The following is a 57,671-nucleotide window of genomic DNA, read 5'->3' as shown; positions in this document are numbered from 1 at the left end:
CGCATAACCGCAACCTGCTATCGTTCCCCGGCTCCGTACCGGAGTGCGCGGCCGTGCGCGCGAATAGCTGCATGCCTGAGACAGGACTTTTATGTACGTATACGACGAGTACGATCAGCGGATCATCGAGGACCGCGTCAAGCAGTTCCGTGATCAGACCCGCCGCTACCTGGCCGGTGAGCTGAGCGAAGAAGAATTCCGCCCTCTGCGCCTGCAGAACGGCCTTTACATCCAACGTTTCGCGCCGATGCTGCGTGTCGCGGTGCCGTACGGCCAGCTGAACGCCAAACAGGTCCGCACCCTGGCCAAGATCGCTCGCGACTATGACAAGGGCTATGCCCACATTTCCACCCGCCAGAACGTGCAGTTCAACTGGCCGGCGCTGGAAGACATCCCCGACATCCTCGCCGAACTGGCCACCGTGCAGATGCACGCGATCCAGACCAGCGGCAACTGCCTGCGCAATACCACCACCGACCAGTTCGCCGGTGTGGCCGCAGACGAAATCGTCGACCCGCGCCCGTGGTGTGAAATCGTCCGTCAGTGGACCACCTTCCACCCGGAATTCGCCTACCTGCCACGCAAGTTCAAGATCGCCATCAACGGCTCGCAGGAAGACCGCGCCGCCATCGAAGTGCACGACATTGGCCTTGAGCCGGTGCGCAACGCTGCCGGCGAACTGGGCTTCCGTGTGCTGGTCGGTGGTGGCCTGGGCCGTACCCCGGTGGTGGGCTCGTTCATCAACGAGTTCCTGCCATGGCAGGACCTGATCAGCTACCTCGACGCCATCCTGCGCGTGTACAACCGTTACGGTCGCCGTGACAACAAGTACAAGGCGCGGATCAAGATCCTGGTCAAGGCGCTGACCCCGGAAGTGTTCGCCGAAAAGGTCGAGGCCGAAATGGTCCACCTGCGTGGCGGCACCACCACCCTGACCGAAGCCGAAGTGCAGCGCGTCTCGCGCCACTTCGTCGACCCCGAGTACCTGGCACTCGACAACGTCGACTACACCGCCCTGGATGCCGAGCACCCAGGGTTCGCCCGCTGGCGCTCGCGCAACACCCGCGCCCACAAGCGCCCGGGCTACGTGGCTGTGACCCTGTCACTCAAGCCTACCGGTGTTGCCCCGGGCGACGTGACCGACAAGCAGCTGGACGCCGTGGCCGACCTGGCCGAACGCTACAGCTTCGGCTTCCTGCGCACCTCGCACGAGCAGAACATCATCCTCGCCGACGTCGAGCAGCGCCAGCTGCACGCGCTGTGGCTTGAACTGCGCGAGAGCGGCTTCGCCACCCCGAACATCGGCCTGCTGACCGACATCATCTGCTGCCCGGGTGGCGACTACTGCTCGCTGGCCAACGCCAAGTCGATCCCGATTGCCGAGTCCATCCAGCGCCGCTTCGACGACCTGGACTACCTGTTCGACATCGGCGAAATCGACCTGAACATCTCCGGCTGCATGAACGCCTGCGGCCACCACCACGTGGGCCACATCGGCATCCTCGGCGTGGACAAGAAGGGTGAGGAGTTCTACCAGGTGTCGCTGGGCGGCAACGCCGCACGCGGCGCAAGCCTGGGCAAGATCCTTGGCCCGTCCTTCGCGCAGGATGACATGGCCGATGTGATCGAGAAGCTGATCGCCGTGTACGTCGAGCAACGCACCGAGGAAGAGCGTTTCATCGACACCTACCAGCGTATCGGCATCGACCCCTTCAAGGAACGCGTCTATGCAGCGAATCATTAAGAACAACCAGATCGTCGACGAAACCTGGCACCTGCTGCCCAAGGAAACCTCGTTCGACGAGCTGACCAACTGCGACGACTACATCGTGCCGCTGCAGATGTGGCGCGACCATGCCCACGTGCTCAAGGCCCGCGATGGCGGCCTGGGCGTATGGCTGGACAGCGACCAGGAAGCGGAGGAAATCGGTGAAGACGTGCACCACTTCCAGGTCATCGCCCTGAACTTCCCGGCATTCACCGACGGCCGCAGCTACTCCAATGCGCGTCTGCTGCGTGACCGCTACAAGTTCAAGGGCGAACTGCGCGCCATCGGCGATGTGCTGCGCGACCAGCTGTTCTTCATGGCCCGCTGCGGCTTCGACGCATTCGCCATCCGTGCCGACAAGGACCCGGAAGACGCGCTGCAAAGCCTGAAGGACTTCTCGGTGACCTACCAGGCCGCCACCGACGAACCGCTGCCGCTGTTCCGCCGCCGCTGATCGTCCCGCCCCAGCGAACAGCCCGCCTCTCGGCGGGCTGTTTCGTTCACAGGCCGTGGCGCTGGAGTGCCTCACGGCTCAACTCAAGCAAAAGCTGCCGTTTCGCGACCTCACGCGCTGCGCAGATATGCTCGACCTGGGCAAAATAGTCGCCATCACTCAGCGTTTTCGATTGCTCGAGCAACGCATCCAGGCGCTGCTGAAAAGGCTCGTCCAAGCGGCTGAAGCGCGCCGCCTGCTGCTCCTGCAGGTAGTCCTGCCAGAAGGTTCGATCTGCCAGCGCCTGCGCCAAGGCTTGTGGCGTTTCCTGCCGCAGCACCTCGCTGCGCGCGGCGTCCAGGTCTTCACGGCCAACCCCACTGAAACTCTCGTACGAAAGATGGCTGGGCTGCACGGGAAGGTCGAGACTATCTGCCAGCCTGACGCGATAGGTCAGGTAAACCTCAACGGGATCGTTCGAAAAGTAATCCGCAATATGCCGCGCGGCAATTGCGTTGACTTTGTCCAGGCGGAACAACGAACGCCCCAGCCTGACCAGCGCCCGCTCCTTCTGTAAACCGGTACCGGCTGTACCGGCCTTGGCGACCAGCGCGCCAACCTCCAGCTCGCTGAGCGTCAGCAGCAACTCGTCACTGCAACTGCGCGGCCGGGCAACTTGCTCGAACAGGCTCGCGCGTACTTCAGCGTGCTGCTCGCAGGCCTCGAGGATATGCCACACCCGGGCCTGCAGGTCGCGCGGTTGTGCGTCGTATTCACGCAGGGCGCGTAAATCAGAGAAAAAGCGGAACAGATCCTGCGCCCCGGCTTCCTGGCTCAAGCGGTTCCAGCTCGCCAATCGCACCTCGCGCTGGGCTGGCGTGAATCCTGAAAACCAAGGGGCTGCAGCGTTCGGGATCGAAGTGGCATGAGCTGCACGTCGACGCTCAACGGCCCCGGCCGACGCCCTGGCCAACTGCAAGCGCTGCAAGGTTTCGTCCGAGAGTGGATTGTCGTGCAGCTCCAGGCCCCGCAACAAGCGAAGCGGCACTAAAGACAGCGCTTCAGGCAGCGTCTGGATCTGGTTGTCACGCATGTCCAGCAACTCCAGATTACCGTGCCTGGCCAGATCAGCGGGCAGATCGCCCAGCCCGGTGTTGCGCAAGGACAGCCGGCGCAGCAGGGGGAAAGACGCCAAGGGTGGCAGCAAGCCGACCGGGTTACCGTTGAGCTCCAAGCGGCGCAGCTCCACAAGCTGGCTCAAACGCAGGTTATCCTCGCTGGAAAGCACGATCTGGTTGCCGCCAAGGCGCAGGGTCCTCAGTTCGGTCAGTTGCTCGATACCTGCGGGAAGGCGCGTCAGCTGGTTGTTCCGCAAGTCCAGGTTACGCACCTTGCTGAAGCGACCAAGAAAGCCCGCATCAAGGCTCGTCACCTGCATATCGCGCAGGGTCAGGTGCGTGATGTGGTCGAAACTCACATTATCAGGCAACGCTGGCAGGTCACCCACCCGCTCACCCATGAGGGTCAGGTGGTAGTCACCCGCCACCTCCCCTGGGGTAAAGCGCTGCCAGCTTGCCGTAATACGCCTGGCAACCTTGATACGACGCAGGCGGCGAACAATGTTCAGTCCTGCGTCGTTTCGCCAGGCTTGCAATGCCTGCTTGAGGCTGACCTTGGCCTGTAACAGTTGGCTGACATGGTTCCAGGGGTCCACTCCCCGCCAAGCCAGGTCTTGCAGGTAGACCTCCAGCTGCTCACTGCTCATCACCGGATACACGTGGTTCAACGTGCGCCGCAGTGCCTGGCGAGTCCCTGTCAGGTGGCCACTGAGCGGGTAGCCCAACCGCCCATCGAACAACCGTACAGGAGGGCGAATCCCCTGCCCCACACGGGCCAGCCCAATCATTCGGGCCGCCGCTTCACGGTCAGCGAGCGCCTCACGCCCAAGCCGCTCACCCAGTGCGTCATCCGTCATCTGGCTAATACCAAGCAACTGTCGCTGGCGGCTGTCCAGCTGCCGTCTCAACGTCTGCAGCAACCCACCCCTGCCCGCGGCAGGCAGCTCAACGTTGACCCCAGCCGACCAAGGGGCGATGGCATCGATCAGGCCCAGCGCGAGCTTACCGGTATCGTCATTTTCTGCGGCGGCCTGGCGCAACCCTGCGCAGGCACGGTCTATCCGGCTGTCGCGTATTGCCCAGCGGGCACGCTCCGCCAGCGCCAGGGGTACCCGGCCTGCACCCGTCAGGCTCTCCATCTCGACGCTGCTGGCCCCCTCGACGATTTCCCGTGCGCAGCGGTGGGATAGGCCTGGGAAGTCCCGCATCAATACGCGGTCCGCTGCTTGCGGATTGATCTGTCGCTCGTTGAAGACCTCCTCGAAAGCGTCACCCCGCAACATCGGGAAATCACGGTGCAATTGCTGGCGTTCGATGGCATCGAGCAAGCGTGCCGGCGCGGGCGCATTTTCCAACAGCAAACGGCGCAGGCAGTCAGCCTCGAAACCGGTGGTCTGCAGCGCTACAGATACCGCCTCATCGGGCACCTGCGCCGTGCGGCTGGCAAGGCGGCGCACCATGTAGGCGGGGTCATGCCAGCGCTGCGGTTGCTCGAACTCATGCACCCATCCCCCGGCACCATTGTGCTCAAGTGCCGGTGAATACGCCCCTGGCCTTGATGGGTGATGAATACGCCATGCGCCATCGTCCCCCTCGCTCACCTCATAGACAGCATCGTGCAGGCGCCTCAGCGAACGGCCAGTTTCATTCACGGCCTGGCCTACCATCAGATCGACGCCCTCACGCTGATAGCCCGACAAGGACTGATCACACAGCCGCAACTGGCCATCGCCCAGGCTTACCGGCACCATGGCATCCACCCGCGCCACTCGCTGTGCCAGCTTGCCAAGTGCCGTCGCTCCGGCCGCCGTCACCGCCGCCATCACGACCGTGTCGGCCACGTTGAACAAGTGGCCCAATGCGGCGTCGCGATCACCCAACTGCCAATCCTGGTAGCCTTCGTACACCTCACCCGCCAGTTGCACCACCGTAAGCCCCAGCAGGGCCTGCCCCAACACAGGCACAAACAGCGCTGCCAGGCCTGCCACGCTCAACCCCAAATCCAGATAGCCCTGCAAACGTGCGCGGCGGTCGGCGACATCTTCATCCTCTGTCGAAACCGCCAATACCCTCGCGTCATCCAGCATTTTTTCGATCCGGGCTTGGCGCAGCGCGACGAACACGTCGCCCTCGATCGCAAAACAGCGGCCATCCAGCTCAAGCGGAAGAACAGTATTACCGTGGCTGAGCAGTGCGTTCAGGGCCGCGCAGAAGGTGACGCGATCACGCTCTGCGACGAAGCGCTGGAAGTACCGCCGATAGGCCTCATTACGCAAGCGTATGCCAAGCGTCATGTACAGCAGCTCCCAGCTGGTGTGCCAACTCACCGGGGCATACGGGTCCTCAGGCAACCACGCGATAACACCAAGCAGGCGGGCGTTCTGACGCACTTCGATCACCAGTGCACCAATGACCTCCTTGCCCAACAGCCGCAGGGTGTGACACTTCAACATGGTGTTGGCGGCTGGCAGGAAAGACGCGGTGCCCACAACCTGGTTGATCCACTGACAGGTCTGCTCATCGATTTCACCCTTGATCCTTGCGGCGATTGCAGCAAGCGCCAGGTTGGCGCTCAACGCCTCCTCCAGGGTGCTCTCGACGGCCACCCCCTCGCCTTCAAGCTTCGATTGCAAATGGCTTTGATAACGCCCGCCGATATCAAGGTCTCTGCAAAGGCGGACAAAGGCTTGCGCACTTAGCGGCAGCAGGTGCCCGCTGGCAGTGACCAACTGCGACCCGGTCGCGAACCAGCCAGGCTGCATTTCCTTTTCGTGGAAGTTGTGCAGTGCCGCCGAGAGCAGCGTCTGGGTGCTGACGATGCGTGTCGAAGTGCTTGGCAAGGCAGGTGATATCGACGGTTTTGGCTGCAGGGTCACCAGCTTGAGCTGAGCCTGGCGCAGGTCTACCTGCCTGATCGAATGGGCCTCAAGTGCTCTTTTGAGCAACGACTCGGCGAACTCATCCAAGGGGGTTATGGCCCCTAACCAGGCGTCTACTTGGTCCTGCGCCCGCTGTTGGCGCAAAGCAGCGGCGCGCAGCCCTGTCAGCTCTTGGGCAGACGCGCGCTTGAGCCAGCCTGGCAACTGACGGGCAATCAGCGCATCGATGGAGTCGGCGGGTATTACTGAAGGGGTCATGGGCAGCCTCAACGCTTGATAAAAAGCGCTAGCTGAACAAGGTTCCAATGCCCTCGGGCCCTATTTATGTAGTGAATGCACAGCTTGAAAATGTATTTGTGCCTACAGGTCAAATGACTTTGGCGCCGTAGCGGCTTATTCGCTGCCGTTCAAACCTGCACACTGGGCACCACATGATCCTCCCCCTATTCAGGAGCAACCCCATGAGCGTTCCTTCCTTCGGCCTTGGCACCTTCCGCCTCACCGGCCAAACCGTCATCGACTCGGTCAAGTCTGCCCTGGCAGTCGGCTACCGTGTCATCGATACCGCACAGATCTACAAGAACGAAGCCGAAGTCGGCCAGGCCATCGCCGAAAGCGGCGTGCCGCGCAGCGAGCTGTTCATCACCACCAAGATCTGGGTCGACAATTACGCCGCCGACAAGCTGATCCCCAGCCTGCGTGACAGCTTGCAGAAACTGCGCACCGACTACGTCGACCTGCTGCTGATCCACTGGCCAGCGCCGGGCAACGGCGTAGAACTGCCCGAGTACATGAAGGCCCTGGCCGACGCCAAGCAGCAAGGCCTGGCTCGCCAGATCGGCGTTTCCAACTTCAACATCGAGCTGACCAGGCAAGCCATTGCCGTGGTCGGCAAAGGGGAAATCGCCACCAACCAGATCGAGCTCAGCCCCTATCTGCAGAACAGCAAGCTGACCGCGTTCCTCAAGGAACAAGGGATCACCGTGACCTCGTACATGACCCTGGCCTACGGCAAAGTGCTGAAAGACCCGGTACTGGCCCAGATCGCCGCCAAGCACAAGGCTACCGTCGCCCAGGTTGCCCTGGCCTGGGCCCTGCAACTGGGCTATGCCGTGATCCCGTCGTCGACCAAGCGTGAAAACCTGGCCAGCAACCTGCTTGCCCGTGGCCTGAAGCTGGACAGCGACGACATGGCACGCATCGCCAAGCTGGAGCGCAATGGCCGCGAGGTCAGCCCTGACGGCCTGGCGCCAACCTGGGACTGACACTGATGACTGCTCAAACAATGAGACCCGGCCGCGTGCTCTTCGCGTTGGCCATTGGCGCCTTTGGCATCGGCACTACCGAGTTCACCCCGATGGGGCTACTGCCAGTCATCGCCCAGGGCGTGGAGGTGAGCATCCCCAGCGCCGGCATGCTGATCACCGCCTATGCCATTGGCGTGATGGTCGGCGCGCCGATCATGACCCTGCTGTTCAGCCGCTTTGGGAAGCGCGCTGCGCTGATGGCGCTGATGGCCATCTTCACCCTTGGCAACCTGCTGTCGTCACTGTCGCCGGACTACTACACCCTGCTCGCCTCGCGACTGGTCACCAGCCTCAACCATGGTGCGTTCTTCGGCCTGGGAGCCGTGGTGGCAGCCAGCGTGGTGCCCAAGGAGAAACAGGCCAGCGCCGTGGCCACCATGTTCATGGGCCTGACCATCGCCAACATCGGCGGCGTGCCGGCCGCCACCTGGATCGGCCAGCAGATTGGCTGGCGCATGGCATTTGCCGGTACCGCCGTACTCGGCCTGCTGGCCATGGCCGCACTGTGGTACGCCCTGCCCAAGGGTGAACGCGGCAGCGTGCCGCATGTGCGCAAGGAACTGGCGGTCATTGCCCGCCCCAGCGTGCTGCTGGCAATGGCCACCACCGTGCTCGGTGCCGGTGCCATGTTCACCTTGTACACCTATGTGGCGCCGGTGCTGGCCGAACTGACCGGTGCCTCGGACGGCTTCGTAACCTTGGGACTGGTACTGATCGGGATTGGCTTCACCCTTGGCAACAGCCTGGGTGGCCGGCTGGCCGACTGGTCGCTGGATGGCGCGGCGAAGATCTTCCTCGCCGTGCTGGCGCTGATCATGCTGGCGATGCCCCTGGTACTGGGTAGCCACATCGGCGCTGCCATCGCCCTGCTGGTCTGGGGCATGTTCACCTTCGCCGTGGTACCGCCGCTGCAAATGCGTGTAATGACTGCCGCCATCGAGGCGCCAGGCCTGGCATCGTCGATCAACGTGGGTGCATTCAACCTGGGTAACGCCGTGGGCGCGGCGCTGGGTGGTGCGGTTATCAGCCTGAACCTGGGCTACGCCGCCGTGCCAATGGCCGGAGGTGTGCTGGCGGCTGCGGGGCTGTTGCTGGTATGGCTGGGCGGGCGCAACAAGGTCGCCGGCAAGACCGCAGCCGATATGGCCTGAAGGCAATCACCTGCAGGAGCGCCTCCGCTCTCCTGCCAGGCTGTGGGCACGGATGCCCGAAACGCGACATTGGCTGCCTGTTCGGCGTGAGACAGGCAACCTCGGCACTGGATAACCTGCTGCGGCAACGCCTTGCTCCCTTGCCATAGAAGAACCTTGCCCATGACAACCTCCGCCGCCTCCGTAGCCGCCGCCACGCCTGCCGACCAGCCTCAGGGCTTTGTCGTGCGCATCGTCGGTGCTGCTGCATTCGCCCACCTGCTCAATGACCTGATTCAAGCGGTACTGCCATCGATCTACCCCATGCTGAAAAGCGATTTCGCGTTGAGCTTCGCCCAGATCGGCTGGATCGCCTTGGTGTATCAGGTGACCGCTTCCCTGCTGCAACCCTGGGTCGGTATGTTCACCGACAAGCACCCACAACCCTACCTGCTGCCTGCCGGCATGTTGGTGACGCTGGTGGGCATCGCCCTGCTCGCCTTTGCCGGCAGCTATGAAATGCTGCTGGTGGCCGCCGCCGTGGTCGGCGTGGGTTCGGCCACCTTCCACCCAGAGGCCTCGCGAGTGGCCAGAATGGCCTCCGGCGGGCGCTTCGGGACCGCGCAATCCACCTTCCAGGTCGGCGGCAATACCGGCTCGGCCCTCGGCCCACTGCTCACCGCTGCCATCATCATTCCGCACGGCCAACCGGCCATTGCCTGGTTCATGCTGGCTGCTGCGCTGGCTGTTCTGGTGCTGCTGCGGGTGACGGGCTGGAGCGTGCGCCACGGCCAGGCCCGGCTCAAGACCTTCGCTGGCCAACAGGCCCCCGGCCTGTCGCGGGGTGCCATGTGGCGCGCTGTGGCGGTGATCGCCGTGCTGATGTTCGCCAAGTTCGTCTACATCGCTTCGTTCACCAACTTCTTCACCTTCTACCTGATCGAGCATTTCGGCCTGAGTGTGCAGCACAGCCAGCTGTACCTGTTCGTGTTCCTCGCAGCCGTTGCGCTGGGTACCTTTGCCGGTGGCCCGGTGGGTGATCGCATCGGGCGCAAGGCCGTGATCTGGGTCTCGTTCCTTGGCGTGGCGCCCTTCGCCCTGGCCCTGCCCCATGCCAGCCTTGCCTGGACAGCCGTGCTGGCGGTGGCCATCGGCCTGGTGATGTCCTCGGCATTCGCTGCCCTGGTGGTGTATGCCCAGGAGGCGGTGCCGGGCCGGGTCGGCATGGTTTCAGGGGTGATGTTCGGGCTGATGTTCGGCATCAGCGGCCTGGGTGCAGCCGGCCTGGGCGCACTGGCCGACCGGCATGGCATCGAGTGGGTGTACCAGGCCATCGCGTTCCTGCCGCTGCTCGGGTTGGCCACCGCCTTGCTACCGGCCACCCGCTCGCAGGCCCGCCCTGGCCGTTGCTGCTAAAGTGGCGCTGCCAGGCTGCTTCGATACGAGGTCACGATGGTAAAGCCGCAGCGTGAATTGCTGGTGGAGGTCGATGAGTGGACCTGGGAAGTGGGTAGCCGTGCGACAGACTACCCAAGCGACTGGTTCATCGAGCCCCATAGCCATACCAAGCATCAACTGATCTATGCCATCAAAGGCCTGATGATCGTCGAGTCCGGAAACGAATGCTGGACGGTGCCACCCAGCCGCGGTGTGTGGATGCCTTGCGGGCAGGTGCATGCCATTCGCTGTGTCGGCGACGTGAAGATGCGCAGTGTGTTCGTGCGCAGCGACGCGGCAACCGGCCTGCCCCTGCAGAGCAAGGCCATCAGCATCTCGCCCTTGCTCAGCGAACTGATCAAGGCCTCGGTGGGGTTCACCGCACCGTTTGCCGAGGACTCGCGCGAAGCCCGGGTCATGCGCCTCATCCTCGACGAAATCTGCGTACTGCCGACCTTGCCGCTGAAACTGTCGCAGCCCAGCGACCAGCGCCTGCGGGTGATCTGCACGGCATTGCATGAACGGCCCGACGATAATGCCACCGTTGCCGACTGGGGCCTGCGCCTGGGGGTGGACGAAAAGACCATCCAGCGGTTGTTCCGCAAGGAAACCGGCATGACCTTCGGCCAGTGGCGCCAGCAGGCGCGGCTGATGCAGGCACTGGAGCGGATTGCCCTGGGCGAGCGAATCATCGATGTGGCGGGGGCCTTGGGCTATGACAGCCCAAGTGCCTTCGCCAGCATGTTCAAGCGCCAGTTCGGTACCACGCCCAGTCAGTTCTTCAGATAACCTGAAGTCCACGCATTTGCCGGCACTGGCCCGCCGCATACGGGCTGTCCGCTGAGGGCTCGCCCTGCCTGTTCTTGCACAGCATCCCCGCCAAGCCGTATACAGTACCCCTACAACAATGCCCGCAAAGGAGCCCGGCACATGACCGTGACGCTGTCCCCCCTGCAGATCGACTGCGATTTCGACTCCGGCAACATACAGGTACTGGATGCCAGCAACCCGGCCCAGGTACACCTGGCCATTCGCCCGGACACCCACAGCGGCCACTACCAGTGGTTCCACTTCAAGGTCAGCGGGCTCACACCGGGGCAGGTCCATCGCTTCAGCCTGGACAACGCTTCTGGCTCCTCGTACAAGAATGCGTGGAGCGGCTACAACGCTGTGGCCAGCTACGACCAGCAGCGCTGGTTCCGTGTGCCAAGCCAGTTCGACGGTACGGCGCTATCGTTCGAGGTGAAGGCTGAACAGGACCAGATCTGGTTCGCCTACTTCGAGCCCTACCCGCGTGCCCGCCACAACCAGCTGATCGAACGTGCCTGCCAACTCCCGGGGGTCGAGTTGCTGGCCAGCGGCCGCAGTGTCCAGGGCCGCGATATCCCACTGCTGCGGGCAGGCGACGGTGCCGAAGGCAAGCGCAAGCTGTGGCTGATTGCCCAGCAGCATCCGGGCGAGCACATGGCCGAATGGTTCATGGAAGGCGTGATCGACCGCCTGCAGGCCAACGATACGGTGGTCCAGCAATTGCTGGCCAAGGCCGACCTTTACCTGATCCCCAACATGAACCCCGACGGCGCCTTCCTCGGCCACCTGCGCACCAACTTCAAGGGCAAGGACCTCAACCGCGCCTGGCAGGACGCCAGCGTCGAATTCAGCCCGGAAGTGTTCTTTGCACAAGCGCAGATGAAGCAGTACGGTGTGGATGCCTTCATCGACCTGCACGGTGACGAAGAGATCCCCCACGTGTTCACGGCCGCATGCGAGGGCAACCCGGGTTACACCCCTCGGCTGGCCAAACTCGAAGAGCAGTTCCGTAGCACCTTGTGCAGCCTGACCCGCGACTTCCAGACAGTGCATGGCTATACCCGTGACGAACCCGGACAGGCGAATACGACGCTGGCCTGCAATGCGGTGGGCATGGCCCATGACTGCCTGTCACTGACGCTGGAAATGCCGTTCAAGGACCATGACGATGCGCCCGATGCAATCACCGGGTGGTCGGGGGCGCGCTCCAAGGCACTGGCCGGGGCGGTGCTGGAGACCTTGGCCAGGATGGTAGGCGATTTGCGCTGAACCTCGCCTTGCGCAGCCCCTGCAGGAGCAGCCCGTCGCGACACGCGGCGGCTGCTTCGGGGGTATTGATCGCCGTTCAGAACTGCACATCCAGTATCACACTGTCGGTATAGGTCGCAGCCGGCGGTGTCGCCTGATCGGTATAGACCTTGGCGTTGTAGTTGAACACCTGGCTACCCGTGCCGGTACCTACGCCGGGGTTGATGTCGGCATCCGTACTGGAACGCCTGGCAGCCCCTGACGCCCCCCAGCGCACGGTACCGGCACTTTTGAAAATGTCATAGGCCAGGTAGTTGTTGGCCGAAGACTTCATCCGCCGCCGCCCACCGGACACGTTCTGCCCGTCACCCAGCCCTACCGTGTAGCTGCTGCCCTTGGTGCATGACACGTTTATGCCCTGGCTCACCGTGCCGAACCCCGCCACCACCGGCGCACTGGCGAAGCTGATGTCAGGCGTGGTGATCTGGCAATCGTTGGTCACCGTCAGGCTCACGTTCAAGAGCTGGCTACCCGAGCCGATGTCGCGCCCAAGGCATATCCCCAACGCGCCAATCCCCGAGCAATAATCCCAGCTCCAGGCCACGGTCAGGGCCTCTTGATACAACCCGGCCGCGACATTGCTGCCAATCTGGGTGCGCATGTAGATCGGCACCGCCTTGGGCGTGGTACCGCCGAGCAGCCCCAGCAAGTCGAGGATACCGTTGCGGGCGAAGTCGTAGGCCACACCCCGGGTAATCGGGTAGCGGGTGGTGTTGTCGGCATACAGCGTGTAGGGAATGACATCGCCTGTCGGGCCGACCAGCCCACCCGAGGCGGGCGTGATCGTGGCGTAGAAATGATCACCGCTGCTAAGCAAGGTCAGTAGCGAACCGGTGCACTGCAACCCCGAGTTGAGGCTGGAAGCCGTCTGTACCGTGTTGCGAACCTGCGTTGAATTAAGGCTGCCAAACGCTGCCGGCAACGTGGCCACCGATGAGCAAAGCGCCAAGGCCGTGCCGCTCGGCAACAGCAGCACGCTCGCCACCAGGCCCCGCCGCCAGGCATTCATCGGCACACCAACGGACCAATCAAAGGGACCGAGCCTTGCGCTTCGGGCAGGTCGAACGCCACTTCGCAATGCCCACCCCCTTCAAGCGCCACCTGAAGGCGGTTATGCGACGACAGGTTCTCCAGGTACACCAACCCGTCCCACCCCACCACCGCCTGGGTGCCACTCTCTGCGTGGGTAACACGGCTCCCCAGTTTGAGCACCTGCTGATTGCCATCCACCAATTCGACACTGGCCGCCATGACGCGCTTGAGGGGGAACTCCAGCAAGTAGCCACTGCCCCGTCGTACCGCCACACGCTGCTCAACGTCCGGCGCGAGGACATCCGGTGGCAGGTTCATCGGATCGATCTCGTACTTGCCCCGGTAGTAACCGCTGCTGTAAGGCACCAGCAAGTGCCCCTTGGCATCGGTACGGCCGATTTCCTGGTTTTCATAACGCACCGGTACATCCGCGTAACCTGCGGTGCTGACCACTACGAAGGCATCATCGATACGGTTGGCAGCGAACACGCCGGCATCCATCCACACCAGCGAACCACTGGCGTCGGCCCAGCGGGTCATCTCGCCGCTGCTGCCATACGTACCGGCCTGCAATTGCACCGATTGCAGGCGCCAGGTGACGTCGGCCTGGCGATAGGCATCACGGTCGCTGCCTGCGGCATAGCCCAGGTTGTAACCGACGCCGACACCGGCTGGCACCGCACGGCTGTAGTTGACCCGTTGCAGGGTCTCGCCTTCATTGCTGCGTTCCATGCTCAGCGCCAGGGTGCCGTGCAGGTCGAATGGGATCACCAGCTGCGCCTGCACCGCCCACTGGCTGTCCCCCACTTCACGGTTGGCCGAGAGGTACACACTGCTGCTGCCCCACAGCGGCTTGCTGTAGCTCAGGTTGATCAACCGGGTACGCGTACCGTCACCGGCGCGCACATCGAAGTAGCCAGCGCCAATGCTGCCGTACTCGTTCAGGTTGACACTGAGGGTGACCTGTTCGCTGCTTTTGCTCAGTTGCATGTCCGGGGAGCCCACCCGGCTCAGGTCGGCATAATCGCCATGGCGTTGCAGGCGCTGGTAACCGAAGCCGATGCGCTGGCTGTTGTATTGGTAGCCAAGGGCGACCTGGTGGCCCTTGTCGCCCTCGAACCGGCTTTGCGCCAAGGCAGCGTTGAGCACGCCGAAGTTGCCCACGCGCATGTTGCCGCCCAGTCCACCCAGCATCAGCGACTCCGCCGTTTCGGCGTGGGTTTCCAGGGTGAACATGTCACTGAGCCCATAGCGCAGGCTACCCGAGGCGATACCCGGCCCATAGCTGAAATCGCGTACACCGTAATCACGGCGCAGGCTGCCGGCGGCCACCGAGTAGTCCGACAGGCCCTTCTGCAGCAGGCTGCTGGTGACGTAGAACGGCAAGGTGGTCGACACCTGCCGGCCAAGGGCATCAGTGGTGACCACCACCGCCTCCCCGGCACCGTTGATGAACGGCACGTTGGTCAGGGTGTACGGGCCTGGCTGCAGTTCGGTGGTACTGGACTTGAAACCGTTGATGAACAGGTCGAGCGACGTCGGCACCGCCGCTTCGCCGGCGAACGCAGGCAACGGGTAAGTGACAAGATCCGGACGCGCCGCGAAGTCGCGTGACAGCTGCACTCCGCCCACCCGCACCGAACTGCTCCAGGGCAAGGCGCCCGTCACGAAGTCACCGGCTTCGTAGGTCAGCAGGCGCTGCTCGTCGGTGAAGCGCCAGGTGGTGTCGTAACGCATGAAGCCACGGCGGGTATCGTCCGCCTGTGCGCCATTGAAAGACTGACGCCACTGCCCGGTACTGGAAAAGGTACCCCAGCTGTCGAACAGGCGCAGCTCGTTCCAGGCGGCCAGGTATGTGCCGCCTTCATCGGTATCGTTGAGGTACAGGTCGTAGTTGAACAAAGCGCCGAAACTGCTGCGCGCATCGCTGGCCGGGTAAAGGTTGCGATCACCCACTTGCTGTTCTGGCAACCAGGCTGGCGGAACCTGCAGCAGCAGGCGCTGGTTCTGACTGTCGTAGTCGGTGTGCAGCCCCGCGATGCTGTCCAGGGCCACCTCCCCCTGAGGGTTGCCCGGCAGCGAGACGCCGGCTGCACGCAATACGTCGCTGTCCAGGTACAACCGCCCGGCCCGCTGCTGCACCGGTATCAGGTCAACCCTGGGCATCTGGTTCACCACCAGGTCGAGGTAAAGGGTGGCCTCGGCGATGGCGGACATCTCCGTGGGCGGTGGGGGCAAGTCGTCGGCCAGTACCAGCGCGGGGCTGACCATGGCCAGCCCCAGGCACCAGCGGCACGTCGTCGCCGGGAGCCATTTCACACACGGTTTCCAACCATTGCCGGGTCCTCCCTGGCCCCTGCACTTCATTCAGCCGTTGGCTCATTGGCCTTGGCGGATGGCGTCCGCCGAGCGCTGACCGTTGACCCTGCCCATGAGCACGCTGCCGTTGCCGGATGCCACGGGAGCCGGCCAGCGCATGCTTGCCCCCGGCAGCACATAACCCAGCAGGCCTTCAGCCAGTGGCTTGCTCTGGCTGCCTTGCTGCACGACCACATCGGTCAGCCGCGCATGTACCGGGCCCGTGTTACGCAGTTCAATGTAGGGCTTGCCCTGCACCGTCACCGGGCGCCAACTGAGCTGTGGCTTGCCCACGCCCTCGGCATTGCGTCTGCCTTCAGGGTCGGCCTTGCCCCACAGCCCTTCGCCATAGACGAACAGCGGCACCGAATAGCGCATCTGCAAACGAATGGCCGCCGTCGCGCCGGGCTCGGCCTTGTCAACCGGGATGGCGGGCGGAATCTCGTCGATGATGATGCGGTAGGCCTGCTCCTGGCCGGCGGGTGAAGGGCCGGTACGGGTGAGGCGGATCAGCTGCTTCTGCCCGGGTGCAATGTTGGCGACCGGTGGGCTGCCGATAATCTCGCGCTGCGCCTGGAACTGCTCCTGGTAATCACCCTGGCGCCAGGCGAATACCCGCACCTGCAGGTTTGCCGGCGCAGTGCCACGGTTTTCCAGCCACAACGCACCTGCCTTCTGGTCGGCCTCCAGCACCGGGTCGATCGGCCAGATCAGCACCGAAGTGGCCGCCCAGGCCGGCAGGCTTGCCAGCGACAATAATCCAGTCAATCCACGCGTCCACTTCGCGCCTGCCCGCATGCAGCTCTCCTTAGACACTTGTCATGGGTGGCGCTGGCCGTTACCAGGTCACCGTCACTTGCACCACATCGGTGTAGGTCCCTGCCGGCTGCGTGCCGGTCAGCTGAACCCGCCCGTACACCGGTAGCTTGATCGCCGTCGGGTCGGAATAGCTCACCGCCACGCTCTGACCGATCCCCAAGGCCTGGCTATAGGCGGCGTCCCGGTACAACTGGTAGGCCAGCACTTGCGTGCCACTGGTGCGCTTCAGGTTGCGTGTGCCACTGGCACTGTTTTGCCCGCCGTCCAGGCTCATGCTCATGGCCACGCCCGGCGTGCACTGGAACGTCACGGTAGAACCACCCAGCGATGTGCTGAGCAGGCCCGTGGACAGCGCCGACTGCGAGCCATAATCGAGCGTGCCGTAGCTGGTGACACCCCCCACCACCAGGCACCCGGCGACAACCTGCGCCGTCACCGTGAAGGTACTGGTGGTCACTGCCCCCAATGGGGCGGCCAACAACATGCTGACGCCAGTCAGGCCCCCTGCCAGCCAGCCGCGCATGGGTCAGAACGACAGCTCGACCGAGATCGTGTCGCTGTAGACCCCTGCGGGCAGGCCTGCCTTGCCGACGGCCTTGCCGTAAAGGTTGACCGTCTGAGCGGCGCCGGTACTGGTCGGCAGGGTGATGGTGTCGTCGACCGCCAGCAACGCCGTACGCCCAGCGTCGGTATAGAGGTCATACGGCACAAAGTTGCCAGAACCATCGGCGAGCGCACGGGAGCCGCCGCTCGACTGGCCGTCATGCAGGCCGGCACGCACTTTGATCACAGGCACCGTACCTGCCGAGCACAGGATGCTCATGGCGCCTCCCCCGCCTCCCAGCACCTGGGCATCGGCGGTAACGAACAAGGCATCCTGGGTACCGAAGTCCAGGGCTCCGAAGTTAAGCCCCGACGTGCCCGATGTGCCATTGACCTGGCACGCCGCAGTCAGCGTGAGGGTCGAGCTGATACTTCCCGTTACCGTGGCCGCCTGGGCCTGGGAAGCCAACGCCAGGCCCAGGCCTGCGAGGACGCAAAATGAAAGGTTCGTTCGCATCGGAGTCTCCTTGCGTGGTTACCAGTCCAGGGTCACTCTGAGGGTGTCGCGGTAAAGCCCGGCCGGCAGCGCACGCGGTTGCGCCACTACCACACCGTAGATGGGAATCGGTACTTGCTGGCTGCTGCTAATGGTGAAGGCCCGTGCCTGGCCGACGCCGTAGCGGCTGCTGCCGCCCGGGTCAACCGCCAGCTGGTATGGAATCAGTTCACGGCCGTTGCTCAGGCGGCGAATGCCATCGTCGCCATTGAGGCCACCATTGATACGCACGTTGAAGGCCCGAACCTCAGGCGTGCAACTGATCTGCAGGCTACCCTGACCGCCCACTTCGTCCACCTGGCTGCGCAACGGCTGGTCCCAGTTCGGACCGCGCTCGCCAAAGTCCAGTACGCCTGGGTCACCCAGCACGGCCGGTTGCGTCTCGTTGCTGCTGATCTGGCAAGACGCGCTGATCACCAGCCGCGCCTGGATGAAACCGGTGGTGCTGCCATGCACCGCACCGCCGGGGACCAGCAGCGGGCCGAGGGTGAGCAACAGGATCGAAGTGCGGCTCATGGCATGGCGTCCTTGTGCATGGTGGCGTCCTTACCAGGTGACGGTGACTTTCAGCAGATCGGCATAAACCCCTGCATCCGGCACCCAGGCCAGTTTGTCGATACGTGCATACAGCGGCAATTCAACCGAACCGCTGCCCGGTATACGCGCCGACTGGGCTACCCCCACTGCCAGCGGCTCACGCCAGGCAGCGTCACGGTACAAGCGGTAAGGAATGGGCCGCGCCAGGCGATCGTCGCTGGCCAGGTAGCGCAGTTCGCCGATGCCACCATGCAGGCCACCATCGACACGCACCTGATAGGGCGTATCCGGGTTGCACTCCAGGCGCGGCGGACGCTGGCTCAGCAGCACACCACTCAAGGGCGCGCCAGGGCCATCCAGGCGCGCCGTAGCACCCAGGTCAATCCGCCCCAGGGCCTGGGCTCCCGCATCGCGGGTCTGGTTGACCAGCATGCAGCCACGCTGCACCAGTACCCGCACCTCCACGAGAAAATCCGCAGCCACGGTAGTGCCGCTGAACAACAGGCCGAACAGCGCGGCCAGCATGCGCTCCGTCACCTTGTTATCCTTATCGAAACGTCTTGAACTGAGCGTAGCAGTGAGGCGGCGCAGCCGATGTGGCATAAAGCCATTTTTTTTGTATTAGCGACAAAGCGATACCGTGGCATCAAAAAAAGCCTGTACCGCACAGAACCCGTGGCCACCCCGTGCCTCCAATGGCCAGGAGCCGGTAAATTCGCCGGGATTCTGTTAGGGTGAATCGTATTCGTCCCGCGCCAGACACCTGTGCCGTACACGGACGGACATGACAGGAGCTTTTTCAATCATGACTGCAGACAACTCACTGGCAGACGCCATGGAGCGCTGTGCCCAAGAACCGATCCAGGTTCCGGGCAGCATCCAGCCTCACGGCTTTCTGCTGGTGCTGGATGCCACCGACCTGTGCGTGCTGCAGGCCAGTGAAAATGTCGAGCACTGGTTGGGCTTGCCAGCCCGCGAACTGATCGGTTGCCACTTCGCCGACCTGGTTCACGAGGGCTTTGACCTGCACGCACACCTCACACGGCTTCCCGAAGATGAAGTCTTCCCCTTCCACATTGGCGACGTGCGCTTGCGCCAGGGCGCACCCATCAGTGCCCTGCTGCACATGCTGGTCCATTGCCACGATCAGGTACTGATTGCCGAGTTCGAACCGCCCCGCCTGCCAGCAGACTTGGTCGGGCAAGGCGACTACTACCCGTTGGTGCGCAGCTTTGTCGCCAGTCTGCAACTGGCCGGCAGTATCGAAGACCTGCTGCAACAAGCGGTGCTGCAGCTAAAACGCATCACCGGCTTTGGGCGGGTCAAGGCCTACCGTTTCGATGCCGAAGGCAATGGCCAGGTGCTGGCCGAGGTAGCCGACCCGGGCTACCCCAGCTACGCAGGCCTGTGTTTCCCGGCTGCAGACATCCCGCGCCAGGCGCGCGAGCTGTACCGGGTCAACCGTATCCGCGTGATCGAGGATGCCAACTATCAGCCCTCGCCACTGCTACCCGCCACCAACCCGCGCACTGGCAAGGCGCTGGACATGAGTTTCGCTGTACTGCGCAGCGTGTCACCCGTGCACCTGCAGTACATGCGCAACATGGGCACGCTGGCCTCGATGTCGCTGTCGATCGTGGTCGACGGCGAGCTGTGGGGGCTGATTTCCTGCCACCATCAGCAGCCACGCCCGGTGGACCTGCGCACCCGCACGGCCTGCGAGCTGTTGGCCAGCGTGCTGTCGTTGCAGATAGAGTCCCGCGAGTCCCATGCCAGCACGCGCAAGCTGTTGGCGCTGCGCCAGCACATCGTACGCATGATCTCGTCCATGGCCGACCACGACAGCGTCAGTGACGGCTTGCGCGACCTGCCCCACGTGCTGCTGGCCTTCGCCGACGCCCAGGGCGCGGCAGTGATCTCGGCCGAGCGCTGTGACCTGATCGGCCAGACCCCGCCTGAGGCCCAGGTGACGGCGCTGGTGCACTGGCTAGGCCAACGTGACGAAGACAGCGTGTTCCATAGCGACAACCTGCGCCGCGACATCACTGAGCTGCCCGAGCTGGCAAACCATGCTGGCGGGGTGCTGGCAGTGGCCATCTCGCAGATCCACTCGCACTACCTGCTGTGGTTCCGCCCCGAGCAGATACGCACGGTCAACTGGGCCGGGCAGCCGACCAAGCAGGTCGGGCCACAGGGCAACCTCGACCCACGGCACAGTTTTGAACGCTGGCAGGAAGAACTGCGCGGCTATTGTCAGGCGTGGGACCCACTGGTGATCGAGGGCGTGATGGAGCTGCGCAGCGCTGTGCTGGGCATTGTCCTGCGCAAGGCGGAAGAGCTGGCACAACTGGCTGGCGAATTGCGCCGTTCCAACAAGGAGCTCGAAGCGTTTTCCTACAGTGTTTCCCACGACCTGCGCGCACCGCTGCGGCACATCGCCGGCTATACCGAACTGCTTGGCGAAATCGAAGGCCAAGGCCTGAGCGAACGCGGCAAGCGCTTCCTCCAGCATATCGGTGAAGCGGCGCACTTTGCCGGCAGCCTGGTCGACAACCTGCTCAACTTCTCGCAGATGGGGCGCTCGGCCTTGCGCCTGTCCGACGTCGACCTCAACGCCCTGGTCGAGGCCATTCGCAGCGAGCTGGCCCCCGATTACGAAGGCCGCGCAATCGTTTGGGACATCGCCCCACTGCCCAAGGTGATCGGCGACCCGGCATTCATCAACATGGCCTTGCACAACCTGATAGCCAATGCCATCAAGTACACTCGCGGCCGCAATCCTGCTCGCATCGGCATCAATGCCGTACAGCACCCTGAAGAAACCGAGGTCTGCATCCGCGACAATGGCGTGGGCTTCGACATGGCCTACGCCAACAAGCTGTTCGGCGTCTTCCAGCGCCTGCACCGCATGGAAGATTTCGAAGGCACCGGCATTGGCCTGGCGAGCGTACGCCGCATCATCGAGCGCCATGACGGTCGAGTCTGGGCCACTGGCCAGGTCGACCAAGGCGCCAGCTTCCACTTCACCCTACCCCGAAACACTGCTACCTGAGGCATCGCTACCATCATGCTCAAGCCCATTCTGCTGGTCGAAGACAACCCCCGAGACCTGGAGCTGACCCTGCTGGCCCTGGAGCGCAGCCAGTTGGCCAACGAGGTCATCGTGCTGCGTGACGGCGCCGATGCCCTCGACTACTTGCTGCGCCGCAACGCCTATGCCAAGCGCGATGACGGCAACCCTGCCGTGCTGTTACTCGACCTGAAACTGCCCAAGGTCGACGGCCTGGAAGTGCTCAAGGAAGTGCGCGCCACTGCCGAGCTGCGCAGCATCCCCACCGTGATGCTGACCTCTTCGCGCGAAGAGCCCGACCTGTTGCGTGCCTACGAGCTGGGGGTAAACGCTTATGTGGTCAAACCCGTGGAGTTCAAGGAATTCGTCACCGCCATCTCCGACCTCGGGGTATTCTGGGCAGTGCTAAACGAACCGCCACCCGGCTCACTGCGACTGAACCGTCGCGGTAGCAACTGAGGCCGCCGCGACGATGCAGCAAACGCCGTTGAAACTACTGATGGTCGAAGACAGCTCGATGGACGCCGAGCTTACCCTGATGCGCCTGGAGCGCAGCGGGCTGCATGTGCAGTCGCAGCTGGTATTCGACCATGCGGGTGTCGAACATGCCCTGCGCCAGGCCCGCTACGACCTGATCTTGTGTGACTGCGTGCTACCAGGCTCGTCCGGCACAGAAGTGCTGGCCATCGCCCAACGCCTGGCACCCGACATCCCGTTCATATTCCTGTCCGGCATTTATGGCGAAGAGCACGCGGTGGAAATGATCCGCCTGGGCGCGACCGACTATGTGCTGAAGAAGAACCTGCCACTGCTGCCCAAAGCCGTGCGCCGCGCCCTGAGCGAAGTACAGGAACGCCAGCGCCGTCGCCGCGCCGAAGAGGCCCTGGCGGACGTCGAAGCACGTGCTCGCATTGCCATCGACGCCGCCGGCATGGGCACTTGGGACCTGCGCCCGCAAGAGGGCCTGTTGCTGTGGGATGACCGCTGCAAGACCTTGTTCGGCCTGCCCACCAGCACCGAAATGAGCCTTGAAGTGTTCTACGCCGGCATCTACCCCGACGACCTGCCACTGGTGCGCGAGGCGGTGGAACATGCCATGCGCCCGGAAAGTGACGGTCATTACCGCGTGGAGTTTCGGATCGCGCAACCCAATGGCCTGGAGCCTCGCTGGTTGCTGAGCAGCGGCCAAAGCCAGTTCGTCGATGATCAGTGCGTTCGCTTCTCCGGCGTACTGCAGGACATCCACGCGCAACGCCAGGCCACCCAGGCGCTGCGTCAGCTGAACGAGATGCTTGGCGAGCGGGTCGAACGCCGTACCCGCGAACGCGATCGTGCCTGGGAGCTGTCACAAGATTTGCTGGCCGTGCTGAACAAAGACCTGACCCCGGTCGCACTGAACCCCGCCTGGGAAGCCAGCCTGGGCTTCTCGCGCGAACGCCTGAGCCAGTCCTCCTTGCTGCACCTGCTGCCTGAGCACGACCAGGAACAGTTACTCACCGAATTGGCCGCCCTCGCCCACGGCCGCACCAGCGCACGCTTTGTCGGCCGCATCCTGCATGCCGGCGGCCAACAGCGCTGGCTGTCGTGGGTGGTGGTGCCGGAGGACACCCTGCTGTACGTGGTGGCACGCGACATCACCAGCGAGCGCGAAGCCGCCCTGGGCCTGGCAGACGCCAACGCCCGGCTGCGCGAACAGATCAACGAGCGCGAGCGCATCGAGGCCGCGCTGCAGCAGATGCAGCGGCTGGAAGCAGTTGGGCAACTGACGGCTGGCGTGGCGCATGACTTCAATAACCTGCTGACGGTGATACTCACCGGTGCCAGCTTTCTGGAGCGCGATCTGGCCAAGGCCGACCTGGACAAGGCCCGCACTCGCCTCACCCATATCCGCGAAGCGGGCGAGCGTGGCGCCAAGCTGACCTCGCAGTTGCTGGCCTTCTCCCGCCGCCAGCGTCTGGAGCCGGTGCCGCTGAACCTCAACCGTACCCTGGCCGGCCTGGAGGAGCTGCTGCGCCGCACGCTGGGTGGCAACGTCTCGGTGCGCCTGGACCTTGACCTGGCCCTGTGGCAGGCACTGACCGACCCCACCCAGACCGAGATGATCATCCTCAACCTGGCGATCAATGCCCGCGATGCCATGCCCGACGGCGGCCAGCTGACCCTGACAACGCGCAACACCCATATCGACCAGCGCCCGCAACGCCCGGAAGACCCGGACCCGGGCGAGTACGTGATGCTGAGCATCCGCGATACGGGTTGCGGCATGAGCGAAGAGGTGCTGGCCAAGGTATTCGAGCCTTTCTTTACCACCAAGGACATCGGCAAAGGTTCGGGCCTGGGCCTGGCCCAGGTGTTCGGCTTCGCCAAGCAGTCCGGTGGCGGTGTGCGCATCGACACCACACTCGGTCGCGGTACCGAAGTGGCGGTATACCTGCCGGCGGTAAAAGAGGAGATGGTGAACGAACCCGTGCCAGCAGTGCTCAGTCAGTCGATCAGCGAAAGCGGCCATAACCGCACGGTGCTGCTGGTGGACGACGACCACCTGGTGCGCGACATGCTAGGCGATGTGTTACGCCAATACGGCTACCAGGTGCGCCAGGCGCACAGCGGCGAGCAGGCATTGGCCTTGCTGGATGACGACATTGACCTGCTGCTGACTGATTTCGCCATGCCCGAGTTCAATGGTGCACAACTGGCGCTGGCTGCCCGCGAACGGTACCCCCGCCTGCCGGTGGTGTTTCTTACCGGTTATGCGGAGTTGCAGGGGCTGGAACTGCCGGGCAGCCTGGTGATCCAGAAGCCGGTGCAGGCTGATGAACTGGCCAGGGCGCTGAACGAAATGCTGGGGATTTCCGGGTAACCCGGTACGGCACGACCCGCGCTCAGGAGGCGCGGAGGCGCGCAAAATCGCAAAAACGCGAAAACCCAGTGCTCATCTTTCCTGGCACCGGGTTGAATACGTTTGAATCTTGAAAAATGGCAGGGGCGGCTGGATTCGAACCAACGCATGGCAGGATCAAAACCTGCTGCCTTACCGCTTGGCGACGCCCCTGTATCGGATGCAGCATTTGCTGCTCTGACAATTCCAACTGAGTGACAACTGGGTTGTTGTCTTGGAATGCGCGGCACTTTAACAACAAACTTTCGGTCTGTGAACCCCCCTGATAAAAAAAATTGCCAAAAAACAGCGAGTTAGTCATTTCGGTGTTGGTGCAGCGACCGTCCGTCGGTTTCAGCCCGCCTCGCTTCAACACAATCGCATTCCGCACTTCCAATCAGATAAGCCCATTGCATTGACCAAGGAGGACCCCATGCCTGTCTCTCACGACCTCTACCAGGACCTGCACTACCCGCGCGAAATCGTCCAGCAGCGCCGCCAGCAGGACAAGGCGCTGGATCGCCTGCTGGACGAGTACGTGGACATCGACAACCAGGTGCTGGCTGCCGAATCGATATCGGCCGGTAACTTCGTCGATGAAGACCTGCGCCACCTCAAGGAGCGTCGCCTGGCGGTGAAGTACATGATCGAGCGCCAGCTGGAGCGAAAGGCATAGCCCGCACAGGCACAAGAGGCGGCCAGACCTATCGCAAGAAGTGATGATTGCCCGGCACTTTCTCTATTAGTCAAAATGGCCGCTCTCGGGCAAGCTGCAGGCTGCCCCGCCATCGCCCAAGGAGCGTTGCTTTTGTCTGCCTGGATCCCTACCCCGCTGCGCCAGCTTGGCCAACGCTTGCGCGGCACCGCCAATCAACAGAGCGAGCTGCTCGGCTGGTTCGAGGACAAGGCGCACAGCCGCGGTTATCAGCTGAGTGACGGTCAGCGGCGGGTAATCCACTGCATGGCCGAACAACTGACGCAGCTTGAACAAGGTCAACCGCGCAGTCTGTACCTGTACGGCTCGGTCGGCCGGGGTAAAAGCTGGCTGCTCGATGGCTTTTTCCAGGCCGTGCCGATAGCCGCCAAGCTGCGCCTGCATTTTCATGATTTCTTTGCACGCCTGCACCAGGGCATGCACCGCCACCGGGCGCTGGACGACGCGCTGGGCGCAACGCTGGACGAGCTGGTGGGTGGTTGCCGGGTGCTGTGCTTCGACGAATTCCACGTGCATGACATAGGCGATGCCATGCTGCTCACCCGGCTGTTCAACGCCTTGTTCGCCCGTGGCGTGTACCTGCTGGTGACCTCTAACTACGCGCCCGAAGGGCTGTTGCCCAACCCGCTGTATCACGAGCGTTTTCTGCCGGTCATTCGCCTGATCAACAGCTCGATGCACGTGCTCGAAGTCGGTGGCGACACGGATTTTCGCAGCTTGCCGGCCAACCGCGAGCATCAGCGTTTTACCCAGGGCCATTATGTCTGGCCGGGTGATGCGGCGCAGCGCCAGGCGCTGAACGTGCCGAACGAACAACCGGTGATACTGGACGTGAACAAGCGCCCGCTGCGGGCGCTGGCCATCGATGGCCGGCGGGTGGTGCTTGGCTTTGACGATCTGTGCGAGAAGGCCACCGCGGTCATCGACTACCTGGTGCTGGCCAGGGAGTATGACGAGTGGGTGATCGATGGGCTGGATGACCTCTCGGCGTGTTCGCTGGCGGCTCAGCAGCGTTTCGTCAATCTGGTGGATGTGCTGTATGACCAGGATCGGCGGGTGATTGTCATAGGTAAACGTCCGCTGGAAGAGAGCCTGGGCGGCCCGCTGGCCGACCTGATGCGTACCCGCAGCCGGTTGGGGCAACTGCACCAGATTGCCCCCTGAGCCTGCAATGCCTGAAACGGCCCTTTCGCGGGTGAACCCGCTCCTACGACGACCTGGACTGCGCCCAATCACCAATGTGTGTCCACGGCCTCTGCCGAACCACCGTTGCGCGTCCCGCCCGCGAAAGGGCCATCGTGGTCAAACCATCAACCCGCCCTGGGCAAATCCGCCAGCACCGCTTCGATCTCTCCCAGCACTGCAGGGTCATCCAGGGTCGAAGGCGGCACATAATCCTGCCCATCGGCAATCTTGCGCAGCACCGCCCGCAGAATCTTGCCGGAACGGGTCTTGGGCAGGCGCTTCACCAGCCGTACCCGATTGAAACAGGCCAGCGGGCCAATTTCCTCGCGCACGCTGCCCACCAGCTCCACCAGCAACTGCGCCTCGGCAATGCTCTCGCCATCCTTGAGTACCACCAGCGCCAGCGGTACCTGGCCCTTGATTTCGTCATGCACGCCGATCACAGCACACTCCGCTACCGCCGGGTGCCGGGCGACCAGGTCTTCCATTTCGCCGGTGGACAACCGATGACCGGAAACGTTGATCACATCATCGGTGCGCCCCATGATGTAGACGAAGCCATCATCGTCCAGATAGCCGCCGTCACCCGTGTGGTAGTACCCCGGATACGTGCGCAGATAGGCCTGCAGGTAGCGCTCGTGATCCCCCCACAGCGTCTGACTGCAACCGGGTGGCAATGGCAGGGCAATCACGATCGAACCCTGATGGTTGGCCCCGAGCAAGTGGCCTTCGTCATCCAGTACACGAACGTTGTAACCCGGCACCGCGCGGTTGCTCGACCCTGGCTTCGCCGCGCTGCCCTCCAGCCCGACGCAAGGCGCGGTGACCGGCCAGCCGGTCTCGGTCTGCCACCAGTGGTCGTGCACCGGCTTGCCACTCACCCGTTCCAGCCATTCATGGGTGCTGGAATCCAGCTTTTCCCCCGCCAGGAACAGTTGCCGCAGCGAGCTGAGGTCATGTTTGCGAATCAGGTCGCCCTCCGGGTCTTCCTTGCGGATGGCGCGCATGGCCGTAGGTGCACAGAACAGCGCGTTGACCCGGTACTGCTCCACCACCCGCCAATAGGCCGAAGCATCCGGGGTGCGGATTGGCTTGCCTTCGTAGAACACCGTGGTACAGCCGCTCATCAACGGCCCGTAGACGATCAGTGAATGACCGACCACCCAACCGACGTCGGAAATGCCCCACCACACATCGCCGGCCTGCATGCCATAGATATGGCGCATGGCGTAACACAGCGCCACGGCATTGCCGCCGTTTTCCCGGACGATACCCTTGGGCTTACCGGTGGTGCCTGAGGTATACATGATGTACAGCGGGTCGCCGGCATCAAGCTCGACGGGCGCCACCGGCTCGGCGTCGGCCAAGGCCGCCTGCCAGTCCAGGTCGCGGCCTGGCAGCAGTTCAGCGTGCGCCTGTGGCCGCTGCAGCACCAGCACATTGCGCGGCTGGTGCCGGGCCAGTTGCAGGGCACGGTCAACCAGCGGTTTGTATGCAATGACCCGGTCGAACTCCAGCCCGCACGATGCCGTCAGCAACAAGGTGGGCCGGGCGTCATCGATGCGCAGGGCCAACTCGTTGGCGGCAAAGCCACCGAACACGACCGAATGCACCGCGCCGATCCGCGCGCAGGCCAGCATCGCCATGGCCGCTTGCGGCACCATGGGCATGTAGATGATCACGCCATCGCCCTTGTTCACCCCCAGCTGGCGCAGCAAACCGGCCAGGCGTGCCACCTCGTCGCGCAACTGGTTGTAGGTGTAGGTCTGCTGCACGCCGGTCACTGGCGAATCGTAGATCAGCGCCAACTGCTCGCCCCGGCCCTGCTCGATCTGGTGATCGAGGGCCAGGTAACAGCTGTTCAGGCGGCCATCCGCGAACCAGCGGTGAGTACCGTCGGCGTTAGCTTGCAGGGTCAGGGCAGGCTTGCGGTGCCAGGCCAGGTGTGCGGCCTGTTCCGCCCAGAAAGCGGCAGGGTCGGAAATGGAATGGGCGTAGCTGTGCTGGTAGCTCATGTCGTTAGAAACCCGGTACTTGTTGTTATTGAAGGGCGAAACTTGAGTATGGACCGCTATACCCACGCCGCCATGGGACTAAAGTCACAACCGACCTGCAAATTTGCAGACAACGCAATTACGCCCCATAACGGTGCAAAGCCTCTAGAATAGGCCTCCCCTTCAACCACCGAGCAGCCCATGGACATCGAGCAGGCCCGTACCTTCCTGGAAATTGTGCGTTGCGGCAGCCTGGTCGCCGCGGCCGAACGCCTGTTCGTGTCACAAACCGCGATCACCGCGCGCGTGCAGCGCCTGGAACAGCAACTGGGTTGCCAGCTGTTCGTGCGTAGCCGCAGCGGCGCCAGCCTGACCAGCGATGGCGAAGCGTTCGTCAGTTATGCCAACCAGTTGGTGCAAACCTGGGAAGCCGCGCGCCGCGACCTGCCGTTGCCTGAAGGTTGCCAGCAGGTGCTGCATGTGGGCGGCGAGGTGAGCCTGGGCAACCCGATGATGCTCGACTGGGTAAGTGCCCTGCACCGTGAACTGCCCAGCCATGCCATCCGCAGCGAAGTCAGCGATGGAGAGTCGCTGCTGCGCAAGGTCGAGATGGGCTTGCTGGACGCCGCGCTGGTCTACCAGCCGACCTACGGTCCAGGCCTGCAGGTGGAGCAGTTGATGGAAGAGAAGCTGATTCGCGTGCGCCGGGTCGAGCGGCCCGAGCCGTACATCTACATCGACTGGGGCGAGGCCTTCCGCCGCCAGCATGATGCGGCCCTGCCCGACTGCGCGCGCCCGGCGCTAAGCTTCAACCTTGGCCCGTTGGCCCTGCAGTTCATACTCGACCAAGGTGGCAGTGGCTACTTCCGCACGCGGGTGGTGCAGGCCTATCTGGACAGCGGCGTGTTCGAGCGGGTACCGCAGGCACCGGAGTTCACCTACCCGACCTTTCTGGTGTACCCGCGTAAACGTGACAGCGAAGCCCTGCAACAGGCCTTCGCGATCCTGCGTCGGCTGGTAGCTGCCGGCGCCAGCGACTGGTCACAACGCTGGGACCCGGTTATCTGAAGCCTCGGTCTTGCTGAGCAACTGACGCTTGAGGCCGGCGATCAGGTCGGTCTGGGTGATCACCCCCACCAGCTTGTCGCCATCAAGCACCGGCAAGCAGTGCAGGCCTTGTTCGCACAACAAGGGCAGCAGGCGTTCCAACGGGTGCTGGCTGCTGACACTGACAACCCGCCTGCTCATCACTTGTGCCATGCGCACCGCCTGGCGGCCGAACAGACCGCGCCAGCTGAAACGCCCACGCTGCATCGCCGGGCCAACCAGGTCGCTGAGGCTGACGATGCCTACAAGCTTGCCGTGCTGCAGGACAGGCAGGGTTTTCAGGTGATGGCTGGCGAGCATTTTCCAGGCCTGCTCCAGTGTGGTATCAGGCGTGGCGAACTGCACATCGCGGGACATCACCGAGGCCGCGGTGATACCGCCAAGGCTGCGCTGCAGGGCGTGCTGCTCGGTGGCGCGGATGATGCGCTCCAGCTCGTCACGGGTGACGTCGACGAACTCGCCCAGCTCTTCCAGGGCCTGGTCCAGGTCTTCACTGCGGATGCCGACCCGCTCGCCGGGCAGTGGGTCATGGGTGTGGTGCAGGTCTTTGCGTGGCACCGCGCCTTTCGGGTAGCGCACCCCCGTCAAACGGTTGTAGGCGATTGCCACTGTCACCAGGATCAACGCATTGAGCAGCACCGGCTCCAGCAGGTGATCGCCCAGGGCGGTCAACCCCGGGTCGGCCAGCACCGCGCTCACTGCCACACCGCCACCCGGCGGGTGCAGGCAGCGCAACAGGCACATGACCAGGATCGAGATGCCGAGCGCCGCAGCAGCCACCCACAGCTCGGGGCCGAAGCCTTCGCGCATGGCCAGCCCCACTGCACCCGCCAGGGCGTAGCTGCCCAACACCGGCCAAGGTTGGGCCAAGGGGCCGGAATGCACCGCAAACACCAGTACCGCCGAAGCAGCCAGCGGGCCGAGCAAGTGCAGGGCGATGCTGGGGCCATAGGCCAGGCTGGTCAGCCAGCCCGCGAGGAACAGGCCAAGCAGCGCACCGATACCGGCACGCAACCATTCTTTTGGGGGGATGTTGAGAGGGGCCGGCAACAGCCGCTGCAGACGACTTTCGGAACGCGAGGCAGACATTTGGGCAATCGGGATCTTTGGTTTTTCTGTTTAAAAAGAAAGCCCAGCCGAGTTGGCCTGGGCCTCGTATTGCGCATGCAATACCACAAGGGGCTCCGTCCGTGGAGAGATGGAAACCGCAGAGTTTCGTGGGGGGATTTTGCCGGGAGGGGGGAATTTGGGCTAATTCAAAAAACTGCGGCTGTACTGCAATTTTTTTGCAGTACTGATAGGGCCAAAGGGTATTGCGTACACCTGTGGGAGCGGCCTTGTGTCGCGATGGGCCGCACAGCGGCCCCGGCATCAACGAGCCTTGCGCGGCAGGTCGATACTCACCCGCAACCCGCCCAGCGGGCTCTCCAGCAAGGCCAGTCGCCCACCCCATGCGTCGACGATATCGCGCACGATGCCCAACCCCAGCCCATGCCCAGCCACCTGCTCGTCCAGCCGTGAACCTCGCTCCAGCACCTGCTGCCGCTGGTCTTGCGCAATACCCGGGCCATCGTCATCGACCCACAGCCGGTAGCCCTCGGCGTTCGACGCGATACCCACGCGCACCTCGCTGTCAGCCCACTTGCAGGCGTTGTCCAGCAGATTACCCAACAGTTCCAGCACGTCCTCGCGGTCCCATGGCAACAACAGCCCGGGTGACACGTCACTTGCCAGCAGCAGGCCCTCGCCATGAATCATGCCCAAGGTCCCGAGCAACCCCGGCAGTTCGGCATCACAATCGAACTGCGCGCCCGGCAGCGCATCCCCTGCCAGGCGCGCACGGTTCAGCTCGCGCGCCAGGCGTTCCTGAATCTGCTGCAACTGCTCGCGCATTTGCGCGCGCACCTCCGGCAGACCCTGCAGGCGTTCACTGGAAGCCAGGCTCAGCAGCACCGCCAGCGGCGTCTTCAGCGCATGGCCGAGGTTACCGAGGGCATTGCGTGAACGGCGCAGGCTGTCTTCGGTATGGCTAAGCAAGTGGTTGATCTGCCCCACCAGCGGTACCAACTCGCTGGGCACCTCGGCATCCAGCTGCGAGCGCTGCCCCTGCTGCAGTTGGGCGATCTGCTGGCGCGCCCGCTCCAGCGGCCGCAGCGAGCGGGTAACCGTGATGCGCTGCAGCACCAGAATCAGGATCAGCGCCACCAGGCCCATGCCCAGGCCGATCTGCTGCAAGCGTCGGAAACCTTCGCGCACCGGCGAATAGTCCTGAGCCACACTGATCGAAATGTCCTGGCCCAGGCGCCGGTAGTCGGCACGCAGGGCCAGCAGTTGCTGGCCTTCCGGGCCGAGTTCATGGCTATCGGAAAGCCCGGGCGCTGCGGGCTTGGGCATGTCCAGGTCCCACAGCGAACGAGACCTCCAGGTACCTTGGTCGAAATCGATGCGGAAGTAGTAACCGGAAAACGGCCGCTGATAGGCAGCCGAGATGCGCCGCTCATCCAGCTGTAGGCCCGAAGGCCCGCGCACCAATGCCACCAGAAGGTTCTCGCTTTCGTTGCGCAGGCCGTTTTCCAGATAACGTTGCAGACCGGCCTCGAACAGCCACAAGGTCAGTTGCGCCAGCACCACGCCGACCACCACCAGTACCGCCACCAGGCCCAGGCTCAGGCGCGCCTGGATCGACTTCACTCGCCGCTCCCGGCATAGATGTAGCCTTGCCCGCGACGGGTTTCGATCACACTGCGGCCCAGCTTGCGGCGCAAATGGTTGACGTGGACCTCCAGCACGTTCGAGTCGCGCTCGGTTTCACCGTCGTAGAGGTGCTCGGCCAGGTGGCTTTTGGACAGGATCTGCTGCGGGTGCAGCATGAAGTAGCGCAGCAGGCGGAACTCGGCGGCGGTCAGTTGCACATCCACCCCGTCGCGGCTCACGCACTGACGGCTTTCGTCAAGGTGCAGGCCGGCCGCTTCCAGCTTCGGCTGATTGGCCAGGCCCCGGGCGCGGCGCAGCAACGCCTGGATGCGCAGTTGCAGCTCTTCGGGGTGGAAGGGTTTGCTCAGGTAATCGTCAGCCCCGGCCTTCAGCCCTTCGATGCGCTCGGCCCAGGAGCCGCGGGCGGTGAGGATCAATACCGGTGTGGCCAGGCCAGCGGCACGCCACTGGGCCAGCACGTCCAGGCCGGGCAAGCCAGGCAGGCCGAGGTCCAGGATGATCAGGTCGTAAGGCTCGCTTTGCCCCTGGTAAACCGCGTCACGGCCATCAGCCAGCCAGTCCACGGCATAGCCCTGGCGCTGCAGGCCGGCGGTCAGTTCATCGGCCAACGGTACGTTGTCCTCGACAAGCAACAGGCGCATTCAGTCATCTTCCTCGTCTTTGAGCAGGGCGCCGGTGCTGGCATCGAGCTTGATCTCGCGCACCACACCTTCAGTCGTCAGCAACTCGACTTCATATTCATAGCGATCATCGTCTTCTTCCAGCTCGGCTTCCAGCAGACGCGCCCCGGGGTGACGCCCCAGGGCGGTCTCGAGCAGCTGTTCGAGCGGCAGGATGATGCCCTTCTGACGGAGCTTCAGGGCTTCATCCTGGTCCAGGTCGCGGGCAACAGCCAGGGAGCAGACGGCAAGCAGCGAGAGCGCCAGGTAACGTGCCGTCCGGGATACATGGATCATCAGCTGTCTCGTTCGTCCTTGAGCACCTCACCGGTCTTGGCATCCATGTCGACGTCCCATTCGACGTTCTGCGTATCACGCAGCTCGACCTTGTAGATGTAGCGGCCGTACTCGTCTTCAAGTTCCGAGTCAGTGACGGTGGCGCCTGGGTGCTTGGCCACGGCAGCGGCCTTGAGCTCGTCCAGCGACTTGATGGTCTTGGCGTTGACCAGTTTGACCACTTCGTCAGGCTGAACGTCCTTGGCGAAGGCGGCATTGGCGCCCAGGGCGAGGGCAGCGGCGGTGATCAGGGCAGTCATGGTTTTCATCGTTCTTCTCTCCTGAGAACTGTGCAAGTTGTCTACGGGGTTAAGATTAACCAGCGGTCCTTAATTCAACCTGAAAACAGCTGGCGGCATGATAGCGCAGTTACGCCGCCAACCCGACTCGACGCCGTGCAAGGTGCGGCCTTGCGCTGCGAAAGGGCCAATACAGGCACCTACAGGTGTGTTATCTGTAATGGCCCCCTCGCAGCACAAGGCTGCTCCTATGCCCAAGAGACCCGCCATGAGCGCCATCCACATCAAATACCCCGCCCTCACCTTCAAGGCCGGCCAGCGTGCCTTGCGACACATCCGCGAGCGTGGCCTGCTGGCGGCCGATGTCGGGGTATTGCCGGGCGCGGCGGGTGGGCCGAAGCCGCTGGGCATCCAGGGCCTGGACCTGGCGCTGTTCGGCGAGTGGCTACCCTCGGCACCCCGTCAGCGTGCCCTGATCGGCGCATCGATCGGTGCCTGGCGCTTCGCCAGCGCCTGCCTCGACGACCCGGTCGCCGGCATCCGTCGCCTGGGCGAGCTATACACCGAGCAGGATTTCGCCAAGGGCGTCACCCCGGCCGAAATCAGCCGCAGTTGCCAACGCATGCTCGATGACCTGCTGGAGGGCCGCGACGGCCAGCTGCTGGCCAACCCGCACTACCGCCTGAACATCCTGGTGGTGAAAAGCCATGGCCAGCTCGCTCACGACCATCGCGGCCGCCTGGGGCTGGGCCTGGGCTCGGTGGTTGCCAGTAACCTTTTGGGCCGTTCGCGCCTGGCCCGTCACTTCGAGCGCATCATTCTGCACGATGGGCGCGCCGCGCCTCCGCTCGACACGCTGACCGACTTCCCCTCACGCTACCTGCCGCTGGACTTGACCAACCTGCGCCACGCCCTGCTCGCTTCCGGGTCGATACCGATGGTCATGCAGGGCGTGAAAGACATCCCCGGCGCCGGCGCCGGCACCTACCGCGACGGCGGCCTGCTCGACTATCACCTCGACCTGCCCTATCGCGGCGACGACCTGGTGCTGTACCCGCACTTCACCGACAAGGTGGTACCCGGCTGGTTCGACAAGGCCCTGCCCTGGCGCAAGGGCGATGCCACCCGCCTGCAAAACGTGCTGCTGATGACGCCTTCGCCGCAATACCTGGCCGCCCTGCCCTACGGCAAGCTGCCCGACCGCAACGACTTCAAGCGCTTCATGGGCGATGCGCCAGGGCGCAAGCGCTATTGGTACAAGGCCATTGCCGAAAGCCAGCGTCTGGGGGATGAACTGCTGGAACTGACCGCCACCGGGCGGCTGCATGAACGCCTGCAAGCCTTGTAGCGGCCATGCTGGTAGACTGCGCGCATTATTGATTCACACAGAGTTATGACAGCGTGGAAATTTTCAAGGAATTCACATTCGAATCGGCCCACCGCCTGCCCCACGTCCCTGAAGGGCACAAATGCGGCCGTTTGCATGGCCACTCGTTCAAGGTCGGACTGCACCTGACCGGCCCGCTCGACCCGCACACGGGCTGGATCCGCGACTTCGCCGAGGTCAAGGCGATCTTCAAGCCGATCTATGATCAGCTGGACCACAACTACCTGAACGACATCCCCGGGCTGGAAAACCCCACCAGCGAAGTGATCGCCAAGTGGATCTGGGACCAGGTCAAGCCGCTGATGCCGGAGCTGTCCAAGGTTCGCATCCACGAAACCTGCACCAGCGGTTGCGAATACACCGGCGACTGATTCGCCCGGCTCACTGGCCCTGCGCGCTGCCCATGGCATCGCGCAGGAAGCTGGGGGCGATGTAGCGCTGGTAGTGCGCCTCTGAAAGCAGGAAGAACTCGCGATCGATCGCATCGCGCAATTGGGGCAGTTCCCAGTCACGGAACTCCGGCAGCAACACCATGCCATAGGCCTCCAGGTCACGGATCATCCGCGCCCCGCGGGCAATCAGCTGGTAAGCCCAGCAATACGCCGACTGCTGCTCGACAAAGCGGATGGAGCGCTGCTCCAGTTGCTGGCGCAGCAGGCCTTTGTCGAACACCTCAAGCTTGGCCATCATCACCTGCACCAGCAGCTGCTCAAGGCGCAACCACACGGCGCGCTTCTGCGTGTCGTCGTAGCCGTTCCAGTTGATCACTTCGTGGTGAAAACGCTTGCAGCCACGGCACACCGTGTCTCCGTACACCGTGGAGCACAGGCCGACGCAAGGGGTTTTGATGGACTTGTTGGACATGAAAAACAACAGCTTGGCGATGGAACACAGGCACATGTTAGCCCTTTGTCTAACCAGGGTCACTCGTTAAAGTCATGAACACCGCCTTACCTTCAGGCTTTTTTTACCGTAGAATCACCCGGCCTTTTCAAAGGCAACAATGTCCGTTGGAAGCTGTTTTCAAAGCGTCACGAGCACAGTTGATCCGGTAGAACGGCGTTGGCCCGGGCCATGCATCCCTCGCATGCCCGCGCCAGCCCTCATCAGTCCCCGTTCTGCAGGCGTAAAACTTTGAAAGCAGCTTCTGTAAGGATTCCTTGCGACCCTGGTTGGGCGGCCCACAAAGCCGCGGCAGCGCATGGGTGCATTGAATGCTGGATAAGCGTCCCGGACCCCCCTTTAGGGACCACTGATGAGGGAAATAACTGTGCTTGAAGCCTACCGCAAACACATCGAAGAGCGCGCCGCCCTGGGTATCGTTCCCCAGCCGCTGAACGCCGAACAAACTGCAGGCCTGGTCGAGCTGCTGAAAAACCCGCCGGCCGGCGAAGAAGCCTTCCTCGTAGACCTGATCACCAACCGCGTACCGCCAGGGGTCGACGAAGCTGCCTACGTCAAGGCCGCTTTCCTCTCCGCCGTCGCCAAGGGCGAAGCCAAGTCGCCACTGATCGACCGCAAGCACGCCACCGAACTGCTGGGCACCATGCAGGGCGGCTACAACATCGAAACGCTGGTCGCACTGCTGGATGACGCCGAACTGGGCGCCGTCGCGGCCGAACAGCTCAAGCACACCCTGCTGATGTTCGATGCCTTCCACGACGTGGCCGAAAAAGCCAAGGCCGGCAACACGCACGCCAAGGCCGTCCTGGAATCCTGGGCTGCCGGCGAGTGGTTCACCTCGCGCCCGGCCATCGCCGACAAGTACACCCTGACCGTGTTCAAGGTGCCTGGCGAAACCAACACCGACGACCTGTCGCCTGCCCCGGACGCCTGGTCGCGCCCTGACATTCCGCTGCACGCCCTGGCCATGCTGAAAATGGCCCGCGACGGCATCGAGCCGCAGCAGCCTGGTTCGGTCGGCCCGCTGGCCCAGATCGAAGCCGTCAAGGCCAAGGGCTTCCCGGTGGCCTATGTCGGCGACGTTGTCGGTACCGGCTCCTCGCGTAAATCCGCTACCAACTCGGTACTGTGGTTCTTCGGCGACGACATCCCTTACGTGCCGAACAAGCGCGCCGGTGGCTTCTGCTTCGGCACCAAGATCGCCCCGATCTTCTACAACACCATGGAAGACGCCGGCGCCCTGCCGATCGAATTCGACTGCACCAACCTGGGCATGGGCGACGTCATCGACGTTTACCCATACAAAGGTGAAGTACGCCGTCACGACAGCGACGAACTGGTCACCACCTTCGAGCTGAAAACCGAAGTGCTGCTGGATGAAGTCCGCGCTGGCGGCCGTATCCCGCTGATCGTCGGCCGTGGCCTGACCGAAAAAGCCCGTGCCGAGCTGGGCCTGGGTGCTTCCGACCTGTTCAAGAAACCAGAGCAGCCTGCCGATTCCGGCAAGGGCTTCACCCTGGCGCAGAAAATGGTCGGCCGTGCCTGTGGCCTGCCAGAAGGCCAGGGCGTGCGCCCAGGCGCCTACTGCGAGCCAAAAATGACCACCGTCGGCTCCCAGGACACCACTGGCCCGATGACGCGCGACGAACTGAAAGACCTGGCATGCCTGGGCTTCTCTGCTGACCTTGTCATGCAGTCGTTCTGCCACACCGCGGCCTATCCGAAGCCGATCGACGTCACCACCCACCACACCCTGCCAGACTTCATCCGCACCCGTGGCGGCGTGTCGCTGCGCCCGGGCGACGGCATCATCCACAGCTGGCTGAACCGCATGCTGATGCCTGACACCGTAGGTACCGGTGGCGACTCGCACACCCGCTTCCCGATCGGCATCTCGTTCCCAGCCGGTTCCGGCCTGGTGGCCTTCGCTGCCGCCACCGGCGTCATGCCGCTGGACATGCCAGAATCGATCCTGGTGCGCTTCAAGGGCAAACTGCAGCCAGGCATCACCCTGCGTGACCTGGTTCATGCCATCCCTTACTACGCCATCCAGAAGGGCCTGCTGACCGTCGAGAAGAAAGGCAAGAAAAACGCCTTCTCCGGCCGCATCCTGGAAATCGAAGGCCTGGACGACCTGACCGTCGAGCAAGCCTTCGAGCTGTCCGATGCCTCGGCCGAGCGTTCCGCTGCCGGTTGCACCATCAAGCTGCCGGAAAAGGCCATCGCCGAGTACCTGCAGTCCAACATCACCCTGCTGCGCTGGATGATCGGCGAAGGCTACGGCGATGCCCGCACCCTGGAGCGCCGCGCCCAGGCCATGGAAGCCTGGCTGGCCAAGCCTGAGCTGCTGTCGGCCGACGCCGATGCCGAATACGCCGAAATCATCGAAATCGACCTGGCCGACGTCAAGGAGCCTGTGCTCTGCGCGCCGAACGACCCGGACGATGCCCGCCTGCTGTCCTCGGTACAAGGCGAGAAGATCGACGAAGTGTTCATCGGTTCGTGCATGACCAACATTGGTCACTTCCGCGCTGCCGGCAAGCTGCTGGAGAAGGTCAAGGGTGGCATTCCGACCCGTCTGTGGCTGGCTCCGCCAACCAAGATGGACGCTCACCAGCTGACCGAAGAAGGCTACTACGGCATCTACGGCAAGGCCGGTGCACGCATGGAAATGCCAGGCTGCTCGCTGTGCATGGGCAACCAGGCACGTGTGCAGACCGGTTCGACCGTGGTCTCCACCTCGACCCGTAACTTCCCGAACCGTCTGGGCGACGCGACCAACGTGTACCTGGCATCGGCCGAGCTGGCCGCTGTCGCTTCGATCATCGGCAAACTGCCGACCGTCGAAGAGTACATGCAGTACGCGAAAGACATCGACAGCATGGCTGCCGACGTTTACCGCTACCTGAGCTTCGACCAGATCGCCGAGTTCCGCGAAGCGGCAGCCAACGCCAAGATCCCGGTGGTCCAGGCGTAAGCTGAGTTACACGTTGTAAACAAAGCCCCGGCAGCGATGCCGGGGCTTTGTTGTTTTGGCCTGTGCCGGCCGCTTCGCGGCTAAAGCCGCTCTTACAGGGCCCCCACGGTGTTCGAGACCTGCGCATGCCCTTGTAGGAGCGGCTTTAGCCGCGAAGCGGCCGGCACAGGCCACCTCATATCACAAACAAGTCCACGAACCTGTGCACAGCCGTGCCTTCCAGCTTCTGCTGGTCCTTGCACAGTTCGAAAACCTGCTGACACCGCTGCCGGGCAAAGCGGGTCGCCAGGTTGGCCCTGAACTTGGCCTCCAGCAACGGTATCCCCTCCCCGCGCCGCCGACGATGCCCGATCGGGTACTCCACCACCACCTGCTCGGTGCTGCTGCCATCCTTGAAGAACACCTGCAGCGCGTTGGCGATCGAACGCTTGTCCGGCTCCAGGTACTCGCGACTGAAGCGCGGGTCTTCCACCACCTCCATCTTCTCGCGCAGGCGGTCGATACTGGGGTGGTTGGCATGGAAGGCGTCCTCATAATGCTCGGCCACCAGATGACCAAAGATCAGTGGCACGGCCACCATGTACTGCAGGCAGTGGTCACGGTCGGCGGCATTGGCCAGTGGGCCGCTCTTGGAGATGATGCGGATCGCTGATTCCTGGGTGGTGATGACGATGCGGTCGACTTCATGCAGACGATTACGCACAAGTGGATGCAGGGTGACTGCTGCTTCACACGCGGTCTGCGCATGGAACTCGGCAGGGAAACTGACCTTGAACAGCACGTTCTCCATCACATAGCTGCCCAACGCCTGGGGCAGGCGCAGCTCGTACTGCCCGGCGGGCTTGAGCGCCAGGTCTTTGTTGGTATGGCTGAACGAAACATCGTAGAACCCCCACTGCGACGCCGTGAGCACGCCCGGCACGCCCATTTCCCCACGCAAGGCGATGTCGGCCAGGCGCACACCTCGGCTGGAGGCGTCACCCGCAGCCCAGGACTTGCGCGAACCGGCGTTGGGCGCATGGCGATAGGTGCGAAGGGCCTGGCCGTCGACGAAGGCGTGGGACAAGGCCGAGAGCATCTGCTCACGATTGGCCCCCATCAGCCTGGCGCACACGGCGGTCGAGGCGACCTTCACCAGAATCACGTGATCGAGGCCGACACGGTTGAAGGCGTTTTCCAGCGCCAGCACGCCCTGGATCTCATGCGCCATGACCATGGCCTCCAGCACATCACGCATCAGCAGTGGCTCTTCACCCGCGGCAACCCGTTTCTGTGACAGGTGGTCAGCCACTGCAAGGATGCCGCCAAGGTTGTCCGAGGGATGAGCCCATTCGGCGGCCAGCCAGGTGTCGTTGTAGTCCAGCCAGCGCACCGTGCAGCCAATGTCCCAGGCGGCCTTGACCGGGTCGAGGCGATAGGAGGTACCGGGGACGCGAGCACCATTCGGGACCAGCGTGCCTTCCACCTGGGGGCCAAGGAGCTTGGTGCACTCAGGGAAGCGCAAGGCGAGAAGGCCGCAACCGAGGGTGTCCATCAGGCAGTTGCGCGCGGTGTCCAGGGCCTCGCGGGATTCGACCCGGTAGCCGAGGGCGTAGTCGGCCAGGGTTTGTAGCACCCGGTCGTAATCCGGGCGGTCGTTGAGGTCTACGTTGGCGCTCATATCCAGCTCCCTTCAGAATTGCCGGGGCTGCTGTGCAGCCCTTCGCGGGCTTGCCCGCTCCCACAGGTTGACCACGGCATTCAGAACCTGTGGTTACCCTGTGGGAGCGGGCAAGCCCGCGAAGGGCCGCTTGGCGGCCCCAACGAACTAAAGCCGAGCGCCAGTGGTGCGTTAGAAGCTGTCGCCAGGCACGCGAACCCAGCCCTCCATCAGCACGCGAGCACTACGGCTCATGATTGCCTTGGTTACCGTCCACTCACCATTCACCTGGCGTGCCTCGGCCCCGACCCGCAGGGTGCCCGAAGGATGACCGAAACGCACAGCGCTGCGCTCGCCTCCGCCAGCGGCGAGGTTGACCAGCGTGCCCGGAATGGCCGCCGCAGTGCCAATTGCCACCGCAGCCGTACCCATCATGGCATGGTGCAGCTTGCCCATCGACAAGGCCCGCACCAGCAGGTCGATCTCACCGGCCTGCACCGCCTTGCCACTGGAGGCAGTGTAGGTGCTCGGCGGCGCGACGAACGCCACTTTCGGCGTGTGCTGACGCCCGGCAGCCTGGTCGACGTTGTCGATAAGCCCCATGCGCACGGCGCCATAGGCGCGAATGGTCTCGAAGCGCAGCAGCGCCTGCGGATCGCCGTTGATGGCGTCCTGCAGTTCGGTACCGGTGTAGCCGATATCGGCAGCATTGACAAAAATGGTCGGGATACCGGCATTGATCAAGGTCGCCTTGAACGTACCGACCCCCGGCACTTCCAGGTCATCGACCAGATTGCCAGTGGGGAACATGGCACCGCCACCGCCGTCTTCATCGGCTGCAGGGTCAAGAAACTCCAGCTGCACCTCGGCCGCCGGGAAGGTGACTCCGTCCAGCTCAAAGTCGCCGGTTTCCTGCACTTCACCTTCAGTGATCGGAACGTGGGCGATGATGGTCTTGCCGATATTCGCCTGCCAGATACGCACGGTGGCGATACCGTTGCGCGGAATACGCGCCGGGTCGACCAGGCCACTGCTGATGGCAAACGAACCGACCGCAGCGGACAGGTTGCCGCAGTTGCCGCTCCAGTCGACGAAGGCCTTGTCGATGCTGACCTGGCCGAACAGGTAGTCGACATCGTGCTCGGGCTTGATGCTTTGCGACAGGATGACGGTCTTGCTGGTGCTCGACGTGGCGCCGCCCATGCCGTCGATCTGCTTGCCGTAAGGGTCGGGGCTGCCGATTACCCGCAGCAGCAGCGCATCGCGAGCGGGACCTGGAATTTGCGCCTGCTCGGGCAGGTCCTGCAGGCGGAAGAACACGCCTTTGCTGGTGCCGCCGCGGATGTAGGTGGCGGGGATTTTGATCTGGGGTACATGTGCCATTTTCTTGGGCATCCTGATAGTCCGGTGAAATACCCTGGGGCTGCCTTGCAGCCCTTTCGCGACACAAGGCCGCTCCCACAGGTACTGCGCCGCCCTTTGTGGGAGCGGCCTTGTGTCGCGAAAGGGCCGCAAAGCGGCCCCCGATTCATGCTCAGGCGGTCGCTTCGAGGAAGTCCTGGGCAAAGCGCTGCAGCACCCCGCCCGCTTCGTAGATCGACACTTCCTCGGCGGTGTCCAGACGGCAGGTCACCGGTACCTCAAGGCGCTCGCCATTGGCACGGGTAACCACCAGGGTCAGGGTCGCCCGTGGCGTACGCGCACCCAGCACGTCATAGGTTTCGCTGCCATCCAGGCCCAGGGTCTTGCGGTCGGTGCCCGGCTTGAACTCCAGCGGCAGCACGCCCATGCCTACCAGATTGGTGCGGTGAATACGCTCGAAGCCTTCGGCCACGATCGCCTCGACACCGGCCAGACGCACGCCCTTGGCCGCCCAGTCACGGGACGAACCCTGGCCGTAGTCGGCACCGGCGACAATGATCAGCGGCTGCTTGCGCTGCATGTAGGTCTCGATCGCCTCCCACATGCGGGTAACCTTGCCTTCCGGCTCGATACGCGCCAGCGAGCCCTGTTTCACGCTGCCATCGTCATTGCGCACCATTTCGTTGAACAGCTTGGGGTTGGCGAAGGTGGCGCGCTGGGCGGTCAGGTGGTCGCCACGGTGGGTAGCGTAGGAGTTGAAGTCTTCTTCCGGCAGGCCCATTTTCGCCAGGTATTCACCGGCGGCGCTGTCGAGCATGATGGCGTTGGACGGCGACAGGTGGTCGGTGGTGATGTTGTCCGGCAGCACCGCCAGCGGGCGCATGCCACGCAACGTGCGCTCGCCGGCCAGGGCACCCTCCCAGTAGGGAGGGCGGCGGATGTAGGTGCTCATCGGGCGCCAATCATACAGCGGCGCAACTTTCGGCCCGCGGTCTTCCTCGATGGCGAACATCGGGATGTACACCTTGCGGAACTGCTCCGGCTTGACCGCTGCACGCACCACCGCATCGATTTCTTCGTCGCTGGGCCAGATGTCCTTGAGGCGGATTTCCTTGCCATCGACCACCCCCAGCACATCCTTCTCGATGTCGAAACGAATGGTACCGGCAATGGCATACGCCACCACCAGCGGTGGCGAGGCCAGGAAGGCCTGCTTGGCGTACGGGTGGATACGCCCGTCGAAGTTGCGGTTACCCGACAACACGGCAGTGGCGTACAGGTCGCGGTCGATGATTTCTTGCTGGATCACCGGGTCCAGGGCGCCGGACATACCGTTGCAGGTGGTGCAGGCGAAGGCGACGATGCCAAAGCCAAGTTGCTCCAGCTCCTTCTCCAGCCCTGCTTCCTCCAGGTACAGCTGCACGGCCTTGGAGCCGGGAGCCAGCGACGACTTGACCCACGGCTTGCGGGTCAGGCCCAGCTTGTTGGCATTGCGCGCAATCAGGCCTGCGGCAATCACGTTGCGCGGGTTGCTGGTGTTGGTGCAACTGGTGATGGCAGCGATGATCACCGCGCCGTCCGGCATCTGCCCCGGCACTTCTTCCCAGCTGCCGGCGATGCCTTTGGCTGCCAGGTCGCTGGTGGCGACGCGGGCATGCGGGTTGGACGGGCCGGCCATGTTGCGTACCACGCTCGACAGGTCGAAGCTCAGGGTGCGCTCGTAGACGGCGCCGCCCAGGCTGTCAGCCCACAGGCCGGTGGCCTTGGCGTAGGTTTCCACAAGCTTGACCTGCTGCTCTTCACGGCCGGTCAGGCGCAGGTAGTCGATGGTCTGCTGATCGATGGCGAACATCGCCGCCGTGGCGCCGTATTCCGGGGCCATGTTGGAAATGGTGGCGCGGTCGCCCAAGGTCAGGGCGCGGGCACCCTCGCCATGGAACTCCAGGTAAGCGCCGACCACTTTCTGCTTGCGCAGGAACTCGGTCAGGGCCAGGACCAGGTCGGTGGCAGTGATGTTCGGGGCCAGCTTGCCAGTCAGCTCGACGCCGACGATTTCCGGCAGGCGCATCCAGGAGGCGCGGCCGAGCATCACGTTTTCGGCTTCCAGGCCGCCTACGCCGATGGCGATCACACCCAGTGCATCAACGTGCGGCGTGTGGCTGTCGGTGCCGACGCAGGTGTCCGGGTAGGCGACGCCGCGGTCGCTGTGGACCACCGGTGACATCTTCTCCAGGTTGATCTGGTGCATGATGCCGTTGCCCGGCTGGATCACGTCGACGTTCTTGAACGCCTTCTTGGTCCAGTTGATGAAGTGGAAGCGGTCTTCGTTGCGGCGATCTTCGATGGCGCGGTTCTTTTCGAAGGCCTGCGGGTCGAAACCACCACACTCGACGGCCAGCGAGTGGTCGACGATCAATTGCACCGGCACCACCGGGTTGACCTGGGCCGGGTCGCCGCCTTTGTCGGCAATGGCGTCACGCAGGCCGGCAAGGTCGACCAGCGCAGTCTGGCCAAGGATGTCATGGCACACCACGCGGGCCGGGAACCACGGGAAGTCGAGGTCGCGCTTGCGTTCGATCAGCTGGCTCAGCGAGGCGTCGAGCGTAGCAGGGTCGCAGCGGCGCACCAGGTTCTCGGCGAGCACGCGGGACGTGTAAGGCAAGCCGTCGTAGGCGCCGGGCTTGATCGCCTCGACCGCCGCGCGGGCATCGAAGTAGTCCAGGTCGGTGCCTGGCAGTTGCTTGCGGTATGCAGTGTTCATCATGGAATCAGGCTCGGTCACAGGATTCGGAAGGTTTCACCGTACCTGTGGGAGCGGGCGTACCCGCGAATGCGTCAGCAGGTGCACAGTGGTTGCAAGGCCGGGTGCATTCGCGGGCACGCCCGCTCCCTCAAGGGAAACGGGTTGCCTCTCTATAGCTATTCAGCGCTGCTCGATCGGCACGAACTGGCGCTGTTCGACGCCGACATACTCGGCGCTCGGGCGGATGATGCGGTTGTTGGCGCGCTGCTCGAAGACGTGCGCCGCCCAGCCGGTCAGCCGCGAGCAGACGAAGATCGGGGTGAACAGCTTGGTCGGAATGCCCATGAAGTGGTACGCCGAGGCATGGTAGAAGTCGGCGTTGGGGAACAGGCGCTTCTGCTCCCACATGGTCTTGTCGATGGCTTCGGACACCGGGTACAGCACCTTGTCACCCACTTCGTCAGCCAGCTGCTTCGACCAGCCTTTGATCACCTCGTTGCGCGGGTCGGACTCTTTGTAGATGGCATGGCCAAAGCCCATGATCTTGTCTTTGCGCTCGAGCATGCGCAGCAGCTCGGCGGTGGCTTCCTGCGGGCTCTGGAAGCGTTCGATCAGCTCCATCGCAGCCTCGTTGGCACCGCCGTGCAGCGGGCCACGCAGCGAGCCGATGGCTGCGGTAACGCAGGAGTACAAGTCAGACAGGGTCGAGGCACAGACGCGGGCAGTGAAGGTCGAGGCGTTGAATTCGTGTTCAGCGTAGAGAATCAGCGACACGTTCATGACCTTGACGTGCAGCTCGCTCGGCTTCTTGCCGTGCAGCAGGTGCAGGAAGTGGCCACCCAAGGTGTCTTCATCAGTGGTGCAGTCGATGCGTACGCCATGGTGGGTGAAGCGGTACCAGTAGCACATCACGGCCGGGAACAGCGCCAGCAGGCGGTCGGTCTTGTCGCGCTGGGCTTCGAAGGTCAGTTCTGGTTCGAGGGTGCCCAGTACCGAGCAACCGGTGCGCATGACGTCCATCGGGTGGGCATCGCGCGGGATGCGCTCAAGCACTTCCTTCAAGGCTTGCGGCAGGTCACGCAGGCCCTTGAGCTTGCGCTTGTAGTCGGCCAGTTCGGCCTGGGTTGGCAGCTCGCCGTACAGCAGCAGGTAGGCGACTTCTTCGAACTCGGCACCGGCGGCCAGGTCACGCACATCATAACCACGGTAGGTCAGCCCGGCACCGGCCTGGCCCACGGTCGACAGTGCAGTCTGGCCGGCCACCTGGCCACGCAGGCCTGCGCCACTGAGTACTTTTGCTTCGGCCATGGTGTTTCTCCTTTCTTGAATTTGTTATGGATGCTTTCTGGCTAATTCGGGCGCTAGCGCTTAGCCCTTCTTCTGGGCAAACAGTGCATCGAGGCTCTGCTCGAAGGCGTGATAACCAATGGCATCGTAAAGCTCCATGCGAGTCTGCATGGTGTCGATCACGTTCTTTTGCGTGCCGTCACGGCGCAGCGCGGTATACACGTTCTCGGCTGCTTTGTTCATGGCGCGGAACGCCGACAGCGGGTACAGCACCAACGACACGTCGACCGAGGCCAACTCTTCGGTTGTGTACAGCGGCGTGGCACCGAACTCGGTGATGTTGGCCAGGATCGGTGCCTTCACCCGATCAGCGAAAGTCTTGTACATCTGCAGTTCGGTGATGGCTTCCGGGAAAATCATGTCGGCGCCAGCTTCGACACACGCTTCGGCACGGTCCAGGGCGGCGTTCAGGCCTTCGACGGCCAGCGCATCGGTACGCGCCATGATCACGAAGCTGTCATCGCTGCGGGCGTCGACGGCAGCTTTGATACGGTCGACCATTTCCTGCTGGCTGACAATTTCCTTGTTGGGACGGTGGCCACAACGCTTGGCGCCAACCTGGTCCTCGATATGGATGGCGGCAGCGCCGAACTTGCTCATCGAGCGCACGGTACGGGCAACGTTGAAAGCCGAAGCGCCGAAGCCGGTGTCGACATCCACCAGCAGCGGCAGGTCGCACACGTCGGTGATGCGACGCACGTCGATGAGCACGTCGTCCAGGCCAGTGATGCCCAGGTCTGGCAGGCCCAGGGAGCCGGCAGCCACGCCGCCACCTGACAGGTAGATGGCCTTGAAGCCGGCGCGCTTGGCCAGCAGGGCATGGTTGGCGTTGATGGCGCCAACCACCTGCAGCGGATGCTCAGCGGCAACGGCGTCACGGAAACGCTGACCGGGGGTGCTCTTGACTGTCATTTCTCACCTCGTGTGCTGTTGTTGTGGGCGTCCAGGTAGTGACGCTCGATATTGCGCTTGGACGCGCCGATGTGGCGGCGCATCAGGAGTTCGGCCAGTTCGCCGTCACGGTCGGCGATGGCATCAAGAATGCGATGGTGTTCGGCAAAGGCCTGGCGTGGCCGGTTAGGCGTGGCAGAGAACTGGATACGGTACATGCGCACCAGCTGGTACAGCTCGCCGCAGAGCATCTTGACCAGGGTCTGGTTGCCGCTACCCTGAATAATCCGGTAATGGAAGTCGTAGTCGCCTTCCTGCTGGTAGTACCCCAGGCCGGCCTGGAACGCGGCATCGCGCTCATGGGTGTCGAGCACCCGGCGCAGTTCGTCGATGTCGGCCTGGCTCATGCGTTCGGCGGCCAGGCGGCAGGCCATGCCTTCCAGCGACTCGCGAATTTCGTACAGCTCGATCAGTTCGGCGTGGTTGAGCGATACCACCCGCGCGCCCACATGCGGCACGCGCACCAGCAAGCGCTGGCCTTCAAGGCGGTGGATAGCTTCGCGTAGCGGCCCGCGGCTGATGCCATAGGTGCGCGCCAACTCCGGCTCGGAAATCTTGCTGCCGGGGGCGATATCACCCTTGACAATGGCCGCCTGGATGCGCCGGAAGACGTTTTCGGAGAGGGTTTCCGTTTCGTCTGTCAGCACCGGGCCGGGGGTGGAAAGGTCCTGCATATTGTCGACACCTTTTGAAACTCTTGGCCAGAAACTAGCGAAACAAGACCTGCAAGTCAAAGACAAAATGAACATTGTCGACAATCGTCTAATCGCGAACTATCACCACTTCAACGCTGTCAGATCGCGCACCGCTGGCGTCAAGACGTCGGCGTGATAGAATGCCGCGCCTCCGATGGGGTATGGATAGCCTGTCTGTCATGCATTCGTGCCTTTTGACAGATAAACGAGGAAGCTTGCGCAGTAATTGCCAGTCACCTTGACCTGAACCTTGCCTAGAACCTTGCAATGCACCGCGCCAGGAATATGAGACTTACACCCGTTTTATTGCTGCTATGCCTCACCCTGCTGCCGGCCCTTGGCCAGGCTGCGGGCAAGACCGTGTATGGTCTCAACGAATACGCACATCTGGGCGACCTGGACCTGGAAGTGGCCGCCAAGCTCGACACCGGTGCCAAGACCGCGTCGCTCAGCGCCCGCGACATCAAGCGGTTCAAGCGCAATGGCGAAAGCTGGGTACGCTTCTACCTCGCCATCGATGCGGCCCATTCGCACCCGATCGAACGCCCACTGGCACGCGTCAGCAAGATCAAGCGCCGGGCCGGCGACTATGATGCCGAATCGGGCAAGGCCTACACGGCCCGCCCGGTCATCGAACTCGAAATCTGCATGGGCCAGACCAGGCGCACCATCGAAGTCAACCTCACCGACCGCAGCGCGTTCCAGTTCCCGCTGCTGATCGGTTCCGAGGCACTCAAGCACTTCGACGCACTGGTTGACCCAAGCCTTAAATATGCGGCCGGCAAACCTGCCTGTGCCACCGACGCTCCCAAAGCAGAGTAATCCCGATGCGCTCTCTTACCCTCCATCTGAAAGTCCTGATCACCGTGCTGGTGCTATTGGGCGTGGCGGTCACGGCTTATCAGATCTTCGTGCTCGGCATCCCGGTGACCGAGGATGAAACCGACGACCTGTGGAACATCGACGCCAAGGTCGAGTTCGTGGCCAGCAGCAAGGACCCGGTCAAGGTGCAGATGTTCGTGCCACCGCTGAACCGCGACTACGTCAGCCTCAACGAGAGCTTCATCTCCAACAACTACGGGGTCAGCATCAACCGTGCCGACGGCAACCGCAAGGTTACCTGGTCGGCACGTCGCGCCAGTGGCAACCAGACCCTCTACTACCGCCTGGTACTGACCAAGCGCTACAGCAACGAGAAGACCAAGGTCAAAGGCCCGACCTTCCGTGACAGCCTGGCCGTCGAAGGCCCCGAGAAGATCGCCGCTGAAGCGCTGATGGCGCCTATACGCCAGCACTCGGCCGACGTCGAGACCTTCGTCAGCGAGACCATCAAGCGGGTCAACAACCTCAACGACGACAACGTCAAGCTGCTGCTGGCCGGCGACACTTCGGCAATGAAGAAGGCCCAGGTCATCGACCTGCTGCTGTCCATCGCCCACGTGCCGATGGAAAAGGTGCACACCATCCGCCTGCTGGCCGACACCCCGCAAACCCCGGAGCTGTGGCTGCGCAGCTTCAACGGCGACGACTGGCTGTACTTCAACCCGGACACCGGTGAGCAAGGCCTGCCGAGCGACCGCCTGCTGTGGTGGACCGGTGACGACAACCTGATCACCGTCGATGGCGGCAAGAAGGCCACCGTCACCTTCAGCATGAACAACAGCGAGATGAACGCCATCCGCCTGGCCAAGCTGACCGACGAGAACACCGACGCCGACTTCCTCGAATACTCGCTGTACGGCCTGCCGCTGCAAACCCAGCAAACCTTCATGATCATGGTCATGATCCCGATCGGCGTGCTGGTGATCCTGGTGCTGCGCAACCTGATCGGCATCCAGACCCTGGGCACATTCACCCCGGTGCTGATCGCCCTGGCGTTCCGCGAAACCCAGCTGGGCTTCGGTATCATGCTGTTCACGGTGATCACAGCCCTGGGCCTGTCGCTGCGCTCGTACCTGGAACACCTCAAGCTGCAGATGCTGCCACGCCTGTCGGTGGTCTTGACCTTCGTCGTGGTACTGATTGCCGCCATCAGCCTGTTCAGCCACAAGCTGGGCCTTGAACGCGGGCTGTCGGTAGCGCTGTTCCCGATGGTGATCCTGACCATGACCATCGAACGCCTGTCGATCACCTGGGAGGAGCGTGGTGGCGGCCATGCCATGAAAGTGGCCATCGGCACCCTGTTCGCCGCCTCCCTGGCACACCTGCTGATGATGGTGCCGGAGCTGGTGTACTTCGTGTTCACCTTCCCGGCGGTGCTGCTGATCCTGGTGGGCTTCATGCTGGCGATGGGCCGTTATCGCGGCTACCGCCTGACCGAGCTCGTGCGCTTCAAGGCCTTCCTGAACAAGGCAGACACCTGATGTTTGGCCTCATCAAGACGTGGAAAGCCCTGGAGGCCCGGGGCATCATGGGGATCAACCGGCGCAACGCGGACTATGTGCTGAAGTACAACAAGCGCAGCCTGTACCCGATCGTCGACGACAAGATCATCACCAAGGAGCGCGCACTGGCGGCCGGCATCCATGTGCCGGAAATGTACGGCATCATCGAGACCGAAAAAGAGATCGAGAAGCTCGACCAGATCATCGGCGGCCGCAGCGATTTCGTCATCAAGCCGGCGCAAGGTGCCGGCGGTGACGGCATCCTGGTAATCGCCGACCGCTTCGAGGACCGCTACCGCACAGTGTCGGGCAAGATCATCAGCCATGAGGAAATCGAGCACCAGATTTCCAGCATCCTCACTGGGCTGTACTCCCTCGGCGGGCACCGCGACCGCGCGCTGATCGAGTACCGCGTGACCCCGGACCAGATATTCAAGAGCATCAGTTACGAAGGTGTACCGGATATCCGCATCATCGTACTGATGGGCTACCCGGTGATGGCCATGCTGCGCCTGCCGACTCGCCAGTCCGGCGGCAAGGCCAACCTGCACCAGGGCGCCATCGGTGTGGGTGTCGACCTGGCCACCGGCGTGACCCTGCGCGGCACCTGGCTGAACAACATCATCAGCAAGCACCCGGACACCACCAACGCGGTGGACGGCGTGCAACTGCCGAACTGGGACGGTTTCATGAAGCTGGCCGCTGGCTGCTATGAACTGTGCGGCCTGGGCTATATCGGCGTGGACATGGTGCTTGACCAGGACAAGGGCCCGCTGATTCTCGAGCTCAACGCCCGCCCGGGGCTGAACATCCAGATTGCCAACGATTGCGGCCTGACTCAGCGCACCCATGCCATCGAGGCGCACATCGAAGCACTGGCCAAGGAGGGTGTGACCGAAGACGCCGAGCAGCGGGTACGGGTAGCACAGGGTCTGTTCGGGCATGTGCCCAGCCGCTGAAATACAGGGGCTGCCTTGCAGCCCATTCGCAGCACAAGGTTGCTCTTGCAAGCACTGCAGTTGATTCATGCGCTTCGCTCAACCTGCAGGAACTGCCTTGTGCTGCGTATGGGCCAAACACAATGTTGAATGTCGTACCCAGCGCTAGGCGCTTTTCCTGCACAGGTCTACAATCGCCCTCCTCGCTTTTACATCGCCGTCCATACTGATGCCGACCTGCACGCTACACCCCCTGCCCTACCAGCCCGACCCTGCCGCCTATTTCGCCCACCTGCGCCAGGCCCCCGGTGCGATCCTGCTCGACAGCGCGCGCCCCGGTGCCGAACGCGGGCGTTTCGACCTGCTCAGCGCCTGGCCGCTGCAACAACTGCAGGCGCAGCCCGATGAAGATGGCCGCGTCTTCCTCCAGCGCCTGCGCGCTGGCCTGGCACAACTGGGCCACGCCGACTTGCCCAACGGTGTAGAGCTGCCCTTCGCCGGGGGCCTGATCGGCTACCTGAGCTACGACTTCGGCCGCCGCCTGGAACACCTGCCAAGTCTGGCCGTGGACGACCTGGGCTTGCCAGACGCACAACTGGGCCTGTATGCCTGGGCACTGGTCAGCGATCATCTGCTCGGCACCAGCCAGCTGGTGTTCCACCCGAGCCTGGCCGGCGACGAGCGCGAACGCCTGATCAGCCTGTTCCAGGACACCAGCGCCACCACCGGCGACTTCCGGCTGCTCGCGCCGATGGCCGGCGACCTGGAGCCGGAGCAATACAAAACCGCTTTCGACCAGGTACAACGCTACATCCAGGCCGGTGACTGCTACCAGATCAACCTCACCCAACGCTTTCGCGCACCCTGCCAAGGCGATCCATGGCGGGCCTACCAGGCCCTGCGCCAGGCCTGCCCGACCCCCTTCTCCGGCTACCAGCAACTGGCCGACGGCAGTACCCTGCTGAGCTTTTCGCCCGAGCGCTTCATCCGCGTCAGCCAGGGCCAGGTGGAAACCCGGCCGATCAAGGGCACCCGCCCACGCGCCAGCGACCCGGCGGAAGACCAGCGTAATGCCCAGGAGCTGCTGCACAGCCCGAAGGACCGCTCGGAAAACCTGATGATCGTCGACCTGCTGCGCAACGACCTGGGGCGCACGTGCGAGATTGGCTCAGTGAAGGTACCGGAACTGTTCAGCCTGGAGAGTTACCCCAATGTGCACCATCTGGTCAGCAGCATCACCGGCCAGCTGGCCAGCGACAAGGATGCGCTTGACCTGATCGGCGACAGCTTCCCTGGCGGCTCGATCACCGGCGCACCGAAGATCCGCGCCATGCAGATCATCGACGAACTGGAACCCGCGCGCCGCGCGCTGTACTGCGGCTCGCTGCTGTATGTGGATGTGCGCGGCGAAATGGACAGTTCGATCGCCATTCGCAGCTTGCTGATCAAAGATGGCCAGGTCAGTTGCTGGGGCGGCGGCGCGGTGGTAGCCGACTCGCAGTGGCAGGCCGAGTATGAAGAGTCGATCGCAAAAGTGCGGGTGCTGATGCAGACCCTGCAGGGCTTGTGAGCCCATCTAGACCACGATTTTTTTGTTACCATCCCCCTACTACGAGCGCACAGCGCCACAGCCAAGATGGAAACCGCCTGATGAGCCAACCCTTCGACGTCGCCGCCCTGGCCGCGACCTATGCCAACAAGTCCCCGCAGGACATCCTCAAGCTTGCCTTCGAGCACTTCGGTGATGACCTGTGGATCTCCTTCAGCGGCGCCGAGGATGTGGTGCTGGTCGACATGGCCTGGAAGCTGAACAAGCAGGTAAAGGTATTCAGCCTCGACACTGGGCGCCTGCACCCGGAGACCTACCGGTTCATCGACCAGGTACGCGAACAGTACAACCTGCCCATCGAGATCCTCAGCCCCGACCGCGCCAAGCTCGACCCGTTCGTCAAGGAAAAGGGCCTGTTCAGCTTCTACAAGGACGGCCATGGCGAGTGCTGCGGCATTCGCAAGATCGAGCCGCTGCGACGCAAGCTGGCCACCGTCAGCGCCTGGGCCACCGGCCAGCGCCGCGACCAAAGCCCGGGCACCCGCAGCCAGGTGGCGGCATTGGAAATCGACAGCGCCTTTTCCACGCCTGAGCGCACGCTGTACAAGTTCAACCCACTGGCGCAGATGAGCAGTGAAGAGGTATGGGGTTATATCCGCATGCTCGAGCTGCCGTACAACAGCCTGCACGAGCGTGGCTTCATCAGCATTGGCTGCGAGCCATGCACCCGCCCGGTGCTGCCAAACCAGCATGAGCGTGAAGGGCGCTGGTGGTGGGAAGAGTCGACGCAGAAGGAATGCGGGTTGCATGCGGGCAACCTGATCAGCAAGGCTTGAGATAGCTAGGGCGGCCTGTAGGAGCGGGTTTACCCGCGAAGAAGACACCGCGGTGGATGGCACGGGCTTCGCCCGTGTTCGCGGGCAAGCCCGCTCCCACAGGGATCGCGCCAGCTTTTAGACATTGAGCAAGGGCCGTTACTCCCACAGCGACCCCATCACCCCCCGAATCAGTGCACCGGCAGTTCGACGCCTTCGAACAATTCTTCCAGCTCTTGCTTGTTATGGCACTGAATGGCCTTGGCCATCACTTCACGGGTCAGGTGCGGGGCAAACTTCTCGATGAAGTCGCACATGAAGCCGCGCAGGAAGGTGCCACGACGGAAGCCGATCTTGGTGATGCTGGCTTCGAACAGCTCACTGGCATCCAGCGCCACCAAGTCACTGTCGAGCTTGGCGTCCACAGCCATGCCGGCAACGATACCCACGCCCAGCCCCAGGCGCACATACGTCTTGATCACGTCGGCGTCAGCCGCGGTGAAGACCACTTTTGGCGTGAGGCCGCGGTGATTGAAAGCCTCATCCAACTTCGAGCGCCCGGTGAAACCGAACACGTAGGTGACGATCGGGTATTCGGCGACGGCTTCCAGGGTCAGTTTCGGCAGCTTGGCCAGTGGGTGCCCCTGTGGCACCACAACGCAACGGTTCCACTTGTAGCACGGCATCATGATCAGGTCGCCGAACAGCTCCAGCGCCTCGGTGGCGATGGCGAAATCGACCGTACCGTCCGCAGCCATCTCGGCAATCTGCATGGGCGACCCCTGATGCATGTGCAGGGACACCTCCGGATACTGCTTGATGAAGCTGCTGATAACCGGCGGCAACGCATAGCGCGCCTGGGTGTGGGTGGTGGCGATGGACAGCGTGCCCTTCTTCTCGTTGGAGAACTCCTGGGCAATCTGCTTGATGCTCTCGACCTTGCGCAGGATTTCGCCTGCGGTATTGATGATGCGCTCACCGGCCGGGGTAACGCGGGTCAGATGCTTGCCGCTGCGGGCAAAGACTTCAACACCCAATTCGTCTTCGAGCAGGCGGATCTGCTTGCTGATACCTGGCTGGGAGGTATACAGGCTCTGCGCCGTCGCGGAGACGTTGAGGTCATGGTGCGCCACTTCCCAGATGTAGCGCAGTTGTTGAAGCTTCATAGGTTTCCCTCGGTTCAGCGGTGAGTCCGCGGCAGCAGGCAGCGACGATATATAACTATATTAGTGGTTCTGGAAATAAATCTAGAACTATTTTGTTACATGCCCGCGGAAATGGACTGCACCTATCTTCACGTTTTCCTACGCCCCAGATGCTGCGCCAAGGGCACCATGTACACCGGCACCGGCGACAGCTGCAGCAGCCGCACCGCCGTGCGCCCCAGCGGTACATCCACCCCGGCACCGGCACTGTGGCTACCGAATATCAACAGGTCGACGCTGAGCCGCTGGGCCTGGTCGAGAATCACCTGCGCCGGGTCGCCCTGACGCACACGCACGGCCTTGATCACCGCTAGGTCAGCCTCTTCGCCCAACTCGTCGCGAAAGTTTTCCAGCACACGCTGCTCTATGTTCGCCATCACTGTGTTCACCCCCTGGCTGTGCAATTGATCGAGCGTCTGCTCATCGAGGTAGCTTTGCAGGAGGGATTCGGCGAACTGGCCCATCGGCTCGACCGCGTGGATCACATACAACTCGGCACCGAACGTGCGCGCCAGGGCCAGCGCGTGTTGCATCACGAAAGGGGCGTAGACACCGAGGTCGGTGGCGTACAGCATGGAGCGGATCATTCGACCTCCTCGACTGCCGCAGCGGCAGAGCAAGCTTCAGCTTAGCAGCGCGCCGGACGCTCGCTTTGCCGTCCGGCGCGCTGCTGCCGTGGGCTGGAGGGCCCCGCCGAAGCCTCGGCCACCCTCAGGCCGGCCGGTCGCTGCTGTCGATGAAACTCAGCGCTTGGTACAGCATTTCAGTGCGCGGCATGCTGCAGCCTGCCGCCCGTGCGCGTGCCAGCGGCTCAGCGTAAATGGCCTCCAGCTCCAACGGGCGTTTGTGGACATGGTCGTGATACATACTCGGCCAGTAGTCGGGCATGCGCTCGGTCACCTGGAACAAGTGCTCGGCATAGCCCGCGGGCAGTACATGGCCACAGGCTGCCGCCCCCTGCACCACCTCGGCCATCAAGGCCTGTATCAGCTCGCGGCTATTGCTGTCGGCCATCAGTGGCGAAGTGCTGGCCCCCAGCAGCACCGACAGCCCGTTGTAAGGCACGTTCCACACCAGCTTCTGCCAGCGCGCCAAGGCCAGGTTCGGCATGGCCTGCGAGTCGATCCCCGCAGCCTGGAACAACCCGGCGCCTTCATTCACCAGCGCGACACCGAAATCGGTGGCCGGCCCACTGTGATACCCCAGGTTGACCGCCCCCAGCGCCTGGTGGCGGATTACACCTGGAGCCTGGCGGTTGACACAGATGAAGCACAGGCCGCCGAGCAGGTGCATGTCGCTGCGCAAGGCCGGACGCAACTGCTCCTCGACACCCAGGCCGTTCTGCAACAGCACCACCTTGGCGCCGGGCGCAGCAGCCTGGACGATCAACGGCGCCAACTGCTCGTTGCTGGTGGCCTTGGCCCCGATCAGGAGCCAGTCACAGGGCGGCATGTCGGCGGCACTGACGTAAGCCTGCACATTCATGTGCACTGCGCCATGCACGGCACTGTCCAGGCTCAGCCCGCGCTCACAAACGGCCTGGTACTCGCTGCGCAACAGAAAATGCACATCGAAACCGGCCCGGGCCAGCATCAACCCATAAAAGCCGCCGATGGCGCCACTGCCGATGATGCCGATGCGAGGGGGGTGCGAATGCATGCCAATCTCCAGGTAAAGGGTCAGCACTCTTTTTACACAGGTTACGTAGCGCTGGGCAGTCCATTCGCGCGCAACACCCTCGCTCAGGTAAAAACCCCACAATGACTGGGTTCAGCCCATTGTCGTGCCATCTGTAACGCGCTAAGGTTCGGCTCCCCGCTGCGATTATTCTTGCTGCTGGGCCGCACGGGGATAGTTGGCGGCCGGCACCCGTGACCTGACGAGTAACACGATGGCTGATTTACCGATCGATGACTTGAACGTTGCCTCCAACGAGACCCTGATCACCCCTGATCAGCTCAAGAAGGAAATCCCCCTCAGCGCCAAGGCCCTGCAGACCGTGACTGCCGGCCGTGAAGTGGTGCGCAATATTCTCGACGGCAAGGACCATCGCCTGTTCGTCGTGGTCGGCCCTTGCTCCATCCACGACATCAAGGCAGCCCACGAATACGCCGAGCGCCTGAAAGTGCTGGCCGAAGAAGTGTCCGATACGCTGTACCTGGTCATGCGCGTGTACTTCGAAAAGCCGCGCACCACCGTCGGCTGGAAAGGCCTGATCAACGATCCGTACCTGGATGACTCGTTCAAGATCCAGGACGGCCTGCACATCGGCCGCAAGCTGCTGCTGGACCTGGCCGAAATGGGCCTGCCGACCGCCACCGAAGCGCTCGACCCTATTTCGCCGCAGTACCTGCAAGACCTGATCAGCTGGTCGGCCATCGGTGCCCGCACCACCGAATCGCAAACACACCGCGAGATGGCCTCGGGCCTGTCCTCGGCGGTGGGTTTCAAGAACGGTACCGACGGCGGCCTGACCGTTGCCATCAATGCCCTGCAGTCGGTGTCCAAGCCGCACCGCTTCCTGGGCATCAACCAGGAGGGCGGCGTGTCGATCGTCACCACCAAGGGCAACCCATACGGCCACGTGGTACTGCGCGGCGGCAATGGCAAGCCGAACTACGACTCGGTCAGCGTCGCCCTGTGCGAACAGGACCTGGCCAAGGCCAAGATCAAGGCCAACATCATGGTCGACTGCAGCCATGCCAACTCCAACAAGGACCCGGCCCTGCAACCGCTGGTGATGGAGAACGTCGCCAATCAGATTCTCGAAGGCAACCAGTCGATCATCGGCCTGATGGTCGAAAGCCACCTGAACTGGGGCTGTCAGTCCATTCCGAAAAACCTGGACGATTTGCAGTATGGCGTGTCGATCACGGACGCCTGCATCGACTGGTCGGCTACCGAGAAAACGCTGCGCAGCATGCATGCCAAGCTCAAGGATGTGCTGCCGCAGCGTAAGCGCGGCTGAACATTGCGGGAATGAAAAACGCCGGGCACTGCCCGGCGTTTTTTTTTGTGTCTGGTGCCTGTCGTCAGCTCAGGCCTTGCTCGAATGCCGCTGCTGGCGCTCCATGTAACGCTCCACATACGAGCAAGACGGGATCACCGTGTAACCCATCTGCTCGGCGTACTCCAGAGCCCGCTCGGTGAGGGCGGCAGCGATCCCACGGCCGCGCAGGGCGTTGGGCACGAAGGTGCGATAGATGTCCAGCGTCTGCTTGCCCAGATCCATGTACGTCAAGTAGGCACGATGACCGTCCACGTTGGTCTCGAACTGATGACCGGCCTGGTCATGGTGGATGGTCAGCGCTTCGCTCATCACTACTCCTCGCAGGTCTTCTCGGCAGACCCTTACCTTAACCGATGGTGGTTTATCCGGCACAGAATCCTCTACGCCACCTGTTGCCGCTTCGACCATTGGACGATTGTAATCGTTCGGATCGTCTGGCACTGACAAGATAGTAGGCACCGCAAGCGGGATTGCTCAAGGTGCTGGCGGTTAAAAAAGGCTAAACCGCCGCCTAGGCGACTTTCCCAAGCCCGCCCAACAGCCACCGGATGTACTAGGGCTTAAGACGCTGATCGACAGTTAAAGTCACCCTTAGTTCAACAAAAAAGTTCCTGTACCACAACCGCTTGCGAACCCTGCAGATTTTTTTCACAGACACGTCGCAAATCTTGTCGGCGCGGAGTCAAGCAACATTTTTTTTGCAGTTCTTGCGCTCTGTCAGTTTACTTACTACAAGTAATGGGTACTATGTACGCCGGCCAGTTTCTCTTTCCTGAGAGATGGCTATTTAATAGAAAGTCCTTGAAGGGGAACACGATGAACAACGTTCTGAA

48 protein-coding genes and 1 tRNA gene (1 of these 49 only partly in view) are annotated in these 57,671 nt (G+C 63.1%); 23 read left to right on the top strand and 26 right to left on the bottom strand.

Going from position 1 to position 57,671, the window contains the following annotated elements:
• Positions 1–91: 91 nt before the first annotated feature.
• Both V7787_RS14450 and V7787_RS14445 read left to right on the top strand, forming a co-directional pair.
• Positions 92–1,744, top strand: coding sequence for a nitrite/sulfite reductase (locus V7787_RS14450; protein WP_064493402.1), 1,653 nt, complete (start codon positions 92–94; stop codon positions 1,742–1,744).
• Positions 1,728–2,222 (top strand): DUF934 domain-containing protein, encoded by a 495-nt coding sequence (locus V7787_RS14445; RefSeq protein ID WP_003250391.1) that lies wholly within the window; start codon positions 1,728–1,730, stop codon positions 2,220–2,222. The genes V7787_RS14450 and V7787_RS14445 overlap by 17 nt, the downstream gene beginning before the upstream one ends.
• 46 nt (positions 2,223–2,268) lie before the next feature.
• On the opposite strand, the gene V7787_RS14440 is transcribed toward V7787_RS14445, so the two are convergent.
• Positions 2,269–6,456, bottom strand: coding sequence for an NEL-type E3 ubiquitin ligase domain-containing protein (locus tag V7787_RS14440; protein WP_336088556.1), 4,188 nt, complete (start codon positions 6,454–6,456; stop codon positions 2,269–2,271).
• 203 nt (positions 6,457–6,659) lie between these two features.
• On the opposite strand from V7787_RS14440, the gene dkgB reads away from it, so the two are divergent.
• From dkgB to V7787_RS14415, 5 genes are all read left to right on the top strand, one after another.
• Positions 6,660–7,463 (top strand): 2,5-didehydrogluconate reductase DkgB, encoded by an 804-nt coding sequence (dkgB, locus tag V7787_RS14435; protein WP_064493404.1) that lies wholly within the window; start codon positions 6,660–6,662, stop codon positions 7,461–7,463.
• A 20-nt stretch (positions 7,464–7,483) separates the two neighbouring features.
• Positions 7,484–8,656 carry an MFS transporter gene (locus V7787_RS14430; RefSeq protein WP_442965314.1) on the top strand — a complete coding sequence of 391 codons (1,173 nt, stop codon included), beginning with the start codon at positions 7,484–7,486 and terminating at the stop codon, positions 8,654–8,656.
• A gap of 162 nt (positions 8,657–8,818) precedes the next feature.
• A complete protein-coding gene (locus V7787_RS14425; protein WP_064493406.1) occupies positions 8,819–10,051 on the top strand; it encodes an MFS transporter in 1,233 nt (410 codons plus the stop codon).
• 36 nt (positions 10,052–10,087) lie between these two features.
• The gene (locus tag V7787_RS14420; protein WP_064493407.1) at positions 10,088–10,861 is read left to right on the top strand and encodes an AraC family transcriptional regulator; all 774 of its coding nucleotides are present in this window, start codon (positions 10,088–10,090) and stop codon (positions 10,859–10,861) included.
• 141 nt (positions 10,862–11,002) lie between these two features.
• Complete coding sequence (locus V7787_RS14415; protein ID WP_336088554.1) at positions 11,003–12,151, top strand: M14 family metallopeptidase; 1,149 nt, start codon at positions 11,003–11,005, stop codon at positions 12,149–12,151.
• 76 nt (positions 12,152–12,227) lie between these two features.
• Here V7787_RS14415 and V7787_RS14410 read toward each other — a convergent pair whose 3' ends face one another.
• The 7 genes from V7787_RS14410 to V7787_RS14380 form a co-directional block, all read right to left on the bottom strand.
• On the bottom strand, positions 12,228–13,199 hold the full coding sequence (locus V7787_RS14410; RefSeq protein ID WP_104962122.1) for a Csu type fimbrial protein: 972 nt from the start codon (positions 13,197–13,199) through the stop codon (positions 12,228–12,230).
• On the bottom strand, positions 13,196–15,493 hold the full coding sequence (locus tag V7787_RS14405) for a fimbria/pilus outer membrane usher protein (RefSeq protein ID WP_198747162.1): 2,298 nt from the start codon (positions 15,491–15,493) through the stop codon (positions 13,196–13,198). Before V7787_RS14405 ends, V7787_RS14410 begins: the two co-directional genes overlap by 4 nt.
• A 108-nt stretch (positions 15,494–15,601) precedes the next feature.
• The gene (locus V7787_RS14400) at positions 15,602–16,378 is read right to left on the bottom strand and encodes a fimbrial biogenesis chaperone (protein WP_020192457.1); all 777 of its coding nucleotides are present in this window, start codon (positions 16,376–16,378) and stop codon (positions 15,602–15,604) included.
• Positions 16,379–16,418: 40 nt separating this feature from the next.
• Entirely contained in the window at positions 16,419–16,922 is a 504-nt protein-coding gene (locus V7787_RS14395) for a Csu type fimbrial protein (protein WP_020192458.1), read from the bottom strand.
• 3 nt (positions 16,923–16,925) lie between these two features.
• Positions 16,926–17,459 carry a Csu type fimbrial protein gene (locus V7787_RS14390; protein ID WP_336088553.1) on the bottom strand — a complete coding sequence of 178 codons (534 nt, stop codon included), beginning with the start codon at positions 17,457–17,459 and terminating at the stop codon, positions 16,926–16,928.
• A gap of 18 nt (positions 17,460–17,477) precedes the next feature.
• Positions 17,478–18,014 carry a Csu type fimbrial protein gene (locus V7787_RS14385; protein WP_064493411.1) on the bottom strand — a complete coding sequence of 179 codons (537 nt, stop codon included), beginning with the start codon at positions 18,012–18,014 and terminating at the stop codon, positions 17,478–17,480.
• A gap of 30 nt (positions 18,015–18,044) precedes the next feature.
• On the bottom strand, positions 18,045–18,572 hold the full coding sequence (locus tag V7787_RS14380; RefSeq protein WP_336088552.1) for a Csu type fimbrial protein: 528 nt from the start codon (positions 18,570–18,572) through the stop codon (positions 18,045–18,047).
• 268 nt (positions 18,573–18,840) lie between these two features.
• On the opposite strand from V7787_RS14380, the gene V7787_RS14375 reads away from it, so the two are divergent.
• Genes V7787_RS14375 through V7787_RS14365 form a run of 3 tightly spaced genes read left to right on the top strand, consistent with a single transcriptional unit; the run spans position 18,841 to position 23,965 of the window.
• Entirely contained in the window at positions 18,841–21,087 is a 2,247-nt protein-coding gene (locus V7787_RS14375) for an ATP-binding protein (RefSeq protein ID WP_336088551.1), read from the top strand.
• Between the two features lie 15 nt (positions 21,088–21,102).
• Positions 21,103–21,564, top strand: coding sequence for a response regulator (locus V7787_RS14370; RefSeq protein ID WP_020191520.1), 462 nt, complete (start codon positions 21,103–21,105; stop codon positions 21,562–21,564).
• Positions 21,565–21,577: 13 nt separating this feature from the next.
• Complete coding sequence (locus tag V7787_RS14365) at positions 21,578–23,965, top strand: hybrid sensor histidine kinase/response regulator (protein WP_064493412.1); 2,388 nt, start codon at positions 21,578–21,580, stop codon at positions 23,963–23,965.
• 117 nt (positions 23,966–24,082) lie between these two features.
• Here V7787_RS14365 and V7787_RS14360 read toward each other — a convergent pair.
• A tRNA-Gln gene (locus tag V7787_RS14360) sits at positions 24,083–24,157 on the bottom strand.
• Between the two features lie 259 nt (positions 24,158–24,416).
• Here V7787_RS14360 and V7787_RS14355 point away from each other — a divergent pair.
• Positions 24,417–24,659 carry a hypothetical protein gene (locus tag V7787_RS14355; RefSeq protein WP_020193386.1) on the top strand — a complete coding sequence of 81 codons (243 nt, stop codon included), beginning with the start codon at positions 24,417–24,419 and terminating at the stop codon, positions 24,657–24,659.
• Between the two features lie 132 nt (positions 24,660–24,791).
• The gene (gene zapE / locus V7787_RS14350) at positions 24,792–25,862 is read left to right on the top strand and encodes a cell division protein ZapE (RefSeq protein WP_049587571.1); all 1,071 of its coding nucleotides are present in this window, start codon (positions 24,792–24,794) and stop codon (positions 25,860–25,862) included.
• A 146-nt stretch (positions 25,863–26,008) separates the two neighbouring features.
• On the opposite strand, the gene V7787_RS14345 is transcribed toward zapE, so the two are convergent.
• Positions 26,009–27,898, bottom strand: a complete 1,890-nt coding sequence (locus V7787_RS14345; protein WP_336088550.1) for a propionyl-CoA synthetase — start codon at positions 27,896–27,898, stop codon at positions 26,009–26,011.
• Between the two features lie 180 nt (positions 27,899–28,078).
• Here V7787_RS14345 and V7787_RS14340 point away from each other — a divergent pair, with 180 nt between their 5' ends.
• Complete coding sequence (locus V7787_RS14340) at positions 28,079–28,945, top strand: LysR family transcriptional regulator (RefSeq protein ID WP_010953310.1); 867 nt, start codon at positions 28,079–28,081, stop codon at positions 28,943–28,945.
• On the opposite strand, the gene V7787_RS14335 is transcribed toward V7787_RS14340, so the two are convergent.
• From V7787_RS14335 to V7787_RS14315, 5 genes are all read right to left on the bottom strand, one after another.
• The gene (locus V7787_RS14335; protein WP_336088549.1) at positions 28,919–30,073 is read right to left on the bottom strand and encodes an HPP family protein; all 1,155 of its coding nucleotides are present in this window, start codon (positions 30,071–30,073) and stop codon (positions 28,919–28,921) included. The genes V7787_RS14340 and V7787_RS14335 overlap by 27 nt on opposite strands.
• Positions 30,074–30,355: 282 nt before the next feature.
• A complete protein-coding gene (locus V7787_RS14330) occupies positions 30,356–31,675 on the bottom strand; it encodes an ATP-binding protein (RefSeq protein WP_129932131.1) in 1,320 nt (439 codons plus the stop codon).
• A complete protein-coding gene (locus V7787_RS14325; protein ID WP_010953307.1) occupies positions 31,672–32,340 on the bottom strand; it encodes a response regulator transcription factor in 669 nt (222 codons plus the stop codon). Before V7787_RS14325 ends, V7787_RS14330 begins: the two co-directional genes overlap by 4 nt.
• Positions 32,341–32,655 (bottom strand): PepSY domain-containing protein, encoded by a 315-nt coding sequence (locus V7787_RS14320; RefSeq protein WP_003250344.1) that lies wholly within the window; start codon positions 32,653–32,655, stop codon positions 32,341–32,343.
• Complete coding sequence (locus V7787_RS14315) at positions 32,655–32,963, bottom strand: PepSY domain-containing protein (RefSeq protein WP_010953306.1); 309 nt, start codon at positions 32,961–32,963, stop codon at positions 32,655–32,657. The genes V7787_RS14320 and V7787_RS14315 overlap by 1 nt, the downstream gene beginning before the upstream one ends.
• 238 nt (positions 32,964–33,201) lie before the next feature.
• Between V7787_RS14315 and V7787_RS14310 the strand changes: the two genes are divergently transcribed.
• Together V7787_RS14310 and queD are read left to right on the top strand one after the other, a co-directional pair.
• Positions 33,202–34,281, top strand: a complete 1,080-nt coding sequence (locus V7787_RS14310) for a patatin-like phospholipase family protein (RefSeq protein WP_064493417.1) — start codon at positions 33,202–33,204, stop codon at positions 34,279–34,281.
• Positions 34,282–34,334: 53 nt separating this feature from the next.
• The gene (queD, locus tag V7787_RS14305; protein ID WP_003250327.1) at positions 34,335–34,691 is read left to right on the top strand and encodes a 6-carboxytetrahydropterin synthase QueD; all 357 of its coding nucleotides are present in this window, start codon (positions 34,335–34,337) and stop codon (positions 34,689–34,691) included.
• Between the two features lie 10 nt (positions 34,692–34,701).
• Here the strand turns inward: queD and V7787_RS14300 are convergent, their stop codons facing one another.
• Positions 34,702–35,184 (bottom strand): DUF1289 domain-containing protein, encoded by a 483-nt coding sequence (locus V7787_RS14300; RefSeq protein WP_162490568.1) that lies wholly within the window; start codon positions 35,182–35,184, stop codon positions 34,702–34,704.
• Between the two features lie 406 nt (positions 35,185–35,590).
• On the opposite strand from V7787_RS14300, the gene acnB reads away from it, so the two are divergent.
• A complete protein-coding gene (gene acnB / locus V7787_RS14295; RefSeq protein WP_064493418.1) occupies positions 35,591–38,200 on the top strand; it encodes a bifunctional aconitate hydratase 2/2-methylisocitrate dehydratase in 2,610 nt (869 codons plus the stop codon).
• 175 nt (positions 38,201–38,375) lie between these two features.
• Here the strand turns inward: acnB and prpD are convergent, their stop codons facing one another.
• The 6 genes from prpD to V7787_RS14265 all read right to left on the bottom strand — a co-directional run bounded on the left by prpD (position 38,376) and on the right by V7787_RS14265 (position 46,916).
• On the bottom strand, positions 38,376–39,860 hold the full coding sequence (gene prpD / locus V7787_RS14290; protein WP_104887348.1) for a 2-methylcitrate dehydratase: 1,485 nt from the start codon (positions 39,858–39,860) through the stop codon (positions 38,376–38,378).
• A 171-nt stretch (positions 39,861–40,031) separates the two neighbouring features.
• Positions 40,032–41,222 carry a 2-methylaconitate cis-trans isomerase PrpF gene (gene prpF / locus V7787_RS14285; RefSeq protein ID WP_017147771.1) on the bottom strand — a complete coding sequence of 397 codons (1,191 nt, stop codon included), beginning with the start codon at positions 41,220–41,222 and terminating at the stop codon, positions 40,032–40,034.
• A gap of 151 nt (positions 41,223–41,373) precedes the next feature.
• Complete coding sequence (gene acnD, locus V7787_RS14280; RefSeq protein WP_064493420.1) at positions 41,374–43,962, bottom strand: Fe/S-dependent 2-methylisocitrate dehydratase AcnD; 2,589 nt, start codon at positions 43,960–43,962, stop codon at positions 41,374–41,376.
• A 162-nt stretch (positions 43,963–44,124) separates the two neighbouring features.
• Entirely contained in the window at positions 44,125–45,252 is a 1,128-nt protein-coding gene (prpC, locus tag V7787_RS14275) for a bifunctional 2-methylcitrate synthase/citrate synthase (protein ID WP_003250313.1), read from the bottom strand.
• Positions 45,253–45,312: 60 nt separating this feature from the next.
• Positions 45,313–46,203 (bottom strand): methylisocitrate lyase, encoded by an 891-nt coding sequence (gene prpB, locus V7787_RS14270; RefSeq protein ID WP_198747894.1) that lies wholly within the window; start codon positions 46,201–46,203, stop codon positions 45,313–45,315.
• Positions 46,200–46,916, bottom strand: a complete 717-nt coding sequence (locus V7787_RS14265; protein ID WP_003250308.1) for a GntR family transcriptional regulator — start codon at positions 46,914–46,916, stop codon at positions 46,200–46,202. The genes prpB and V7787_RS14265 overlap by 4 nt, the downstream gene beginning before the upstream one ends.
• Positions 46,917–47,222: 306 nt before the next feature.
• On the opposite strand from V7787_RS14265, the gene rloA reads away from it, so the two are divergent.
• From rloA to V7787_RS14240, 5 genes are all read left to right on the top strand, one after another.
• Positions 47,223–47,759: a retropepsin-like aspartic peptidase RloA gene (rloA, locus tag V7787_RS14260; protein WP_010953297.1), complete on the top strand. Its 537-nt coding sequence runs from the start codon at positions 47,223–47,225 to the stop codon at positions 47,757–47,759.
• 5 nt (positions 47,760–47,764) lie between these two features.
• The gene (gene rloB / locus V7787_RS14255) at positions 47,765–49,300 is read left to right on the top strand and encodes an osmotic stress tolerance membrane protein RloB (protein ID WP_014591660.1); all 1,536 of its coding nucleotides are present in this window, start codon (positions 47,765–47,767) and stop codon (positions 49,298–49,300) included.
• Positions 49,300–50,280: an alpha-L-glutamate ligase-like protein gene (locus tag V7787_RS14250; RefSeq protein WP_064493421.1), complete on the top strand. Its 981-nt coding sequence runs from the start codon at positions 49,300–49,302 to the stop codon at positions 50,278–50,280. Before rloB ends, V7787_RS14250 begins: the two co-directional genes overlap by 1 nt.
• A gap of 208 nt (positions 50,281–50,488) precedes the next feature.
• Positions 50,489–51,829: an aminodeoxychorismate synthase component I gene (pabB, locus tag V7787_RS14245; RefSeq protein WP_104887345.1), complete on the top strand. Its 1,341-nt coding sequence runs from the start codon at positions 50,489–50,491 to the stop codon at positions 51,827–51,829.
• Positions 51,830–51,909: 80 nt separating this feature from the next.
• Positions 51,910–52,644: a phosphoadenylyl-sulfate reductase gene (locus V7787_RS14240; protein ID WP_003250299.1), complete on the top strand. Its 735-nt coding sequence runs from the start codon at positions 51,910–51,912 to the stop codon at positions 52,642–52,644.
• A gap of 170 nt (positions 52,645–52,814) precedes the next feature.
• Here the strand turns inward: V7787_RS14240 and cysB are convergent, their stop codons facing one another.
• The 3 genes from cysB to V7787_RS14225 form a co-directional block, all read right to left on the bottom strand.
• Positions 52,815–53,789, bottom strand: a complete 975-nt coding sequence (cysB, locus tag V7787_RS14235; RefSeq protein ID WP_010953293.1) for an HTH-type transcriptional regulator CysB — start codon at positions 53,787–53,789, stop codon at positions 52,815–52,817.
• A 128-nt stretch (positions 53,790–53,917) separates the two neighbouring features.
• Complete coding sequence (locus V7787_RS14230; protein WP_003250295.1) at positions 53,918–54,415, bottom strand: universal stress protein; 498 nt, start codon at positions 54,413–54,415, stop codon at positions 53,918–53,920.
• A 124-nt stretch (positions 54,416–54,539) separates the two neighbouring features.
• Positions 54,540–55,487: a putative 2-dehydropantoate 2-reductase gene (locus V7787_RS14225; RefSeq protein WP_104887343.1), complete on the bottom strand. Its 948-nt coding sequence runs from the start codon at positions 55,485–55,487 to the stop codon at positions 54,540–54,542.
• Positions 55,488–55,719: 232 nt separating this feature from the next.
• Between V7787_RS14225 and V7787_RS14220 the strand changes: the two genes are divergently transcribed.
• On the top strand, positions 55,720–56,796 hold the full coding sequence (locus V7787_RS14220) for a 3-deoxy-7-phosphoheptulonate synthase (RefSeq protein WP_014591663.1): 1,077 nt from the start codon (positions 55,720–55,722) through the stop codon (positions 56,794–56,796).
• 69 nt (positions 56,797–56,865) lie between these two features.
• Here the strand turns inward: V7787_RS14220 and V7787_RS14215 are convergent, their stop codons facing one another.
• Entirely contained in the window at positions 56,866–57,147 is a 282-nt protein-coding gene (locus V7787_RS14215; protein WP_003250290.1) for a GNAT family N-acetyltransferase, read from the bottom strand.
• A 507-nt stretch (positions 57,148–57,654) separates the two neighbouring features.
• Here V7787_RS14215 and V7787_RS14210 point away from each other — a divergent pair.
• Positions 57,655–57,671, top strand: the start of a protein-coding gene (locus V7787_RS14210) for an Lpp/OprI family alanine-zipper lipoprotein (protein ID WP_003250288.1). 235 nt of this gene lie beyond the right edge of the window; 17 of the gene's 252 nt are visible here — the first part of the coding sequence; its start codon is at positions 57,655–57,657; its stop codon lies off the right edge, out of view.

The organism is Pseudomonas sp. CGJS7, from assembly GCF_036961695.1.
This window is presented reverse-complemented; position numbering and strand designations above follow the sequence as displayed.

Bases quoted from the DNA above. Each gene is read 5' to 3' on its own strand.
- V7787_RS14405 (WP_198747162.1), bottom strand. From the start codon at position 15,493: ATGGTCAGCCCCGCGCTGGTACTGGCCGACGACTTGCCCCCACCGCCC.
- V7787_RS14440 (WP_336088556.1), bottom strand. From the start codon at position 6,456: ATGACCCCTTCAGTAATACCCGCCGACTCCATCGATGCGCTGATTGCC.
- V7787_RS14345 (WP_336088550.1), bottom strand. From the start codon at position 27,898: ATGAGCTACCAGCACAGCTACGCCCATTCCATTTCCGACCCTGCCGCT.
- V7787_RS14225 (WP_104887343.1), bottom strand. From the start codon at position 55,487: ATGCATTCGCACCCCCCTCGCATCGGCATCATCGGCAGTGGCGCCATC.
- V7787_RS14230 (WP_003250295.1), bottom strand. From the start codon at position 54,415: ATGATCCGCTCCATGCTGTACGCCACCGACCTCGGTGTCTACGCCCCT.
- V7787_RS14400 (WP_020192457.1), bottom strand. From the start codon at position 16,378: ATGCGGGCAGGCGCGAAGTGGACGCGTGGATTGACTGGATTATTGTCG.
- V7787_RS14395 (WP_020192458.1), bottom strand. From the start codon at position 16,922: ATGCGCGGCTGGCTGGCAGGGGGCCTGACTGGCGTCAGCATGTTGTTG.
- V7787_RS14215 (WP_003250290.1), bottom strand. From the start codon at position 57,147: ATGAGCGAAGCGCTGACCATCCACCATGACCAGGCCGGTCATCAGTTC.
- dkgB (WP_064493404.1), top strand. From the start codon at position 6,660: ATGAGCGTTCCTTCCTTCGGCCTTGGCACCTTCCGCCTCACCGGCCAA.
- V7787_RS14220 (WP_014591663.1), top strand. From the start codon at position 55,720: ATGGCTGATTTACCGATCGATGACTTGAACGTTGCCTCCAACGAGACC.
- V7787_RS14240 (WP_003250299.1), top strand. From the start codon at position 51,910: ATGAGCCAACCCTTCGACGTCGCCGCCCTGGCCGCGACCTATGCCAAC.
- prpB (WP_198747894.1), bottom strand. From the start codon at position 46,203: ATGACAGTCAAGAGCACCCCCGGTCAGCGTTTCCGTGACGCCGTTGCC.
- V7787_RS14450 (WP_064493402.1), top strand. From the start codon at position 92: ATGTACGTATACGACGAGTACGATCAGCGGATCATCGAGGACCGCGTC.
- prpC (WP_003250313.1), bottom strand. From the start codon at position 45,252: ATGGCCGAAGCAAAAGTACTCAGTGGCGCAGGCCTGCGTGGCCAGGTG.
- V7787_RS14310 (WP_064493417.1), top strand. From the start codon at position 33,202: ATGAGCGCCATCCACATCAAATACCCCGCCCTCACCTTCAAGGCCGGC.
- acnD (WP_064493420.1), bottom strand. From the start codon at position 43,962: ATGAACACTGCATACCGCAAGCAACTGCCAGGCACCGACCTGGACTAC.
- V7787_RS14370 (WP_020191520.1), top strand. From the start codon at position 21,103: ATGCTCAAGCCCATTCTGCTGGTCGAAGACAACCCCCGAGACCTGGAG.
- V7787_RS14430 (WP_442965314.1), top strand. From the start codon at position 7,484: ATGAGACCCGGCCGCGTGCTCTTCGCGTTGGCCATTGGCGCCTTTGGC.
- V7787_RS14445 (WP_003250391.1), top strand. From the start codon at position 1,728: ATGCAGCGAATCATTAAGAACAACCAGATCGTCGACGAAACCTGGCAC.
- V7787_RS14425 (WP_064493406.1), top strand. From the start codon at position 8,819: ATGACAACCTCCGCCGCCTCCGTAGCCGCCGCCACGCCTGCCGACCAG.
- V7787_RS14420 (WP_064493407.1), top strand. From the start codon at position 10,088: ATGGTAAAGCCGCAGCGTGAATTGCTGGTGGAGGTCGATGAGTGGACC.
- V7787_RS14265 (WP_003250308.1), bottom strand. From the start codon at position 46,916: ATGCAGGACCTTTCCACCCCCGGCCCGGTGCTGACAGACGAAACGGAA.
- V7787_RS14410 (WP_104962122.1), bottom strand. From the start codon at position 13,199: ATGAATGCCTGGCGGCGGGGCCTGGTGGCGAGCGTGCTGCTGTTGCCG.
- V7787_RS14390 (WP_336088553.1), bottom strand. From the start codon at position 17,459: ATGCGAACGAACCTTTCATTTTGCGTCCTCGCAGGCCTGGGCCTGGCG.
- V7787_RS14385 (WP_064493411.1), bottom strand. From the start codon at position 18,014: ATGAGCCGCACTTCGATCCTGTTGCTCACCCTCGGCCCGCTGCTGGTC.
- V7787_RS14375 (WP_336088551.1), top strand. From the start codon at position 18,841: ATGACTGCAGACAACTCACTGGCAGACGCCATGGAGCGCTGTGCCCAA.
- rloA (WP_010953297.1), top strand. From the start codon at position 47,223: ATGAGACTTACACCCGTTTTATTGCTGCTATGCCTCACCCTGCTGCCG.
- V7787_RS14365 (WP_064493412.1), top strand. From the start codon at position 21,578: ATGCAGCAAACGCCGTTGAAACTACTGATGGTCGAAGACAGCTCGATG.
- pabB (WP_104887345.1), top strand. From the start codon at position 50,489: ATGCCGACCTGCACGCTACACCCCCTGCCCTACCAGCCCGACCCTGCC.
- V7787_RS14355 (WP_020193386.1), top strand. From the start codon at position 24,417: ATGCCTGTCTCTCACGACCTCTACCAGGACCTGCACTACCCGCGCGAA.
- V7787_RS14300 (WP_162490568.1), bottom strand. From the start codon at position 35,184: ATGTCCAACAAGTCCATCAAAACCCCTTGCGTCGGCCTGTGCTCCACG.
- prpF (WP_017147771.1), bottom strand. From the start codon at position 41,222: ATGGCACATGTACCCCAGATCAAAATCCCCGCCACCTACATCCGCGGC.
- prpD (WP_104887348.1), bottom strand. From the start codon at position 39,860: ATGAGCGCCAACGTAGACCTCAACGACCGCCCGGATTACGACCGGGTG.
- V7787_RS14340 (WP_010953310.1), top strand. From the start codon at position 28,079: ATGGACATCGAGCAGGCCCGTACCTTCCTGGAAATTGTGCGTTGCGGC.
- V7787_RS14325 (WP_010953307.1), bottom strand. From the start codon at position 32,340: ATGCGCCTGTTGCTTGTCGAGGACAACGTACCGTTGGCCGATGAACTG.
- V7787_RS14415 (WP_336088554.1), top strand. From the start codon at position 11,003: ATGACCGTGACGCTGTCCCCCCTGCAGATCGACTGCGATTTCGACTCC.
- cysB (WP_010953293.1), bottom strand. From the start codon at position 53,789: ATGAAGCTTCAACAACTGCGCTACATCTGGGAAGTGGCGCACCATGAC.
- V7787_RS14315 (WP_010953306.1), bottom strand. From the start codon at position 32,963: ATGAAAACCATGACTGCCCTGATCACCGCCGCTGCCCTCGCCCTGGGC.
- rloB (WP_014591660.1), top strand. From the start codon at position 47,765: ATGCGCTCTCTTACCCTCCATCTGAAAGTCCTGATCACCGTGCTGGTG.
- V7787_RS14250 (WP_064493421.1), top strand. From the start codon at position 49,300: ATGTTTGGCCTCATCAAGACGTGGAAAGCCCTGGAGGCCCGGGGCATC.
- V7787_RS14335 (WP_336088549.1), bottom strand. From the start codon at position 30,073: ATGTCTGCCTCGCGTTCCGAAAGTCGTCTGCAGCGGCTGTTGCCGGCC.
- V7787_RS14320 (WP_003250344.1), bottom strand. From the start codon at position 32,655: ATGATCCATGTATCCCGGACGGCACGTTACCTGGCGCTCTCGCTGCTT.